The sequence below is a fragment of the Lysinibacillus sp. KCTC 33748 genome (assembly GCF_002237755.1).
Taxonomy (GTDB): domain Bacteria; phylum Bacillota; class Bacilli; order Bacillales_A; family Planococcaceae; genus Lysinibacillus.
This window is the reverse complement of the sequence record NZ_MWSJ01000020.1, coordinates 1-57,671: the sequence shown is the minus strand read 5'-3', so window position 1 is coordinate 57,671 and position 57,671 is coordinate 1. Positions and strand designations below refer to the sequence as shown.

Sequence of the window (57,671 nt, the reverse complement as noted above, 5' to 3'; positions counted from 1 at the left end):
AGCATTACTAGTTGATGAATTAGGGAGCTATATTCAATCAGGTGGGCAATACTTAATTAATGAACAGGCTATGCTGCAGAACATACGTAACAATTCTTCTTTTCATGATATTTGTGCTATATCTGATATAGGACAAATTCCTTTGGAGGATATGATTGCTCTAAGTGACAAGCTTCAAAATGAACGCGTAAAATTAGCAACAGTACAAGGTGCTTCTACCGGCTTTGGTGGTATCTTTACACTAGCTATAGACATTCCTTTTATTTTAGGAATGGCTTTAAAAACATTGCAAGAGATTGCAATCATTCACGGCTATAACCCAAACGATAAAATGGAACGAATTTTCATCGTTAAATGTCTCCAATTCTCCTCAGCTGATATTGTCGGCAAAGAAGCTATATTGAAAGAGCTTTCTTCTATGCATACGACGAATCATGCAGCGGAGGATATGATTTCACAACTGCAAGGCTGGCAGGAAGTATTTTTTACGTATCGCGATCAATTCGGCTGGAAAAAGCTGTTTCAAATGATTCCGGTAGCTGGGATGATTTTCGGTGCCTATGCAAATAAAGGAATGATTCAAGATGTTGCTGAAGCAGGAATTATGCTCTATCGCAAACGACGTATATATGAAAAAATCAATGAACTAGACAAGCAATAACACTAACTATGCCCATATAAAAAGATGACTCTACAATATCAGAGTCATCTTTTTTATATCTACATTTGGATTTAATTACTTTATATTTTAATTATTATTTTCCCTTGATGCTGGCGACTTTCCATCAAATCATGGGCTTTCTGCATGTCCTCTAATTTAAAGATCTTCGCAACAGGTACTTGGAAGCTCTCTTCCCTCAGCAATGCAAACATCTCCTCGGTAACTTGTTGTAGCATTTCTGGCTTGGAAGCTCGAGTCGTTCCTAGGCTAAAACCTTTCACATTGCGGCAGCTATTATGTAAATCAGATGTTTTTATATTACCTGCTTTACCACCACTATTTCCAAATTGCACGAGCGTACCATACGGAGCTAAACAGTGAAAGCTCTCTTCTGTAATATTTCCAGCGATGGAGTCAAAAATGATGTTTACACCTTGACCATCCGTATATTCATTGACTTGCGCACTAAAATTATCGTATGTCAGTACATGATGGGCACCTAGCTCATAGGCAATTGTCGCTTTTTTCATATCACTGACTGTGCCAATAATATTTTTAGCACCTAGCTTTTTCGCCATTTGAATAAGCATTGTCCCTGCACCACCAGATGCAGCATGAATTAGTACGCTATCGTTTGTACGAATTGGAGCGATTTGATGTGTTAAGAGATAGGATAAAAACAAAACCGTTGGCACAGCAGCTGCCTTCTCCAAAGAGACATCATTTGGAACTTTGAAGATAAGCTGTTCTTTCGCTACTACATACTCTGCATATGCTCCATCTTTTGGGAATGCAATAACGACATCCCCAACTTTAAATGCACTATTTTCACCAAAAACCTCTTCAACTACACCAGCTACATCTAAACCGAGTATCATTGGGAAATTTGCTTTTGCTTTATTGCCTGTTCTATTTTTAATATCGGCAAAATTCACACTCGTATATGTCGTACGTATTAATACTTCCCCTGCTGAAATAGACGGCTTTGGACATTCTACGTACTTTAAAACATCAGAAGTACCAAACTCATTAATAATCACAGCCTTCATAAATTTCTCCCCCCTTGTTATAGTTAGATTATAAAATAAAAAAAGAAATAAATGGGGGTATTTCCATGAAAATCAAACCAAGAAAAGAACAATACAACGATATTCCATACCATCACTTTGATAACAAAAGTGACAGGGTGTGCTTTATGTTCTCTGGCACTGGCTATACGTATGAAAAACCACTTCTTTATTATTCAACTGAGCTGATGCTAGAACTTGGCTATGATGTAGTACAAGTATGCTATACGTTTGATTCGCAACAATTTGAACAGGAGCCAGAAGCTATTTCAGCAATGGTTTATAATGCCGCAAACCCTATTGTGGAATATATTTTAAGTACAAAATCTTATACCGAAGCTGTATACATAGGAAAATCACTCGGGACATTACCGATCACAGATTTTTATATGCAGCGAATGTCATCTGTTCCTTCTCGTTATGTGCTTTTGACACCCCTACTGACTCTTGATCATGTGATGAAAAATTTGCTTGGGAAGCAGGCATTTCTAGCAATCGGTACTGCTGATCCTCATTATTCTAAGGAAAGATTAGGACTACTTTCTTCATTTGAGCTCACTATTGTAGAAAATGCTGACCATTCTCTTGAAATAAAAAATCATACAGTAGAGTCAGTGATTCTTTGCCAATCACTTTTAACGAAGCTTACAGCCTATCTTCAATAAGAATATCGGAACCTTTTCGTGAAATATCGGAATTATTTCTGAATTTATCGGAATGTTTTAGAAGTTTATCGGAACAATTCAGGTATTTATCGGAATATATTAAAATTCGTAGAAACACCTTACCGAATTATGGATAACGAGTAAATAAGTCTGTTCTTCCCAGAGAGCTCGGGTTGCTGAAATCGGGTAAGAGCGAATTATTGAAACAAGCCTAGGTGTAGCGCATTGGATTTCTATTTGAATGATGGTGCGACGGGAACTCCCGTTACAGAGAAACAGTTAAGCATACGTATTTATGCCGTACTGAAAAGGCTCTTAGGTGACATAATAGTGAACTAGGGTGGCACAACGTGAGTATAAATTTCACAATCTCGTCCCTAAGACCAATCGTCTTGGGGTGGGATTTTTTTGTTTTAGTTACTTGTCATAACTACAAGGAGGAATTTATATGGGCGTAAATAAATTAATAGAAACGTGGCGTTATCCGGCTATATTATTGTCTAGTATTGGTGTTTCCAGCGTCGGAAGCTGGATAGCTTTAAATCTAATTGTTTTACCTTACAGGATCCGCTATCGCTGTGTCTGGCTTATATATCGTTAGGGCTTTATCCACACTTTTCGGCAGTTTCTGGTCAGGCAGTTTGATAGATCGTTTAAATAAAAAATACCTCATGATTGTTCTCAACCTTTTCGAATCTTTACTAATTGTCACACTACCTTTTCCGTCGCTTCGGCTGTTTCTTCCGTCCCCCGACTCTTCCATCAAAATTTATCGCTGAAACACCCGGTGTTCACTTCATCTTAAGTCATATGTAGACACAAAAAGGGCATGAACTCAATATTACTATTGATTCATGCCCTTGAAATATTAATACGCTAAGCCGAATAGCGCTTTAATGTGTGTAAGATAGCGAATGTTAGACGCTTCTTTCATAAGTGTTGCAGGAAGACCTTTAAGTTGTGTGTTGCTAGCACCGATTGTCGCAACAGCGTCTTTACGGCCTAAGCTTGCAAGTGTACCAGAGTTAATTGCAGAGAAAGACTTCATCTCTTGGTTTTTGTATTGTGCAAATAAGTTGTATCCAGCGCACTCACCCATTTGCCATGCAACTTGTGCAGTTGGTGCATATAGTGGACGTCCGCCATCACCTGGTAATGCTACAGATGCATCACCGATTACGAATACATCATCATGAGATGTAGATTGTAAGAATTCGTTAATCGTAGCTTTACCGCGGTCTGCTTCAAGACCAGACTCGCCTACGATTGGAAGTGGAGCTACCCCGCCTGTCCAAATAAGCGTATTGGCAACGATTGGTTCGCGATCTTTAAGAGAGATGACGTTACCATCAACACCCGTTACAGGAGTGCTAGTAATGAATTCAACGCCACGTTTTGCTAAACTTTCAGTAGCGCGTTGGATAAGTACATCCGGAAGTACTGGTAAGATTTTCGGACCAGCTTCAACAAGTTTAATTTTAAGGTCAGCAAAGTTAACACCGTGTTTTGCTGCGATCTTCGGGAAGTTGTCCACGATTTCACCAACAAGCTCTACACCTGTTAAACCGCCACCACCGATAACGATTGTTGCATCTGCTTCGTCTTTTGTTTGTGCATATGCTTTAATACGGTCTTCGATATGTTTGTTAATTTTGTTTGCTTCGTTCACTGATTTAAGTACCATTGAGTTTTCTTCTAATCCTGGGATACCGAAGAATCCAGTTTGGCTACCTAAAGATACTACTAAAGTATCGTAATTTAAAGTATACCCAGTATCTAGGTCAACTTTTTTACTGTCTACGTTGAATTTTGTAACTTTAGCGATTTGTAAATCGATATCTAAACCTTTAAAGATTTTTTTAAGTGGTAAAGCAACAGCACCTTCAGCAATAGTACCACCAGCTAAACGGTGAAGTTCAGTGATGATTTGGTGTGTTGGGAATTGGTTTACTACAGTAATTTTAGCTTCATCAGCTGATAGATACTTACGTGCTGTTAATGCAGTTAAAACGCCAGCGTAACCAGCACCTAAGATGACGATTTCTTTTGACATGATTAATTAATCCTCCGTCCGTACGTTTTGAATATATCTCGAGTCGAGTCTTATTTAGCTTTACGTTCAGCGCTTACTTGTAAGAAAGCATTAACAAAACGGAAAACACCTTGAACTTGTGGGTCTTTTAACATTTTCATAAGACCGAATAAACCAATTACTTCTTGGCTTTCAGACGCACGGTCTTTCGCTTCAATTGCAGTAGCTGCAAGATTTTTAGCTGAGCCTACTACTGGGCCTGCCATTTCTGTTACCGCACCAACAGTATCATTTTTCAATACTTCGTCAGTTGCAACAGCTTGAGCAAACTCATATGACTTTGTTAATAGCGTCATCATTTCAGTTAACTTTGGTAATTGTTCAACTAAAGTTGTAAGTGATTCCTGAACCTCAGGCTTTAATAATTGATCTAGCACATCCAATTGTTCTTGACTCACAGTTAATTGTTCAGACTGTGTTTGGTTATTCGTTTCTGACATTTTGAACTCTCCTTTGCCATCACTATCACTATTTTAATTTTTATTGCTTCCATGTAAAAAAGACCATTAAGGCACTTCTTAACAGTCGTTACAGCGCTTATATCTTACAAATCACCAGTCTCAAGAACTGGATAGCAATTCGTATAATTTGTTATTACAATGTTAACTTTATTTTGCAAAAAGCGCATCATAATTCCATCCTATCTTGTCTTGGTGACGTTACAACCTCCATTATAAGGTTGTTTGTATATTATTTCAATGAGCTAAATCACAATTTCGACAATCTTTTCAAAATTCATTGATTTGTAACTATATATTTGTAATTAAGTTTGCTTTGTATCCCAAATACAACATTTTTAATCTCAAATTTATTAAAATACCTCTGATCTAAGTTTCCCCCTAAATCGATGGCGTAATACTGATTTTATTTTCAGCATTAATATTACATAAAATGAAAGAAATCATTTTTCAACAGATTTCCAGAAAAAGTCTATAATTTCTCTCGCGGCCATAGCTTCTGATTGAAATACCCTTTTCCCTTCCCCATCTTTAACGTATCCTACTGACATTAAAGCCATAAACGAATGAGCAAAAAAAGTAGCATTTCCCTTCCGGATCGTACCTAGTTCCATCTCTAACTGCATCGCCTGCTCTATCGTTTTATACATATTATTTTCTGATGCTTGCACTTCTTTTAACTGAGATTCCGATAAATTAATTGTCGCTTCTCTCATAAAATTTTTCATATCAATATCTACAGTGGCCGATAAATGAATTTCAACAAGCTTCTCCAACCGATTTTTAAATGATATTGACTCCTCTAAGATCTGTATAATAGACAGTTGGATTTGATCCATCATTACCAGCAACGCTGATGTATATAAATCCCCTTTAGTCGGGTAATAGTAATAGATAGTAGCCTTTGTAACGTTACAAGCTTTTGCTACATCAGCCATCGAAATATTTTTATAGCCTTCTTTGATAAAAAGCCTTATTGCCGTTTCAAGAACAATATCTTTTTTTGGTTTCGCATTCTCATCATGGCGAGGTCTTCCGAGAACACGCGGTGACTGCTTCAACAAGTTCGCCCCCTTATAAAGTATTCATTTTAGACATAGTATAGCATATAATCTTTTTATAATTGATTAATTAACCTTCCGGTATATATAATTAAAACTACTTACATGAAACGGAGGTCTTTAAATGAAAAAGCACCCACTAGAGCAATGGGGCTCAATGGTAACAAGTAAAAAAGGGCGCTTTTTAGCCCTCGCCTTTTGGATTTCACTTGTTGTACTGTCATTTGCCTGGCCACAGATTAATAGTATTAAGAGTGAATCTGGTAAAAATTTACCCGAAAGTGAAATGTCTCAGCAGGCAGCAACTATTATTGCAGAACAATTTCCAAATGATGCAGGTACACCATTATTACTCGTCTGGCATCGAGATAGCGGGCTAACTACTGATGATTTTGTTGCTATCCAAAAAGTTTACGGAGAGCTTAAAGCGAAACCTTTAGCAAATCAAACTGTTATTCCACCATATGATAAAATGCCACCTCAAGCCTTTTTAGCGTCTGCATCTGACAATGGCACAACAATTGTAACTCCTATTTTCTTTGAAAAAGGCGTGGCTACGGATGCGTTGCGAGAGAGTTTAAAGATATTAACAAAAACAATGGATAAGAATAATATCCAAATAGATAAAGACTTAGTTAGTGACAATCTTCATGTGCGTTATTCTGGACCGGTTGGTATCGCTACGGATGCTGTCGGTTTATTCTCCCAAGCTGATGTTAAATTACTAATTGCGACAGTGCTCCTTGTTTTAGTTTTACTAATTATTATTTATCGTTCACCGTTATTAGCCATTATTCCATTAATGGTTGTTGCTCTTGCCTACGTCGTTATAAGTCCAACGCTCGGTTTTTTCGCCGATCATGGATGGATCGATAAGGACTCGCAGGCTGTCTCTATTATGACTGTATTACTCTTTGGAGCAGGTACAGACTATTGTTTATTTTTAATATCAAAGTATCGAGAGATATTATTTCATATTGAAGATAAGACTACTGCCATGAAGCTTACTATTAAGGAGTCTGGCGGTGCGATTATGATGAGTGCATTAACGGTTGTTATCGGTTTAGCTACTCTTAGCCTTGCCCATTATGGTGCATTCCAACGTTTTGCAATTCCGTTTAGCTTTGGTGTACTGGTGATGGGTGTTGCTGCGTTAGTTGTACTTCCAGCAATTCTTGTTATCATAGGTCGCGTTGCCTTCTTCCCATTCATTCCACGAACAGAGGATATGGCTTATAAAAAAGGAAAAAAACAGCACAAACCAACACATAAAATAAGTCGCACAATCGGGCGCACTGTAACGCATAAACCATGGGTGGTCATTGTTGTCACTTTACTGTTCCTTGGTGGGTTAGCAGCATTCGTACCACGTATTCAGTATACTTTCGATCTATTATCGTCATTTCCTGAGAATATGCCATCCCGCGAAGGCTTTAATTTAATAGAAGAAAATTTTTCACCTGGTGAATTAGCTCCAGTTCAGCTCGTCATTGATACTGAGGGTATAGATATCCACTTGCAGCAGCAATTAGCTGAAATCTCTTATATTGATAGTGTTGCAGATAGCCGAATTGGAGAGAAAAATAATGCTATCCAATTGTACGAGATTTCTTTAAATGCGAATCCTTATGCTAAGGAATCGTTAGCTCATATTCCAGAGCTTAAAGCAGCGGTTATAAAAATGCTTGAGGATGAAGGTATAAAAAGTGCAGATAAACATATTTGGATTGGCGGCGAAACAGCTAGTCAATATGATACACAGCAATTAACTGTACGCGATGAAACTGTTATTATGCCAACAATGATTGCTTTAATTGCTTTATTATTATTCATTTATCTACGTTCCGTAACAGCTACTGTTTACTTACTAGCAACAGTTATTATTTCTTATTTCGGGGCACTTGGTGCAGGTTGGCTAATTTTACATTATGTAATGGGGGCAGATGCCATTTCAGGAGCAATTCCACTCTATGCATTTGTATTTTTAGTGGCTCTCGGGGAAGATTATAATATCTTTATGATTTCGGAAATTTGGAAAAAACGCAGAACAGTAGATCATTTAACAGCTATTGAGGAAGGTGTCGTAAGAACAGGAAGCGTTATTACATCTGCTGGTCTAATTTTAGCTGGAACATTCGCTGTCCTTGCTACCTTACCTATTCAAGTACTTGTTCAGTTCGGTGTCGTTACGGCAATTGGCGTGTTGCTTGATACATTCATTGTACGTCCATTGCTGGTACCTGCTATTACTACTGTTCTCGGTAAATATGCGTTTTGGCCAGGAGCATTATTTAAAAAGAATGATTAAAATTATTGCACGGACATTAGCGTAAAAGGTTAGGATGATTTTAAAATATTCATCCATCCTTTAGCTTTTGCTAATATCCGTGCTATTTTGAGTGCCCATACAACGATACGTATTGCTATAATGCATCAAAAAACTCCCCTTCGATAAACAGAAATATATTTTTCATCCGTTTACCTATAGGGGAGCATATCAACTTATTATTATTTAGTTGGTTTTTTCAAATCCATTGAAGCCGCTGTGCTTTCAACATTAACGCGTTTTAAGAAGAACGCAAGTACAAGTGCAAGAACGGTAATACAAGCAGCAATGAAGAATGAGTGTGTAATACCATCTAATAAAGCATTTTGCATAATGTGATCCTGCATTTGCTGCATTTGTTCTGGCGACGGTGCAACACCTGATTGCGCTGCATTCGCTTTTGCTTCTGCAATTAATTCTTCAGCTTTTGCTTTTGTACGACTATTCATGAACGTTACCATCACGGCACTACCAATTGCCCCCGCTACTTGCTGTACAGTGTTGTTAATTGCTGTACCGTGTGGGTTCATCATTTGTGGTAACTGGTTTAAACCGTTTGTCATAATCGGCATCATAACCATTGACAAACCAAACATACGAATTGTGTACAATGACACAATAAATGTATAGCTTGAATCTATTTCTAACTTTGTTAAACCGAATGACGCAATCGTTGTAATCGTTAAACCGATAATCGCTAGTACACGCGGTCCAAATTTATCGAATAGTTTCCCTGTAATCGGCGACATAATGCCCATTACAAGTGCCCCAGGAAGCATCATTAAGCCCGCCTCGAATGGTTCAATCCCACGAATTGATTGTACGTAAGCAGGTGTTAAAATCATCCCAGAGAACATAGCCATTGAGACGATAACCGAGATAGCTGATCCCAACGCAAACATTGGATATTTATAAATACGTAATTCTAGCAAAGGCTGATCCATACGTAATTGTTTAAATATGAAGATGATTAAAGCAAGTAAACCAGCTGAAATTGTGCCATATACCCAAGGACTTGACCAGCCTTTATCCCCTGCCGTACTGAAACCATATAGAATACCACCGAATGCAATTGTTGATAATAGCACTGATGGGACATCTAAATGAACTTCACGTGTATCCATCACGTTTTCTAATTTCCAAATACCAAATAATAAACTAATTACAGCAAATGGAATAATCATTTGGAATAGCATACGCCAATCGTGATGCTCAACAATATATCCTGATAATGTAGGTCCGATTGCTGGTGCAGAAATCATCACTAGACCGAAAATACCCATTGCTGCTCCACGTTTTTCTTTTGGAAAACTAATGAGCATTACATTCATTAGAAGTGGTGACATACTTGCAGCGCCTGCTGCTTGCACCATACGACCTGCTAAAAGTGTACCGAAGTTAGGTGCAAATCCAGCCATAGCCGTACCAATTGTAAAGACTGACATCGCTACAATAAATAAATGTCTATTTTTAAAGCGCGTTACAAAGAATGCTGAAGCAGGTACTAAAATACCACTTACAAGCATATAGCCTGTTGCGAGCCATTGTACGGATGAATACGTTATACCAAAATCTTTCATGATTGTTGGTAATGCAACATTTAACAATGTGTTGTTTAGAAAAGCAACAAAAGCACCCACAAATAAAATACTAATCATACCATAGGGGGGCTTTTTCAATGTTTGCTCACTATTCATTTATATCCCTCAATTCTTTCTTGTTTTTTTCGATAAAACTTATTTTATACTCGCAGTCTATTTTTTTCAACAATTAAGTCTATAAAATTTAAAAACATTGATATATAAGCATTTTCAATATAGAATAAGAGTATAATATTTTAAAAAAGGTGAGGTTATGAACAAAAGAAAAAGACAAATTATCACTGCCGCCCGCGCTCTTTTTATCGAAAAGGGATTCGTGGATGCATCGATGAACGACATCATTAGTGCAGCAAAAATTTCAAAGGGCACATTTTATAATCATTTTTCTTCTAAAAATGAATGTTTAATCGCCATATTAGACGAAGGGCGCGAAGAAGCAAGTAATCGCCGCCACGAACTTCTTTACGGTAAAGATCCTACAGATTTAGAAGTATTAACACAGCAAGTTGCAGTACTCATGTATGTCAATCGAGAACATAATTTAATTCAAATTTTTGAATCGATTTTCCACTCTAAGGATATCGAATTAAAAAAAATAATTTTAAACTATTATTTACAAGAGTTGGAGTGGCTCGCCAACCGACTTGTACAAGTTTTCGGAGAAGAAATTAGTCCCATCAGCTATGAATGCGCCGTACAGACACTTGGTATGATTAACCTTACATTACGCGCAGTCTTAATCGCTGACTATAAATATATAAATCGAGAAGCCATTGTACGTGTAGCATTACGCAATATTAGCGTAATTATACCCGTTATGCTTGAATCAAAAGAAATCATCATTAGTACTGAAATGATCAATACGATTCAAAACGTCGCGAATTTTAAAACAGTTAATAAGGAAACGGTCATCGAGCAATTAACAGGCTTTAAAAAAGGATTAGCTAAGAACGAAACAGTAGAAGGGTTAGAATACGTGGAATTCTTATTAGAGGAATTACAGCGCGAGAAACCAAAGCTCTTTATTATCGAATCACTTCTTACACCTTTCCGAAAAGCATTCGTTGGAACCGTACACGCCGAAGAGGCACGTGACATCGCTAATAGCTTGTGGCGCTATGTAAAAATTGAGCGACCATCTGAGCGGTGCTTAAAATAACCACATAAACAAAAGGAGCTATATAGAAAGTCAAACATTCACGACTTTCCATCTAGCTCCTTTTTTCAGGCTTTTATCCTATTAAATTAATTTATTATGCGCATTTGATAAACCTATAAGTTAATCTTCGTTACGACTGGGCGACTCCTTGGGGATTAGCAACAGAGGAACGGAAATCAACTCACATATATTGATGAATACATTTATCACTTAATTTGACGATCTTTCGGTCCTATCCAAAAGCCAACCGCAATACTAATAGCTACTACAAGAAAAGGTGCATACAAAATAATAAATTGATTCATTATAATTCCCCCTATGCATGGTGATCATGTTTACCGCAAGCATAATCACGATCAAACACAAACCATTTCATTACTAAATATAGTGAAGGGATGAGTAGAACTAATCCTCCAACAAACGCTATCACTAATGCAATCGCCATTGTTTCATTTGTAAAGCTATCATAGACCGACAAATACGGATACAGTAAATACGGATAATGTGAAATACCATAGCCGAAAAATGCAAATCCAAACTGGGCAACCATTAAAAAGACGGCTATGCCATAGTTTTTCTTTTTAAATAAAAGAATTAGCGTTAAAAGAAATAGCACCCCTGAAATGGCGAAAAGCCACCTCAAATTTAACATATTTTCATAATGCTCAGGCACGTGTCCCTTTAACTCCACCATAATCCCTATTACACTTATCACGAGCGGCAAAGACCAACCGAGAGCATATTTTCTCATTAAATTCGAGGCATGTTCATCTCGTGCTCTTTTCCCATACCATGTTAAGAAAACAGCCGAAATATACAAAACTGCCACTATACTTAATAGCACAATAGACCAAGTTAACGGATTCGTGAAAAGTTTAGCAATTTGTAAACGTGGTTCTTCATTTACAATTTTCACGAACCCTCCCTCAGATATCGTTAACACAATAGATAGTGATGCAGGTATAAATAAACCAGTAATTCCGTACATCATTGTATAACCAATATGTCCACCTTTTTCGCTGTAGGATTCAAATGCATAATAACTCCCTCTAATTGCTATTAATATTAATGAGATACTGACCGGCACTAGCAAAATCGTGCCGTAATAATAAGCTGTTTGAGGGAAGAAACCTACCATTCCAACAAAGAAAAATACAAGGAAGACATTTGTAATTTCCCACACCGGAGATAAATAACGCTTAATAACATTGGCTAGTATTTGATCTTTACCAATCAAGACACTATACGCATTAAAGAAGCCCGCTCCAAAGTCTATGGACGCGACAATGACATAGCCGAATAGAAATAACCATAGTACTGAAATCCCTAATATTTCTAAGCTCATTGCCCTGCACACCCTTCCACTTGCTTATGTTCTTCAATTTCACGTTCAATCGGATTGTTACGGAACATACGGATAAGTACAACGATACTTCCTACCGCTAATACAATGTACAGACCCGCAAATAGTATTAGCATCGTATCGACTTGGCCACTCGTTGTAGCACCTTCCGCCGTTTTCATATAACCACGCAGTATCCAAGGCTGACGCCCTACTTCCGCAAACCACCAGCCTGCCTCAACAGCAATAAGCGATAGCGGACCACCTGCCACTACTATTCTCTTAAAACTTTTTGAAGAAATGAACCTCCATCCTAGCCACTTACCTAGCACATAAATAGCTGCAACGACAATTAGTAAAGTTCCGATCACTACCATCACATCAAACAAATAATGGATATAAAGTGGCGGCTGTTCGTCCTCAGGAAATTGATCTAAACCTTTTACTTCTGCAAAAGGATTATTATGCGCCAATACACTCAATGCATACGGTACTTTGATGGCATATTTCACCTCTTCCCCATCTAATACTCCAAATAGCACAAGCGAAGCATCCTCTTTTGTTTCAAAATGCCATTCAGCAGCAGCTAATTTTTCTGGTTGATATTCAGCTAAATACTTCCCAGAAAAATCACCTACAATTAGTGCTGCTAGCGAAAATACTAGTCCAAGTTTCAATAAAAGATGTAATGCTTTTTTATGATACACATGCTTCGACCCTCGCAGCATACGATAAGCTGCAATAGAAGCTAATAAAAATGCGGACGTCATATAAGACGTTACTAATACATGCGCTACCTTCGTTGGCATTGCAGGATTTAGCATCGCTAGAACTGGTTGAATGTTTACCAGTTCTCCATCTACAAGATCAAAGCCCTGCGGCGCATTCATAAAGGCATTCACAATCGTAATAAAAACAGCCGACATAGAAGCACCAATCGCTACCGGGACCAATAATAATAAATGTCGCTTTGGATTTTTAAATCGATCCCATGTATATAAATAAAGCCCTAAGAAAATCGCTTCAACAAAGAACGCAAATGTTTCCATAAACAATGGTAATGCGATCACCTGGCCAGCCAACTCCATAAAGTTTGGCCATAGTAGTGATAGCTGTAATCCTATCGCAGTACCAGTGACAACACCTATTGCCACAGTAATCACAAACCCTCTCGCCCATCTTCTTGCGAGCAATAAATAGTGCTCGTCATTATTTTTTAATCCAACCCATTGAGCAATCATGATCATTAAAGGTATACCAACGCCAATTGTTGCGTAAATGATATGGAATGACAATGTTAACTCTGTTAAGGCCCGACTCCACATTACAGCTGAATCATTCATTTTATTTCATCTCCTAGGTACCAAAAATTCTTCCAATGATTGAAAGAAACATTATCCCCGCTACTAAAAAACTTATAATTATTAGCTTTTTTTCATGTGATTTATAGGCAACCACTTTTTGTTTTTTCATCATAATAGATCAGCCCAAATTTTAATCGCTGTCGCTAAGATGAGTACGGCTAAAATACTTTGCAAAATTTTCGTATTCATTTTTTTACCTACTTTTGCCCCAAGAGGAGCCGCCAGTAAACTTGCCACTATCATAATACCTGCGGAATAGTACTCGACTTGTCCTGTCATTAGCTTACCGATTGTTCCACCGATTGAAGAGATAAACGTAATGGCTAAACTAGTAGCAATCGTCATGCGCGTTGGTATCCCAAGAACTACAAGCATAATCGGGACAAGCAAGAAGCCACCTGCAGCACCAACGATCCCTGAACCAATCCCAACAATAAATGCTAAAATTGCGGCTAACGGCTTGTTGAAAGTTACTTCACCCATCGGCTTATCATCAATTTGTTTCTTAGGAATAAACATCATCACGGCTGCAATCAAGGCTAATATCCCGTATACGACATTCACACCATTTTCAGATAAAAACTGTGATCCGTAGCTCCCAACAAAGCTACCAGCTAAAATGGCTCCTCCCATATAAAGAATAAGGGGCTTATTAAGATAGCCACCCTTTCGATATGCCCAAACGCCTGCAATCGAAGCAAAAAACACTTGTACCGCACTAATACCTGAAACTTCATGTGCTGAAAACGCCGCTAAGCCAAAAAGTGGTGGTATATATAGTAGCATTGGGTATTTAATGATTGATCCGCCTATTCCCAACATACCGGACACAAAAGATCCAACGAATCCAATCAGGAAAATCACAATTATAAATGTTATATCCACTGTGCTTGCATCTCCTTTTATTTATGTGCCTTCAGTATAGTCCCACTGTAATTCCAGACATATAGGGGTTTTCCACTATTAGCTTTACTCACTGTGACAATATTGAAAATTATTTCTATAAAATAAAAAAAGATCACTCATCATTCGAGTGATCCCAGCTTGCTGACAAAAATAAATATAACAATAAACAAAGATTAATTTTTACTCCGAGTTGGCGACTCCCGCGGACTTGGCTTCAATCTCATCCCGCAGGAGTCGCCACTTCAACAGCTCCAAGAAAGCGCTAGTCGGAAGTAAATCAACCCCTCATTTTGCCGTAGAGCCATATATTTCAATTCTCATATTGCACCAGATCCTAACCGCAATACGCTGTTACATATAGTTATTTGCAAGTCCATACTGAATAAGCTCAGCTTTATTACTTAAATCGAGTTTTTGCATAATATTTGATTTATGATTTTCAACCGTTTTACTACTAATATATAGTTGCCCAGCAATTTGGACATTCGTATATCCTAGAACTGTTAACCTCATTATTTCCTGCTCACGCACAGTTAAAATGCATTGTTCTTCATGCCCTTTATGTTCAAACAATTTATTTAGCTGCTCCTGCGGAATACCAACGTTATAATATATACGGCCACTATATACAGTGCGAATAGCCTCATAGAGAACTCCACCTTGACTATTTTTCAAAATATAGCCATGAGCTTCAACAGCAATCGCTTTTTGAATATAAGCAACTTCATTGTGCATGGTTAACATAATAATTTTCACGTTAGGCATTTGCTTATGAATCTCTTGAGTAGCCGTAAACCCATCTAACCCATTCGGAATGGATACGTCCATTAAAATGACATCCGGGTTTAATGATATTGCCTGAGTGATTGCTTCCGCTCCATCACCTGCTTCACCTACAACCTGTACATCTTTATAATTTTCCAATAAAAGAACAATCCCTTTACGGATCAGCACATGATCATCTACTACTAAAACACGAATCATCTAAAGTCATCCTTCCAATTATGTACTTGAATGCTAATTTGAGTACCTTTATTGTGAGCCGAATTAATATTAAAAGATCCCCCTAATAGTGTAATTCGCTCCTCCATATGCTTTAAACCGAGCCCTTCTTTTTTCACGTACTGTAGATCAAACCCTACGCCATTATCTTCTATATAGAGTGATAAATTTGTAGCTTTCTTTTGGAGGCGAATGACGACTTTAGAGGCCTTTGCATATTTAATAACATTGTGTAAAGCCTCCTGCACGACGCGATAAATATTGATTTCTACGGATGGATTACACCGTTCTTCAAAATCTGTTTCTAACGATATAGCAATATCAGGATGTACCTTTTGCACTGAATCGACAAGGGTGCTTAATGTAGGTGTAATCCCTAACTGATCTATACTATGGGGGCGAAGCTGATAGGAGTACAATTTAATATCATTCATTACTTGCTCTAGCTCATTGCGTACTTCTTCGATATACGTATTTAGTTTTTCATTGTCTTTGACATAAGATTCAACCGCCTGCAGTGCAACAGATATTGTATATAATGATTGGCCAACGCCATCATGTAATTCTTGCGCAAGCCTTTTATGTTCTTCCTCTTTTGCCTCAATCAACTTTTTAATAATCAGCTTTGAAATCCGAGCCTCTTCTTCCTTTAACTGAAGGGTCTGATCGCGCAACACAAGAAGAAACGCTTGCTCGTTATTGTCTGTATACATCAGTGCAGTGCTCATTTCAACATCTATCTTACTACCATGATACGTCGGCATTTTCGATAAAAAATAAGGAACCTCATTATGCTCTATTAAATAACATGTATGTTCTTTTGGAGATTTTTGACGATTTTCACAAAATGAACAAAAGGGCACTCGATCTCCTAATTCCCATCCCGATAACCTCTTCGCCGAGGGATTCATCATTAAAATTTCACGGTTTTGATTCATTATGATGATGCCATCTTGAATATATTGAAATATTTGCTGTAAATATTTATTTTTCAGCTGTTCTTTCTCCAATCTAAACACACTCCTAGCTAAAAAGGCATAAAGCCTCCCTTTAAGTTTACTTGTTACTTCAGCATAATTGGCCCTATACTTTTTCTTCTATCACGCTATAACTCTTCACTTCATGCCCCGCTTTACGAATAATACGAACACTCATATTTTTTTCTAGCTGTGTTGATGCAATAATATGAAGGGGTCTTTTAGGTAGTTCATGCATGTGACGTACTAAATAGGCAATTGGTAAATTTAATGCATTTGGTGTAGGTGATTTGTAAGAATCATTATAATCACGTACATCTACTATCGCCATTCCTACTTTCAACTCTTGCGGTAAACACTCCTGTATTTGACGTACTGGGATATGCCGTTTATAAATAATTCTACCAATAATAAGAAGGAATATACTCAAACTTACAATAATCATTTTTTAACCCCTTTTACCGAGAAAAAAGGTTGTCTAAATCCGTTTAGCATTCCATTGACGAATCTCATAACGCCTTACTAAACCTTATAAACAAAGAAAAATAGCAGACTAGGATTACTAGTATGCTATTTTTCTTTTAGAACAACCTCGTTTATTTAGTCACTACCTCTTGTTGCCAAGCCATATAGCCACCTGTTAAATTTACAATGTCGTGAATGCCGTTTGCTTTTAGCACACTTACAGCAATTGCAGAACGAGCACCACCTTGGCATTGAACAACAATTTTTTTATTAGTTTGCAATTCATCTAAACGTCTAGCTAGTGTACCAACCATAATATGTTGAGCATTTTCAATATGCCCTGCATCATATTCTGTTTGATTGCGCACATCAAGCACATGAACTTTTTCACTTTCAATGAACGGCTTTGCTTCTAAAGGAGTTATATTTTCATAACTATCTAGAGAAGTAGCCTCTTCCAAAACTTTCGTCACATCCCCATAACCAACAACATTGTCGATACCGATAGAACGCAATGCTATTAAAATATCATCTAGTTGAGAAGGATTCATTAACAGATACAATGGTTTTGAATAATCTACTAGCCAACCAGCCCAATTGGTCAATGAATTATTGTAAGGGATGTTTAGCGTACCTGCGATAAACCCTTGTGAGAAATCTTCCGCCGGTCTAGTATCAATCACTTGCTCCCCATCTGCAAGAAGTCGAGTAATCTCTTCATAGTTTGACACTACCTTTACTGGTGGTAAGTTCTTAAGAAGTTCTATCCCTACTTTATTGACACGCTTCATAACAGCAAAATAATAAGGAGGTTCCGGCTGACCATCTAGTAATGCGTCAACAAATTTTTGTTCATCATCAAACTGCATAGCCCAGTTGAATTGCTTCTCATACCCAACTGTTGAAGATGGCACAGCGCCCAACGCTTTACCACAAGCACTACCCGCTCCATGAGCTGGCCATATTTGCATGTACTCTGGTAAAGCCTTAAAACGTTCTAATGATTTAAACATCGCTTTAGCACCAGATAGTGATGTACCCTGAATACCAGCAGCCTTTTCTAACAAATCAGGGCGTCCGATATCACCTACAAAGACAAAGTCACCTGTAAAAATCCCCATTGGCTTATCTGCTACACCGCCACGATCCGTTAATAAGAAGGAGATACTTTCTGGCGTATGTCCTGGTGTATGCATAACTTTAAAAATAAGATTACCTATAGTAAATTCATCACCATCTTTTAATAATTGATGAGGAATTCCTTCAAGATTTTGATACTTCCAATCAGCATCCCCTTCGTCGGAAATATACATCGTTGTTCCAGCACGGTCTGCTAACTCACGAGACCCAGCTACAAAATCGGCATGAATATGCGTTTCTAACGCGCCAACAATTTGCATCTTTTCTTTTTCTGCTAAAGCAAGATAGGGCTCAATATTACGCATCGGGTCAACAATGACCATTTCACCTTTCGCCTGACATCCCACAACATAAGAAGCGTGCGCTAATTTCTCATCGTAAAAATATCGTAATAACATGTGTAAAACTCCCCTTTACTCAGTTTTTTTCTTTTAAAATATCTAGTGCAGATTGAACATAATTAAGTGTTTTTTGAACAGAAGGATCTTTCGTCCATTTAATAATCGAAAAAACATTGATATGTTGAGGCTTCTCTTCTGCTCTTTGCTGTACCATTTTGAAGAACTCCATACTCGTCTTGCCTTTTTCGACGTATGAATCGGTATAGCTCTTTAAGTTATTCATTGTGTATTCTATTGTTTGGTTATCCTGAAGTATCGCTGTACCAAAATCAATGATGTTTTCTAACTGATGAATGATTTGAACAAGCTTTGGCAACTTCTCCATCAGCTGAACAATAGCTGTTATCGTTTCTGAGCCTACATTATAAGTAGAGACAAATTGCTCGTATCTATCTATCGTCTTGTCATCAGTTAGTACCGCTTTTCCAAAATCCACAACATTTTCTGCTGATTCTATCGTTTGTTCTACATTCGGTAATTTCTCCAACAAGCGCTGTAAAGAGTCTCGAACTTCTGGCTTCTCAAGCGTTTCGATTATTTGATATAATTCCTTGCTCATACTTACCGTTGCATTAGCCATGCTTGTCGCCTCCCTTCATTCTTAATTACATAGTGCCTTTCAACATCCCATCCCAGTACATAACAGGTAGTAAATCCTTTTTCATGAAATACATACTAGATCTTTCCACTGCCTGGTTGAAGGGCATAGATTCAACAGGTTCTTTATTGTAATCAAACTCCGCCAATATCAGTTTGTTGTAGCCTGTTACAATTGGGCAAGAAGAGTAGCCATCATACGTTTGCTTCATTGGCTGTTGCCTCATTAAAGCAATAAGATTTTGTGCAACGACAGGAGCTTGCTTGCGTATAGCTGCACCCGTTTTGGATGTTGGCAGATTAGCGTTATCACCTATTCCAAACACATTGCTATACTTTTTATGTTGCAAAGTAAACTTGTCGACATCTACCCACCCACATTCGTCTGCTAATGCACTCGTCCGTATAAATTCAGGTGAACACATATAAGGTGTCACGTGAATCATGTCGTATTTAATTTCTTCTAATGTGCCTGTATCTAAATTTTCAAAAATAGCTATTTTTTCTTCAGCCTTAATTTCAATTAAATTACGACGGAATCGAGCACCAATATTTTTCCGTTCTATTACCTTTTCAAGCGCTTCACGATATTTCAAAACATCGAAAATCGCTGGATTGGCCGAGCCAAAAATAACGTTAATATTGTCACGAACATTGACTCTATTAAAATGGTCTTCTGCTAAGTGCATAATTTTTTGTGGAGCACCGCCACATTTTACTGGTGAGTTTGGATGTGTAAATAACGCTGTTCCTTCTTTAAAATTACGGATCGTTTCCCACGTATAATCCACATGCTTAAAAGAATAATTACTACATACACTTTTAGTCCCCAATGCCTCTTTCAGCCCTTTAATAGCACCCCAGTTAATTTCTATCCCACCAGCAACTACTAAAAAATTATACGTGTATGTTGTACCGTCTAGTGTCATTACCTGGTTTTGACTGGGGTCAAAACTACTAACAGCCTCTTTTAACCAAACAGCTCCCTCAGGGATAACAGAAAGCATCTCACGTTCAGAGTCCCACTTATTTGCCGCACCACCTCCCACCAATGTCCATAGTGGTTGATAATAATGTTTTTCCGCAGGATCTATGATGGCAATCTCCCCTTGAAGTGAATGAGATTGACGAAGTAAGCGTGCCGCTACTGAAATACCAGCAGTTCCTCCTCCAACGATGACTACTTTAAAAGAAGTCTTCATATGTGTATCCTCCTTATCATGCTGTCTTTCGTATACAACTTTTACACCTTAATAATAGTTTTAAGAAGGAGCCGTTCATATAGGGGTAATCCCCTAAAAAATTACACTCCAATGTTCATATCACAAAAAGGGCAGTACAAGGTGAATGTTTCATCACTTGTACTGCCCTAAATAACAGTGTTTCACTTTACTTCTTCAATCAAAAACCACTACTTACATGTAAATTTCAATACAAAAACTGTACCTTCCGCTCCTGATTGGACACTAATGGTACCCCCATGTAAATCAATTAGCTGCTTAGTAATAGCCAACCCTAGACCTGTACCCGTTGTATCGTCTGTAGTATTTGTCCCTCGATAATATCGCTCAAAGAGGTTATCAAGCTCCTCTTGGGGAATTCCCGGACCTTGGTCGGCAATTGTCAGCATAATTTCCTTCCCTATATTTTGCGCTTCTACGTTCACCTTTGTACCGTCAGGCGTATACTTTTTAGCATTGGTTATAAGATTATCCAAAATACGCTTTAATAAAAGCTCGTCCGCTTCTAGCACGACATCACCATAAACCTTTACAGACACTTGCTCATCTGCAAATTGAGGTAACCAGACAGCGAGTGGTATCAGCACTTTTTCAAGCTGGATCGCTCTATTTTTTAATTGGTACGTATATGTTAAGTCTCGTATAAGGGCATCCATGTACGTTGCCTTTTCCTGCATCGTAGTTGCAAAGACGCGCATCTCTTCCTTCGTCCACTCATAGTCCTCAGAAGCAAGCATTGTTGAATAACCATAAATAGAACTTAACGGTGTCTTTAAATCATGCGATAAGCCTGTTATCCATTCCTCACGTAATTGCTCCGCATGTTTAATCTGTCTTTCATTTGAGGAGAGGCGCTTTGATAAATTATTAATCGATTCATCCACTGGCTCAAATAATTTAAATTTCCTTTTTAACTTCCCTGTCTTCAGATGATGGATACTTTTATCTATTACTTTACTGTAGTCGAATTGAGCTAGTAGCTCGATTCGAGATATTACATAAACAAGCGGGCGAACAAATTGACGGGAAATGCTAACCGATAAAAAAATAATTCCTATTAGCAATATAATATGTCCGCCAAAGAAAATGGAGATAAATAAAAGCATCGCTTTATTAAAAGGCTCGTCAAACGGCTTATACGCTGGGTTGGGCATACGTACAACTAGCGTCGATCCATCCTCTAAAAAAGCATTTCGCTTAAGCTCTTTGTATTCAAAAATATCGTAGTTTTCTTCGAGCAATTGAGGCTTATGAAGTTTTTTATAGCGCTCACCAATAACTTCTACACGATCCCACTGCTTATTATAGATTTCAACTGATACCTTCTTATCCTGTAAACGCTGGAGCAGTTCAGAAGGAATCTCTCCTTTATCCTTCCACTCCTGAACTACTTCCTCAAAAAAAGGTTGGACAGGTAAAGCTGGGAGGAATAATAAATGGTATTTTGGAATCTCCCACGTGTGCATTCCCGGCCGTTTAAGAGCCATTATTTCGTTATCTGACATTCCACATAGTTCACAAGTTTCTCCCGTGTAATCAACAATGTCCATCGATCGATTGAACAAATATAATTGCCCTAAGTTCTCCTCGGCTCGCTTCACTAAATAATCAGCAATCTTAATGGAATCCCCTTTTTCTACGACAGCATCATCTTTAATTTCAGAGGAAGACATTATATGAATATCGTCACCGACATGACTATTGATAAAGATTGCGAAAAACACCAAACTTATAATAAACCCTGTAATAATTAGTAAATAAAAAAAGATAAAATAAGACACAAAACGAAGGGTTAATCTTCTAGCTGGCTTCATGAATGAACATCTCCAACAAGCTTATAACCAATCCCCCTCACAGTAATAATGCAAGTTGGTTTACCAGGTTTCTTCTCTATTTTTTCACGGAGTTTTCGAATATGTACCATCACGGTATTATCATCAAACAAACAGTCACCCCATACACGCTCGTAAATTTGCTCCTTCGATAATACTTGCCCCGCATTTTCACATAAGTATTTCAATAGATGAAATAACCTACCGCTAATAATTTCCTTTGTACCATTTACAGTTACCTCTGCTGCATCGACATCGAATGTAAACCGACTACATGAAAATATATGACTTTCTGGCACATCTTTTTTCTTTATATATCTTGTCAGTTGCACCTTAACCCTCGCAACAAGCTCTAGCGGGTTAAATGGCTTCGTAATATAATCGTCTGCGCCATTCATAAAACCACGAAGCTTATCTGCATCACTACCTTTTGCAGTTAAAAAGAATATAGGTGCTTCACTTTGCTCTCGAATCATATTCGCCATATCCAGTCCACTACCATCTGGAAGCATAATGTCTAATAGATAAAAATCAAACACTTGCGTTTCCATTTTCTTTTTTGCTTCTTGAACAGTGTCGCAGAGTGTAATGTTTAAAAAACCTTCTTTTCTTAAAATAATTTCAATCATTTCTGCAATTGCCCGTTCATCCTCTAATACTAAAATTGACACGTCTTGCATGCTATCACCTTCTTTTAAGAATACTTTAAGGTAGCCATCATTTCCCCATAAGCTTTACCAACTACACTATGTATAAGATAACCAATTAAGGAGATAAAACGCAATGACAACTAAACGTGTTACCTTCATAGATACAATGCGTGGGTTTAGCTTATTCGGCATCTTAATGGCAAATTTGTTGATTTTCCAATTTGGCATGTATGGCAAAGATGAACTAAAAGATCTTTCCGCCCTCGATAATGGAGCCCTGTATTTTGTAAAAATCTTTATAGAAGGTTCATTTATGCCGATCTTCACCATTTTATTTGGCTTCTCTCTTATTAAACTTATAGAGTCTATTCGTAGAAAAAAAGATAAGAGTCGATGGTCCATTTTACGCCGCGCAACTGGGTTAATAGCCTTAGGTTTACTACATTCAACCCTTTTATGGGAAGGAGATATTTTGTTCTCCTACGGCTTTATGATATTGTTTTTAATTCCATTTATTAATCGCAAACCAAAAACTTTATTTATTTGGGCTGGCATCTTCTTATTACTTATTACTAGCTTACCATTTGGTTCCACAGAAGAAACTAAAAAAGAACAGAAAGAAATAGCAACCTATGTAGAGAAAGCCGACCATGTATACGCTAATGGAAGTTACTTAGACATTTATGACTTCCGTGCAAATACTCCACTTCCAGGTATGGATGATGCAGGCTTAGTCATTTTCTTATTAGTTTTTATCGCACCAATGGTTACCGCTTCATTGACCCTTTTCGGCATGGGACTCGCTAAAAAGCAAGCTTTTGTGAATATGGACGATGAAAAGAAATGGTATAAGCTTGGCGCACTGCTTGTTCCAATAGGGCTAGCTTGTAAAAGTTTAAGTTTTATAGAAAGCAATTTTTCTGGAATGTTGTTAACAGGTGGATCTGAAATATTAGCAGTTGGCTATGTCTGCCTTGCAGCTTTACTATACAAAACTCGCACTGTACAACGTCTCGCTCCCGCTTTTGAAAGTGTCGGTAAATTATCTTTAACCAATTATCTAATGCAAACCATTATTTGTACAACAGTATTTTATGGATATGGTCTAGGCTTATACGGCAAGTTAGGCGTATTTGGCGGTATTTTATTTGGAATCGTCGTGTATAGCTTGCAATGTGTTTTCAGCCTTGCCTATTTCAAGAAATTTAAACGCGGACCATTCGAAACCGTACTACGTATATGGACGAATTGGTCTTGGAACGGACAGATAAAGACAAAACAGAAAGGAAGTACTTTACATGAATAGCGACTATAAAGAGGACTTTACTGATACATGGTGGTTTTTAGGAATCTGTACTGCTGTTGCTGTAGTTTTAACACTGTTTGCGTTTTAATAGAATGAAATATTTATAAATAAAAATCTCACCCCTAAACTTTGATGGATGTATCAAAGCTTAGGGGTGTTTTATAAGCGTTCTAAATTTCAGCATCAGACTTTTATGATTCACATGGTTATTTTACCGAATTTATATATTTAATTCTAAGCGTCGCGCAACTAAAGAAAGTGCAAAATTCGCAATAAAATAAATAACAGCGACTAAAAGGAAAATCGGAATAATATAATTAATATTTTGCGCATTAATCACCTGAGCATTATGCATCATCTCTGGTAGTGCAATAACAACTGCTAGTGATGTATCTTTTAATAGCGAAATAAATTGACTTACAATCGGTGGTACCATACTTCGTACACCCTGCGGCAAAATAATATGCCATAATGTCTGCGTATAAGATAATCCAGACGAACGCCCAGCCTCCATCTGTCCTTTATGTACAGAGTTTAAGCCACTGCGAATAATTTCCGCTAGCATCGCCGACTCAAAAATCGTTAGAGCCAAAATAGCAGACCAGGTAATACTTAACTTCATACCTACTTCCGGCAAAGCGAAGTATACAAAGAAAATAATTAATAATAGCGGTAAATTTCTTATGATCTCAACAAAGAAAGCAGAAATTTGCGCCAATACAGGTATCTTAGCATAACGAACAATACCTAAAACAGCCCCGAGAAAAAAGCTAAGAACAATAGATATACCCGCAACTTTAAGCGTTATCCAAAAACCTTTCAACAAGAAAACAATATGATCAGGGCTATATGCTCCAATAAAATCCATCCATCTAACCCCCCACTAATTGCTCTTCGCTAAGCTTTTTTCTAAACGATTGACACCATAGCTTAACGGTAGCGTAATAATTAAATAAAAAAGTGCTATAAAAATATATACATCAAAAGTTACGAAAGTTCTTGAAGAAATTAAATCCCCTTGATACATTAGCTCACCTGCCGCAACAATGGTTAATACCGATGAGTTTTTCACCAAATTCAAAAATTGGTTACCTAATGGTGGAATAACAATTTTTATAGCTTGCGGTAAAATGATATAACGCATCGTTTGGACATATGTTAAACCCGAAGATCGTGCCGCCTCAGTTTGCCCTTTATGGACAGACAAAACACCAGCCCGAATAGCCTCTGCGATAAAAGCAGCTGTATAAATTGTCAACGCAATTGTACCTGCTTGGAATCCACTAAAACGAACACCTAGAACAGGTAATCCCACAAAGATAAAGAATAAAATAATTAACAGCGGGATATTACGGAAAAATTCTACGTACATTGTCCCTATCCAATTCAAAGGTTTAATAGGTGCAATTCGAAATACAGCAATTAATGTCCCTAAAATAAAACTGCCGATTAAGGCCAACAAACTTACAATCAAAGTATTTTTAAAACCCTCAATAAACATCCCGATATTTTCAGTAAGAATAGTAAAATCCAACATTCCATTTTCACTCCAATCCAATACGCTCTGTGTTACATTTCCATTTCGGATGGCGTATCCCAAAAATGCATAACCTTCACCAGAAGCTTTAACTTTATTCAACGGGCGTGTGAACACCCGCTGAATAAAACTAAATAACCAAATTGAAACAAGCAGTCATACACCTATTGAATATCACATTCATAAGGTTATTCATATGACTGCTCGCTTCATTTAATCAAATATTTTATAATAGATTACTTTTCAATCCATTTGTCATGGATTTCATCATATTTACCATTTGACTTTAACTCTGCAAGCGCGTCGTTAACAGCTTTTACAAAATCATCGTTACCTTTTTTCATTGCAATTCCATAAGGCTCTTCTGTGAATTTACCACCAACTAATTCGAAGCTATTATCTTCTGAAGCCATACCATATAAAATGGAGTCATCCGTTGTTAATACATCACCTTGGCCAGCCTTTAATGCTGTAAATGCCTCTGCATAGTTTTCAAACTCTAAAACCTGAGCTTTTGGTGCTTTTTCGCGGATGTTAATTGCTGATGTAGAGCCTTTAACAGCAATTACTTTTGTGCTTGAATCTATATCATCAATACTTTTAATCTTGCTACCTTTTTTCACCAATAGAGATTGACCTGCCTCAAAATAAACATCTGTGAAATCAACTTCTTTACGGCGTTCTTCCGAAATCGTCATTGTTGCAATAATTGCATCAATATCACCGTTATTTAACATTGGTATACGTGTTTTAGATGTTACTTCTTTAAATTCAACTTTTGTCTCATCACCAAGAATGATCTTTGTAATCTCTTTAGCAATATCTACATCAAATCCTTCAATCTCACCAGTACTTGGATTTTTCAAACCAAATAACTTTGTATCGTTTTTAACACCCCATACAATTTTGTCATTCGCTTTAATAGCTTCTAATGCAGATGTCGATTTACCACCTTTAGAATCTTTATCTTTAGTTCCTTTATCATCTCCACCACAAGCTGCTAGGACAAGTACAGAAAGAGCAGCAAATAGCATAAACATTAAAAATTTTCTGTTTTTAAACATTGAAAAAATCCCCCTATTCTTTTCTCTAAAAATTATTAATGATTAAAAATCCTGCTTAAGAATAATTTAGCGCGTTCCTCTTTTGGTTCACTAAAGAATTCAGCTGGATTAGCATCCTCCAAAATTTGACCCTTATCGATAAAAATCACTCGATCAGCCACTTCGCGAGCAAAACCCATTTCATGTGTCACAACTACCATCGTCATTCCTTCTCGTGCTAGCGCTTTCATAACATCCAATACTTCTCCAATCATTTCTGGATCAAGCGCAGATGTCGGTTCATCAAACAACATAATGCCAGGGCTCATAGCCAAACCACGTGCAATTGCAACACGTTGCTGCTGTCCCCCCGATAATTGTGATGGGAATGCATTCGCTTTATCCGGTATACCTACTTTTTCCAAATAGTATAGCGCTGTTTTCTTCGCTTCTTCTTCCGATTTTCCTAAAACTTTCATAGGAGCTAGCATAATATTTTGTAAAACCGTTTTATGCGGATATAAGTAAAAATGTTGGAATACCATACCAATATTTTTGCGCAAATCATTAATATCTGTTTTTTTACTGTTGATCTCCACTTCATTTACCTCTAATAATCCATCAGAAATAGTTTCTAAACGGTTGATACAACGAAGCAGAGTACTTTTTCCGGAACCAGAGGGGCCAATAATAACAACAACTTCCCCCTTTTCAATTGTTAAATTAATATCTTTTAAGACATGGAAATCTCCATAATGCTTATTAACGTTCTGAAATCGAATCACTCTATCAAACCCCTTACTAAAATGCATATTTTACTTATAGTTACTGTTATAAATCAAAATGAAAATTAACAGAAATTCAACTCTATTTAACTATAACCTTAATTATTGACAAAAGGCAACAATATTTTCAGAAAAATGAATTATTTAAAAATAAAACTACTTTTCAGTCATAAAGCAGAATAAAATATTTTTATCGAGATAATTATTTCTATCCAGAAATAATTATCTCGATAAAAATATACAGAACAACCGTTTCGTACAACAGAGCACAATCTGTTGTATAACATTTATAATTTAATTGCATAGTTATAATTATAATGTATATACTTTTTTTAACAATAAAGGGATTTTATTTAGTTTTATTGAAAAATAGATTTATAATTTCACTTATTTTAAAAGGGCAGACACTAAATTATTCCTAGAAAATCACAATATTAGTTCCCCATTTTGTTATTGTACTAATAGAACATCCTTGTCGATAATATCTCTCACGCCGCCTTTCTACCCACTCTTATTGTATAATTATTTTTAATAAAGCTTAGCTTAGGAGGTTTTCGTATTGATACAGCGAATCGTTATGACTGGCTACAGACCACATGAATTAGGTATTTTTAATGACAAGCACCCTGGCATTGCCATCATAAAAAAAGCACTCGAAAACCGTCTTCGTCTATTGATAGACGAAGGTTTAGAATGGGTCATTATTAGTGGTCAGCAAGGTGTTGAAACATGGGGTGTTGAGGTTGTTCTTACGTTAAAAAAGGAATTTCCATATTTAAAATATGCTATTATCACTCCTTTTTTAGAGCAGGAGAAAAATTGGCAGGACCATAAAAAAGAAAAATATCAAGCATTAGTAGCGCAAGCAGACTTTGTGACGAGTGTTACGAAAAAGCCATACGAGGCGCCATGGCAATTTATCGAAAAAGATAAATTCATTATCCAAAATACAGATGGTCTGCTGCTAATTTACGACGAAGAAAACGAAGGCTCCCCGAAGTATATGAAACGTCTAGCAGAAAAATATATGGAAACACACGATTATTCCCTTTTAATGATTACCGCTTATGATTTACAAGTAGTAGCAGAAGAAATACAGCAACAAGATTGGTAGAAAAGATATTGCTATAATTTTCTGATAATTATATACTAAGACTATATCAGTCATAGACTCACGTATCACCTCATTAGCGTGAGGTTGATTTCCATTCCGACTAGGCGCTTTGTAGCTGACGCTTCGCTTTCGCACAGTGCAAAGTTTCCTGGGGGCGTCCAGTCTCCACTCCATTCAACTTATAAAAATAGTATTCCTTTTAACAAATATCATCCCAAACTTTAGGTGATGAGCATTTAGAGAAGCAAGTCTTTGCTAAAAAGATTTTACCTCTTTTTTTATTACCCTTCAGTGCTAATTTCTAAAAAGGAGCTGCTAATATTTGAGTAAAAAAATCGAAATGGTTCTTGAGTCGTCGCCGGTGAACGTTTCTCATGATACGTACCGCAGAGAATGCAAATATACACGTGGGATTCATATTGAAGCACAAGAATTTAAAGCAATTTTGGATGCAATGTGCCCCAATTCTCGCTTGTATTTTGATTTCCATAATCCAGGCAAAGAGATTAAAAAGGGAACATATTTAAATGGACACTCTGGGTTAGCACGTAATATTTATAATTACTATAAAACAAATCACAACATTGAACTGACCGAGCTTATTAACGGTAAAGATTTTTATGTAAAAATCATATAAAGAGATGAATAGATTCCCTATCATTAAAGTGGGCTGTTACTTATATAACACCCCTCTTTTTTTTGGATATAAAAAGAGCTACTCTCAATTGAAAGTAGCTCTTTATCCTTCATTCAGCAAAATGTCTTATGTAGCGAAAGCAAAGCGTCAGCTACAATTTTTTTCTGTAATGAAATTGGCTTTTTATAAATCCGACACTTGAGCACCTAGTTCTTTATCATTGTACATTTCAGTGTCCAATTCTTTTGTAATACGTGCAGTTGTGACACCTGCAGTCATTGAACCACTTACATTAAGAGCTGTACGGCCCATGTCGATTAATGGCTCAACAGAAATTAATATACCCGCAAGTGCAATTGGTAAATCAAGTGCTGATAATACAAGAATGGCTGCGAATGTCGCACCCCCACCGACACCAGCTACACCAAATGAGCTGACTGCTACTACTGCAATTACAGTAATGATAAACATTGGATCAAGTGGATTAATCCCAACCGTCGGTGCAATCATAATCGCTAGCATTGCAGGATAAACACCAGCACAGCCATTTTGGCCAATAGATAAACCAAATGAGCCTGAGAAGTTCGCAATACCTTCTGGTACGCCAAGACGGCCTGTTTGTGTTTTAATGTTCATCGGCAATGCACCTGCACTTGAACGTGAAGTGAAGGCAAACAATAATGTTTCTGCAGATTTTTTTAAATACGTAAATGGATTTAAACCACTTAAAGTAAGAATTAATAAGTGTACTAATAACACGATAAATAACGCTACATACGACGCAATAACAAACTTACCTAGATTGTAGATTGCTCCGAAATCAGATGTTGCAACTGTACGCGCCATAATTGCTAAAATACCATATGGTGTTAAACGTAAGACAATTGTTACAACGCCCATTACTAGTGCATAGATTGCATCTAAGCCTTTTTTAATAGTCGCTGCTGTGTCTTCATCTTTACGTGCTACACGTAAGTAAGCAAAACCTAAAAACGCTGAAAAAATAACAACAGCGATTGTTGATGTAGAACGGGCACCTGTTAGATCTAAGAATGGGTTTGCTGGGAATAGCTCAATAATTTGTGTTGGTAAATCCGGTGCAGTTAATCCAGAAGTTTTCTCCTCTAAATATGCCCCACGCTCTGCCTCTGCAGCACCTTGCATAATATGAGAAGCATCTAAATCAAACACTGTTGCAGAAAAAATACCGACAGCAGCTGAAACAGCAGTTGTACCGATTAAAATGACTAAAATAAGAGCTGCCATTTTCCCGAAGTTTTTACCAACCTTCATTTTCGTAAAGGCTATTAAGATGGAAATAAAAATTAATGGCATTGCAACCATTTGTAGCAATTTAACGTAGCCAGTACCAATAATATTGTACCAACTTGTTGTTTTTGCTAAAACATCAGAATCAATACCATATATTAAATGTAATCCAAGACCAAGTACAATACCTAAGCCTAGCGCAGTAAATACACGATTTGAAAACTTAACGTGCTTTTTATTCATATAAAGTAAAATTCCAACGAACACGAGTAACACGGCAACGTTAAGAATAATTTGTAATGTAGACAATGGACAGCCTCCTAAGAAGTTTAATTATAATGTAAATCGAATTATATACCTATAATCCCTATAATTCAAGTATGTTTTATTTAGATTGATAACTTCCTATAATAATTCGGATTATTCCTTTTGATTATTCCCTAAAAACCGAATTTAATAAAAAATGCATTACAGTTTTAAAGAAGTAAATGACGCCTCAGAAATTACAATAGTATATGTACAGTAAAAGTAGCCTATCTAGGTCGCGAATAAATCAAGGTATGAAAAAATGACTGGTGGGCAAGCTCAAATCTTTACGAGCTTGCCCACGCCTGTCCCAATTCGTTTAATGAACGATGTAGTTTATTCAGCGATACTAATAGTATTTTACTGACAAGTGCTTCTATAATAAGTAATAGATACTCAATCACACGAAAGGTTGCTTGATATTGTAATGAACGTAGAAAATTTTTTACAACTGCCTATTACAAAACAATTTACAGTCGTTGCCGGTCGTAACGGTTTACATAAACCCGTTCAAAATGTTGAAATTCTAGACTTTGAATTTTCACCCGATATTCAAACGGTGAGAGAAGCGGTTTTCACACCGAATAGTGTTGTGTTAAGCAGTTTATTATTCGCAAAGCACAAGCCAGAGTATTTAATGCATGCCGTGAAAAGCCTTATTGAGCTAGGGGCAAGTGCTTTAGCTTATAAACCCGTCATCTTTGAGGATTTACCAGAGGAAGTGTTAGTCTATGCAGACGAACACAATTTTCCGATCTTGCGATTTGGCGGAGATGAATTTTTTGAAAAGATTATTTTAGAAACGATGGCCTATGCAAAAACAAAGGACTATTCATTCTTTTTAGAAACGATTGTGCGACGTCTAATGGAGGAAGACGTAACAGATGAACAAATAAAGTCTATTTTACAGCAAATCAATAAGCCCTTCGACAAGTATGTATTTGTTGCTAACATTCAATCGCAAGATCATGAAAATAGCCAATGGATGCACTCTCTTTTTCAATTAGAGCCTCTATTGAAATTTGGGTTGATTTGTACCTATAAAAAGAGTCTCTTTATTGTAATGACCCATTCATCACAGCAATTTCAATTTGAAAAACTTCTCAATGAATGGTTAACGATGTACACCATCTCGACGAATTCATTGACCTTTGGCTATAGTCGTTGTCAGATAACACAATCAGAATTCCCTATTGCTGTTCGTGAAGCCTTTTATGCACGTATTATGGCTGAAATTGAATCGGCTTCTATATGTCATTATGAGAACCTCGCTTCCGATTGGTTATTAATTGAATTACATCGTAAGGATGCTACATTTGCTATGGACTATGTAAATAGCTATCTTGGTCCCCTACTTGAGGAAAAGATTGATCCGGATTTAATGAAAACAGCAATCACCTATGTCGTAAAACAAGGAAATATTAAAGAAGTAGCCGTTGCGCATTTCTGCCATCCAAACACAATCCGTTATCGTATGTCTAAAATACGTCAGCTAGTAGCACCTTTAGAAAATGATTATGTTTTTTATGAGCGTATAGCTGCAGCCGTTAAATTGTACTTATTACATAGCAAAGCGAATGTCGAATGACAGCTTTGGAATAAGTACAAAAAAACGCCTGAATTTTTAGAATTAAAATCAAACTATTTTCTTCCATCTCATGCTATTCTATTGAAGTTAGGAGGGAGAATGATGAAACAATACATAGCTGACGGTATGCTATTAATCACTGCAATCGTTTGGGGTAGCGGATTTGTAATAACGGCTATTGCATTGGAATATTTAACAGCCTATCAAGTAATGGCAGGTAGATTTTTATTAGCCTCAATTATACTGACAGTCTTATTTGGATTTAGATTAAAAAAAGCTTCTAAATCTGTTATCTGGAAAGGTATTTTGTTAGGGACCATTTTGTATATTGCCTTCGCCTTTCAAACAGTAGGGCTCCAATATACAACACCCTCTAAAAATGCATTTTTAACTGCTGTCAATGTCATTATTGTTCCATTAATTGCGTTTGCGGTTTACAAGCGTCGTATAGATGGCTATGAAATTATCGGTTCTATAATAGCTATTGTCGGTATCGGTTTTCTATCTCTACAAGGCTCTCTAACAATGAATATCGGAGATGCGCTTTCCTTAGCTTGCGCTGTCGCCTTTGCCTTTGATATTTTTTGTACAAACCTATTTGTCCAAAAAGAAGATGCCATTACCCTTACGATCATTCAATTTCTCACCGCATCATTTTTAGGTGTTTTGGTCGTTGTCGGTCAAGGTGATATCCCAACCAGTCTTGAAAAAGAAGCCATTTATTCGATTATTTATTTAGCCATTTTTTCAACGACTCTTGCCTATCTTTTTCAAAATGTTGCGAATCAATATACGTCTGCTACAAAGGCAGCTATTATCCTATCTACAGAATCCTTCTTCGGCATGGTGCTATCCGTTATATTCTTACATGAGGTATTAACAAGCCGTATGGTTATAGGGGCTGTCATGATTTTACTCGCCATATTAATAGCAGAAGTGAAGCCTGCTCATCCGAAAAAGCGAATGATGAAGAGCTCACGATAACGAATTTCAAAATAGTTTCAGTGCTGCTGAAGCTATTTTTTTATTAAACACGACTAGTCATGATACTTGTAGTAATCCCTACTACTAAAATTGTAATAATGGAAAGCCATAATGTACTAGTAGATAAAAGCAATCCCCCTACGACAATGACCATGGAATCGATTATAAAAATAAGGATTCCGACGTTAATTCCAGTCTTTTCACTTAAAAATTGTGCAATCAAATCTGTACCACCAGTGCTTGTCTGAAATCTGAGCATCAAACCAACACCAAAACCCATAAGTACCCCTCCAAAAATAGCACTATAGAGGGCATCTACTTGAATAAAATTCCGAACAGATTTTAACAAATCAATACTAAGAGAAGATGCGAATAACCCATGTATACTATTGTAAAAATACGCTCTATATTTATACCAAGAAATAATAAAAATCGGGATGCTAATAATGATGATCATTAAACCTATTTTAAGGTTATATAAATAATGTAAAATAAGCGCTATCCCTACGACACCCCCATCTAAAATTTGATAGGGCGTTAAGAATAGATTAATCCCTAATGATATCGCGACACTTCCTATAAGAATGACTAAGCCTTTCGTAAAAAAATACATACAACACCCCTTCGAGACTTGCATGTTTTTATAGTATGAAAAAATTGATTTGAACATGTTATTGTTCACGCCTGTCGGTGTAATCATATTAATATTTTTTATCGAGCTCGGTCGCTAAATTTCTCTATAAATTGGTTCATCACCATAAGTTGTGAGATGACTTTGTTAAAACGTCTACTATGTAAATAAGTTGACCTTCGTGACCAACATCGTGTTGGCCCGACGCCCCCAGGAAGCTTTGCTCTGTGCGAAAGCGTAGCGACAACAACAACAAATGTTTTCTGTAGCGAAAGCGAAGTGGCAGCTACAAATGTTTTAACTGTGCGAAAGCGAAGCGGCAGCAACAAAGCCCCCAGCCGGAACGGAAATCAACCACACGTTTTGGTGATGATCCTATACATTGTATAAATACCTAAAAATGCCCTTCTGCATATGATCAGAGGGCTAGGAAAAGACTATTTGTTTTTTGCCTTCATTCGTTTCAGTAAAAATCCACCTTTAAATGATTTAGGCTCGTAAGAAATAATAAAAGCATTCGGTTCATAATGCTCCACAATTTGAAACAATTCTGTCTCACGATTTCTCTTTGTTAATATTTCATATTTATAGCGATTACTATCTCTACCCTCCCCAATATAAATCGTCACAGCAAAGCCTTCATTACGGAGAAAATTCACGAGCTCCTCGTTCTTATTTTGCGTATTGATTGTCGCATAGACATAGCCAATCGCCAGTTTCCGCTCAATTTTAGCGCCTAGAAAAATACCTAAACCAAAACCAGCAGCATAAACAACCATCGCTAAAATACTTTGGTCTCCATTAAAGACAAGAGAAAGGCCGAATACATACACTAACATTTCCAGCATACCGAATATGGCCGCAAGGAACGTAATGTTCTTCACTAAAAATATTGTACGTAACGTTAAAAAAGGTACATAAACTAATTGAAGTATTACAATCAAAAATATACTTTGCATTTTGTAAGAGACCTTTCAAAAGTAGTTTTATATCTATAAATGTATGTCGATATATCGAATTACATTCTAGTGAAATGTTTCTATTTTATAGATTCCCTACTAATTAAAAATTAAACATCTAGTCTCATAAAAAAATGCCACCTACTATAGAAGTAGATGACATTTTGTTTTTTTATTGAAATCCTTTATGCTTCCCATAGCATCAGGAATTCTTTATGCTTTGCCCAATCATCTTGAACAAAATGTTGCGGATAATCGCAGTGACGAACCAACAGGACAACTACGAAAAAGAAGTGCCCCATTTAAATGGCTAGCAATCCGAATTCATCGGTACTTTCTTCTTTATTAGTTCATCTATGTAATACTCTTTTAACCAAACTTCTAATTTCATTTTTTCTTCTGAAGACATATGTGACTCCATGGTTACTTGTAGTTCTTCAATAACTTCTTTAGCAGTTTTCAAATTCATTTATAACCATCCTTTCCATATGGTTCATAATATTCCACTCCCATCTGTATTTCAACAACCAATTTTTACCACTGTTTTTTTGCCCCTGTACTTACTATAAGACACGACTATCTCCTTTCACCTTCTAAACCGCCATAATGGGTAATTATATTTCAAAATATTCAGACGAATATAACAAATAGCTATGTTTACTTTCAAATTCAAAATGCAGTTTATTTTCTTTACTCAAAAGTAGCGGTTCAAAAGATAGTTGATTGACAAATTACATCGATAGTGTAAAATCACACTTATATGAGTGGTTGAGATTAAGGGGGAGATGCTTGAAATGTTATTATTCTTATTAAAATGTATATTACCTTTCTTCTTAGTGACATTGTTATATATAACTAATATTATTTTTTTATCAAAGAAAACGATAGGTCATGTTAAATTGTGGAGAACTTCAATTGTAGTGGTCAATATTATTGCGTTATGTTTAAGTATATTAATCGTTTTACCATCAATTGCAGTAATTACCGCGATGTCTTTAGGCACAGGTTCGACCTTGAATATAACAGAGGATGATTTTAATTTAGAGGCTGCTACGCTTATTCTGTTGACCATTACTAGTTTTATATATCTCTTCGTTACGAATATTGTATTAACTGTTTTAACAGCTAGAAAGCAATTCCATCAAAGGAACTTGCACCAGAAAGAAGTCTTGCTATAGAAACAGCCTTTTTCCACATAAAAAAATGCCACCTCCTTAAATCTACATCAATAGATAAAAGGAGGCGGCAACATTTATTTCATCAAAATATATAAGGAATTTAGATGAATGTATTAAATTTCTCCATGCATCGGGTCTTCCTTATGCTTTGGCCCAATCATGTTGAATAAAATATTAAGAATAATCGCTGTGACAGAACCACAGACGATACCATTAGATGTTAGAAGAGATACACTTTCTGGTAGTGCATCAAAAATCCCAGGAACAACTGATACACCGACACCAAGACTAACTGCAATTGCAGCAATCATGGCGTTTTCCGCTGATTCATTCATAACAGGTACTAGCATGCCCATACCTTGCGTAATAACCATACCGAACATCGCTAGCATTGCCGCACCAAGTACTGGTGTTGGAATAATTGTTGTTAATGCTGCGATTTTTGGTAAGAAACCAAGTGCTACTAGCAAACCACCTGTGATGTAAATGACTTTACGATCTTTGACGCCTGACATACGCGTAAGTCCAACGTTTTGTGAGAATGTTGTATATGGGAAAGCGTTGAAAATACCGCCGATCACAGATGCAAAACCTTCAGAACGATACCCACGTGCTAAATCTTTTGAATCTAATTTTTTCTTACAAATATCACTTAGTGCAAAGTAGACCCCTGTTGATTCTACTAAAGAAACCATTCCTACAAGCGTCATTGTTATAATCGCAGATGCATTAAATGTTGGCATCCCGAAGTAAAATGGCTGAACCATGTGTAATACGGCAGCATCTGAAACTGGGCTAAAATCAACCTTCCCCATAAATACGCCTAGGATTGTCCCCACAACTAATCCAACTAAAATGGAAATTGCACGAATGAAGCCTGTAGAAAAACGATAAACGACTAAAATAATGACCAATGTAATAAACGCTAAAGCTACATTCGAACCCGATGCAAAGTCTTCTGCGCCTTGTCCACCTGCCATATTATTTAATGCTACTGGTAATAAAGAAATACCGATAATCGACACGACCGAGCCTGTAACAACTGGCGGGAAGAACTTTACTAACTTACCAAAAAAGCCTGCAATAATCATAATGATTACACCTGATGCAATAATAGATCCATAAATATCAGTAATACCTTGTTCAGGATTAGTACCAATTGCAATAATCGGACTAACCGCTGTAAATGTACAGCCTAGTACTACCGGCAAACCAATACCGATAAATTTACCTGAATACACTTGTAAAAGCGTTGCGACCCCACACATCATAATGTCAATCGCCACTAAATACGTCATTTGTTTTGAATCAAAGCCAATTGCCCCACCGATAATCAGTGGCACTAAAATGGCACCTGCATACATCGCAAGTAAATGTTGAATAGCTAGCGTCGTCGATTTAACGGTTTTCATTACGCATTAGCCTCCGGAGCGAATGTTACTTTGCCATCCTCAAGAGAATCTACAATGGCTAATGATTCCACGCGGACACCTTGCTGGCGTAATAATTTCCCACCGTCTTGGAAGCCTTTTTCAATAACAATGCCTACGCCCACAACATTTGCACCAGCTTGTGCGGCGATATCAAGCAAACCTTTAACAGCTTCGCCATTCGCTAAGAAATCGTCAACAATTAGAATGTTATCATCTTCATTTAAGAAACTACGTGATACTGAAATATCATTTGTTTCATTTTTTGTGAAAGAATGTACTTTTGAATTATAAAGATTATCTGATAGTGTTAATGATTTACGTTTACGTGCAAACACTACAGGAGCACCGATTTCAAGCCCTAGCATTACAGATGGTGCGATACCTGAAGATTCGATCGTTAATATTTTTGTAATCACTTGATCAGAGAATCGAGTGGCAAACTCATGACCAATTTCTTTCATAAGCATTGGGTCAATTTGGTGGTTTAAAAACGAGTCTACTTTTAATACAGATGAAGATAGAACTTTACCTTCTTGCACAATTTTGTCGTGTAATAACTTCATTTCCTTTATATCCTTCTTTCTTATAGTAATAAATTTTTACGAGCAAATAACCGAAAGCACCGTGCTAACGCAGCGTCAGTAACACGATGCCGTTGTCACAAAGGCGTTATTATAGAAGAAATACTCATTCCAAATAACAAAAAACGCTGAATACTTTGATTCCAGTCATCTACGAGTGGAGCAAAGCATTCAGCGTAAAAACGTCGAAACGAATAGAAAACATCTTATATAAAGTCTTCTAAAGCATTGCTACCCATAGTCGATTTTTTTACGGAAAATCGGTAGAGACTTGCGAGCCATATTCTCGCTATTATATGAGTGAAATATTATTCAATTATACCTTGGCATTTTTTCCAAAAATGGCACTTTATTCGGTATGTGCTTGTATCTTACACTGAATAAAGTCTGTTTTTTCGGAATTTACTATTATTTTACTAACTTTCGATTGCAAACGTTCGTGTTTTACAATCAACGTAATGATTATATCAGACAATTTTCGAGCTTGCTAGTCATTATTTTGATAAATGGAAGGGCACAGTCATAATAACGATATTTTTGTGAAATAACAGCGACGTGCGAATTAATAGACTCGACTGATTGTGTAACATATGGTGCCATCCTTTTTTTGGTAAAAACTGTGGAATGATCACTGTTACTTGATGGCCTGTTTTCGTACATTGATGTTCAACTTTATCAATAAATTTCATTAACGGCTGTGTAATACTTCGATATGGTGAATAGTATGTGACAAGCCGTACATTTGGCTGCCAAGCTTTCCACTTCTCTTCAAACGCTTTTGCATCCGCTTGATCGAAGGCTACATAAAAGGCAATAACTTTATCAACATTTAATGACTGCACGTAATGCAATGTGTTTTCGACTACTTTCGTAATACCAGCGACAGGTACAATGAAGACATTCCCCTCTACATTCGGTAATTCCTCATGATCTAATCTTAGTTGTTCACCAACTGTTTGGTAATGCAGCTTAATCCGGTGAAACGTCCAAATAATAATTGGTAAAAAGATAAACACTGGCCATACTTGAGGTAATTTTGTCACAAAAAACATCATCGCTACAACGAAGGAAATGACCGCTCCAATCGTATTGATTGAAAATTTAGCCACCCAACCTTTTGGCTTTTCACGCCACCATTTTCGCATCATTCCAGCCTGCGCTAAAGTAAACGGAATAAATACGCCAACTGCATAAAGTGGAATCAAATGTTCTGTTGTTCCATCAAATAAAATGATTAAAACAATGGCCGCTAAACCAAGCATTATGATGCCATTTGAATAACCAAGTCGATCTCCGCGAATCTGGAATATTCTTGGAATAAAACCGTCCTTCGATAAATTGACAGCTAATAATGGAAACGCTGAATAACCCGTATTCGCAGCAAGTACTAATATCATTGCCGTTGTTCCTTGCACTATATAATAAAAAATATGACGACCTACACTTGCCTCAGCGATTTGCGAAACAACCGTTTCTTTCGCGTTGGGAGCAACTCCATAAAAATAAGCTAAGCTCACAATACCTATAAATAAAACTGCTAAAATACCACCCATAGCTAATAATGTTTTAGACGCATTTTTCGGCGCTGGGTCTCTAAAATTAGGAATAGCATTTGAGATTGCTTCAACGCCAGTCAAAGCTGAACTTCCGGATGCAAATGCCTTTAATAATATAAATAGACTGATACCTGCAACTGGTGTACCAACCTTTGGATGCAACTCTGCTGGAACTTGCCCTGTCATTACGTTAAAAATCCCTACTCCGATTAACACCAGCATCACTACTACAAACAAATAAACGGGATACGCTAAAATGGATGCAGATTCTGTGACACCACGTAGGTTTAAAAGCGTTAAACAGATAACAAAAAACACAGCGATTATCACATTATAGGGATGCAAACTTGGAAAAGCCGAAGTAATGGCATCCGTTCCAGCCGATACACTTACCGCAACTGTTAAAATATAATCGACAAGTAATGACCCACCAGCGACTAGACCAGCATTAACACCTAAATTTTCCCGAGAAACTACATAAGCTCCCCCACCATGTGGATACGCGAAAATAACTTGACGATACGAGAAAATAAGTGCAGTCAGTAACACAACTACCCCAGCAGCAATCGGTAGAGAGTACCAAAAGGCAACAGTACTTACTGCCATAAGTACGATTAAAATTTGCTCAGGTCCATACGCAACTGATGACAACGCATCGGACGATAGTATGGCAAGTGCTTTTGTTTTACTAAGCTTTTGTTCCCCTAACGCTTCAGATTTCAATGGTTTACCGATAATATAACGCTTTAATGAGGATTTCATATTCTGCACCTTCTAGTTTCATAGAATGTGTTTCGCATTTCTAAATCGATTACACTTTAGCATAATCGGTTTTGTGCCGTTCACTGGGGCCTTGTTTCATTTTTAGAATGAAGACAAAAAAAGCCTACAAGTCATCACTAAATAAGACTTGTAGACGCTCATTCGTCTGCCAAGCTCCACTTTTCTGCTCTTAACGCTTACGAGGTTAGCTGTCGGATTCGGACCTGAGTAGCCCTACCCTTCAAAATGAAGAGATTCACCCCAAGAATTACTTATGTAATCCGTAAAAATTGGTTCCCCCGCGTCTAATTGCTTCAGCGATTTAGAAATTTGAAACTTTTATAATGATGTCATATTACGCCTGTAATTAAAAAAAGTAAAGAAGAAAATATTTCATTGTCAGGTGGTAAAAACATAGACATATCGATAGTTTGATTACCTACATTGTGCCGCCCCTAATACCAATAAAATAAAAGCTATCTTAAAAGTATTTCTCTACTTTTAAGATAGCTTTAGCATATTAGTCTTCTTTATCTTGTTCGAAGCTTACAATTTCTCCTGTAGATGCATCAACATTAACTTCGTATTCATACTGACCATTTTTAATTTCAATTTCATAAATACCATCATCAAGCTTAGTTTTAGTCACTGTGCCATTTGCTTTCGTTAATGCTTTTTCAATAGCCTGCTCTTTTGTGATTTTAGTTGTTAGAGTAGCAGCAGTTACATGAACATCCAGATCATCGTCATCTCGACGTTCCTTCTTTTGCTTTAACAGCTTCCCTGTATAGGCATCAAATTTCAAGTCATATTCTTCTGTATCTGTATGAACTTCTACCTCATAGACAGAACGATAACTATTCTGGTCTAGCTCAATATCAGCTACCGTTCCATTGACAACCGCTAGCGCCTTTTTCTCAATTTCCTGCATCGTTACGATCCTCTTCTCTTGAGCATTACCTGTTAATAATGTTGTTGAGCCAATAACAGCGCCAACACCAAGTGCACCGACTAACGCTGGGATTAAAATCACTTTTTTCATGTTCATATGTCCATCTCTCCTTTGTTTTATCTCGCACACAACTGGCAGTAAGATCCAGTAAGTGTCCGATTTGTTCAGAGCAACAGATGTTGGTTACACAAGTTGCACCATGGTGTAATAGCTTGTGTTACCCCTTATCCTTCGAAGATGAAGAAAGCCCTTTGAACGAAGTTTCACTTTAACTATTTTTAGCTTATCAAGCAAAGATGAAAGGACGATAAGAGAAACATTAGAATTTCATGAGAAGGCTTTAATGATCTTCATCCCAAGTAACGGACATAACTTTTCCTGAAACTGCATGTATTTGAAAAACAGCTTCGTCATCTTTCGTTTCAATTTCGACTAAATAGTAGCCACCATCCGCTGTTTCCTCATAATCAACTGAATCCACTTCTCCATTTAGCTGTTGGAGGGCAATCTTTATTGCTTGCTGTTCAGAAATAATTTTTTCCACTTCAGGTCGTTCAATTGGTTGAACATTTTTTTCAGATAACACCTCACCTGTAAAAGCATCGAGGGCCAACTCTTTTTGCCTATCCTCTTTTTCAACCCTGACAGTGTAAACATGATCTGTTAACTTAACACTTTCTACACGCCCATATTCTTTTTTAACAAATTGACGTATTTGCGATTCTGTTAACAATAATTTACTTTCTGCCTCCATCAGTTTTAACGCTTTAATTTGTTGAGTAGTAGGATCTAGTATCGCTGTGTAAGTGGCTCTATCTCGCGTAAATATCATTTCATAGTCATTTCCTTGCTTTTTAGCCTTTGTTACATGACCGTTGTAGATTGTTTCAATATGGTCTATGGCCTCTGCTTTACTTAGAGGCTCAGCATGAAAAAAGCGATTTTGAGCATACCATAGTGTTACACTACAAAGAATGATGATGGCAACAATTATCAATAGCCATTTTTTCATTGTTGCCCCTCCTTTGGTACTCCTAATGTAAAGCTTGAGCCCTCACCAAGCGTACTTTTAACATCGATCGTAATGTCCAATTGCCCTGCAAGCTCATGGGCAATAGCCAACCCTAAGCCCGACCCTCCAGTTTTACGATTACGGTCCTCATTCACACGATAAAAACGTTCAAATAAATGGGGAATATGCTCTTTTGGAATCCCCGCTCCAAAATCTTGAATCGTAATAAGAACATGATTGGTAGTTTCTTTAGCATGTAGGAGGACTTCATCCTCACTATATTTTCGGGCATTATCAAGTAAAATGAACAGCAGTTGCCTCAACATTTTTTCGTCACTATAAATAGTATTTGGCATTTTATCCTCTACAATGAATGAGCGATGATAGGCCTGTTGCATTTGTAAAGCAATCTTCTTTAAAAAGGGTTCAAGCTCTATCTGCATGCAATGTACTTCAAAATGCTCGTTATTTTTGGCTAGCTCAAGTAATTGCAACACCATTTCATGCATGCGCGCTGATTCATTCACAATAGCTTGTAGTGATTCCTGTGCTACCTCTTTATTTTCAAAGCCTCTACGTACTAGCAATTTTGCATAGCTTTCAATTACAGTAATGGGCGTTTTTAATTCATGGGAAGCATTCGATACAAATTGCTGTTGCTTTTGATAATGCTGCTCAAGCTTCTCCATCATCATGTTAAAAGTACGATGAATGTTTGTTAACTCGTCCCCACCCTGATCGGGTATTTCAATTTTTTCATACTTACCCGTCGTAGCACTTTTAAGCATCGTTTCATTTAAACGATCGAGTGGCAATAAAATAAGGCGACCGAGCGCTAAACTCGCTAAAAATATAGGTATTGTCGCAACGATTGATACGACCACCAATATCGCTTTTAGCAAACCTAATGTGCTCGCCACTTCTTCCATTGACTGTTGTAATTTTATTTGGACAACGGTTCCGTCCATCCAAATAGCCGGCATCGTAAAGGTAATGTACGGAACATCAGGCATCTCTAGCGTAGCCTGAACTTTCATTTTTAAGTTCTGTCCATCATCAATATAGACTGCGCCATCTGTTGGCATATAAGCTCTTAAAACTTGCTGTAAGTCGGTTTGCTCGTTTATCTGACTTAATGTCGAGCTTAGTTCATTTGCTCGTGCTTGGAGCTGTTTATATTCGGTATTATAAGCAAACTTCTCATACAAAAAGTAAATACCACTATTTGTAGCTACTAATAAAACGAGCATTAATAATGTTGTTAGCAGATGAATTTTTGTTTTAAGTCTCATGTTTGTGCTCCTTTAGCACATACCCTACACCACGCACCGTTTGGATAATTGGTGTATCGTTAGCAGCTTCAAGCTTTTGTCGTACATAGCGAATATAAACATCCACAACATTCGTATCACCGTAATAGTCATAACCCCATACAGCCTCTAAAATTTGCTCCCTAGCCAATACTTGCTTTGGATGCTTTAGTAAATATAAAAGCAAATCATATTCACGGGGTGTCAATTGAAGTTCTTTTCCATAATAAATTACCTCGCGTGTCTGTTCATTCATGGACAATTGCCCGAATGTTGGCTGGGCGTGTTGTAGATTTCCTTTTTGAGAGAATCTTAAAGCAGTCCGAATGCGAGCAAGTAATTCTTCAATATCAAATGGCTTCGTTATATAATCATTTGCTCCAAGATCTAGACCCTTTACCTTATCTTCCACTTCACTCTTTGCAGTTAGCATAATTACAGGCGTCTGCGATTCTGTTGCACGAATCCGTTTTAGTACATCGATCCCGCTCATCTCGGGTAGCATCACATCCAATAAGATTAAATCCCATTGCTGCTCTCGATATTTAAGCAAACCATCTGTCCCTGTATGTGCCATATCAGCTTTATAGCCCTCAAATTGAAGCTCTAACTGTAGAACTCTTGCGATATTCTCTTCATCCTCTATTATTAAAATTCGATTGGTCATGTCGAATCAGTCCTCATCATTTTCTTTTCATCGTAAACGATACTAAGGGTGGAAGTCTAATTAGAAAATGATGAGAAGAACAATAAATTAAGCTCGACCACTAACGCAATCTCAGTACAGCAGTCTTCCATATTTTAATATCCACATCTTATGATCTTATCGAGTGACACATTTATCTAATACTACATATTTAATTTGTGCATACTTTAACTACATTACTGAGCAAAAAATAATAATGGGCAAAAATCTTCACATTTTTTTCCTAAAGCTATAGAATAGTAATATATCGTTTTCCTCTAGGAAACTTTATTTCATTAATGATACTTTTTGAAATGAGGGAACAACATGGTTTACAAACGAATGACAAAATCGTCTGCTGAGGCAGTTTTAGATGGAGATATAACAGGTTGGCGACGAATCTTACCGTTTCTTGGTCCAGCCTTCATCGCAGCGGTTGCCTATATTGATCCTGGCAACTTCGCAACAAATATTACAGCAGGTTCACAATATGGCTATTTATTGCTTTGGGTAATCGCTTTTTCTAATTTAATGGCCGTGTTAATTCAATCCTTGTCGGCAAAGCTTGGTATTGCTACAGGTAAAAATTTACCCGAAGTATCACGTGAACATTTTTCTAAAAAAACATCTATCTTTTTATGGATCCAGGCTGAATTGGTCATTATTGCAACCGACCTTGCAGAATTTATTGGTGCCGCATTGGGGCTGTACTTGTTATTCAATATTCCAATGCTGCCTGCAGCGCTTATTACAGCAGTTGGCTCATTTGCTATTTTAGAATTGCAGCGCAGAGGCTTTAGAGCATTTGAAGCAGGCATTTCTGGCATGGTGCTTATCGTCGTATTAGCATTTGCATTCCAAACATTTTTAGCACAGCCAAATTGGGGCGAAGCAACAATGGGCATGTTCACGCCGCGCTTTGAAGGAGTCGATTCTATTTTACTCGCAACGGGTATTTTAGGGGCAACTGTCATGCCACACGCTATTTACTTACATTCTTCGTTAACCCAAAATCGCATCGTTGGCCGAAATGATAAAGAGAAGAAATGGATTTTCCGTTTTGAGTTTATTGATATTATTATCGCGATGATTATTGCCGGTGCCATCAATATGAGTATGCTTATTATTGCTGCGGCAGTATTCCATACACAAGGCGTAGTAGTTGAAGATTTAGATATTGCTTATAGTGGATTAAAAGAGGCGCTTGGTCCGATGGCGGCAGTGTCCTTTGGTCTTGGCCTTCTCATTGCAGGGCTTGCTAGTTCTTCAGTTGGTACACTCGCAGGTGACGTTGTGATGCAGGGCTTTATTAGAAAAAAAATACCGCTCTATTTACGCCGCGCTGTTACAATGTTACCGCCTCTAGTCATCATTGCATCCGGTGTGAATGCGACTTATGCACTTGTCCTAAGTCAGGTTATTCTATCCTTTGGTATCGCATTTGCTCTTGTACCGCTTGTACTCTTTACGAGTAAGCGTGACATTATGGGAAGCCTAGTCAACCATCGTATTACTACTATATTAGGATGGATCGTCGTGGTGATTGTAGTTACTTTAAATGTTTATTTATTATGGCAAACAATATTTGCTTAAAAAAATGCCAGACACAAAGACCTTAATTTGGTTTTGTGTCTGGCATTTCTACATGTAAGAGGATTACACCATAACGTGTGGTTGATTTCCGTTCCGACTGGGCGCGCGCTATTCCTTATCCTTATATATCTATCTTCTCAATGTTCCGAAATGATAAGTAGGCCACGCTTATACCGATAATAGCTAAAATGATAGGTATAAAAATAATATCATATAAGGTGAAGTTACCCGAATTTGATGATACGACCGATACAATTAATATAGATGATAAAATCGTTGCCGGAATAGAGTATTTTCTCATGCCGAAATACAACGGTATTAAAGCGATGCATGATGCTGAAACTGCATTCATGATCACAGCGGGAATTCGTTGTATGATGATAGATACCGATAACGTATCTGGGAGCAATTGAAAACTCTCACTAACAGCACAAAAAATTGCTGTGACAAATATAGTCGATAAAACAATTGCACTAAAGGTAAAAAGAACAACTATGGCTAGCTTTGAAGCAATTAGTTTTTTTCTATTGATCGGGTACATAAAGGCTACAGTGATCGTTCTATATTTAAATTCTCCAATAATAAACTTGGCGATTAACACACTAGCAAAAATAATAAATACTGCTCTTACAATTGAATCTATCATGCCTAATGCCGTCTGATAAGTTCTAAAATCCACATCTCCTTCTACTTTAGTAATAAATATAAGCATAAATATAACAGCTAGTATTATAAAATTTGCGAAAACAGCTCGTTTTATATAGGAACCAATATGATATTTTTTCATTTCTAACCGCATTAAATTAAACACTAGTGGCACCTCCATTGATTAACTTCAAGAAATAATCCTCTAATGAGCTTGTTTTTTTGCTAATGCCCTCAATTTCAATATCATGCTCAATCAATGTTTTAGATAGCACCTTTTGCGAAGCTGTCAATTCATAAATTCGAATACAATTGTCATCCACCAGTTTGAAATTAGTAATATTTAATTTACTTTCTAAAATAAAGGCAGCCTTTTTCCCATCATTAATAATCAATTCAATATAATTTGACTGACTACGATTGACAGCGTCCATAGATACTTCCTTCATTAATCTCCCATCCTTAATAACTCCAACTGTATCTGCCAACTGTTCAATTTCACCCAAAATGTGGCTAGAAATCATAATAGTAATGCCATACTCTTTACAAAGCATCTTGAATAACTCTCGAAGCTCTTTAATGCCGACTGGATCTAGCCCATTAATCGGTTCATCTAAAATAAGTAGTTCCGGCTTCGTAATAATTGCACGAGCAATACCCAAGCGTTGTTTCATTCCAAGGGAAAAGTCTTTTACACGTTTATTTTCCGTGTTTGTTAGTTTTACTAAATCTAGAACATGCGCAATTTCTTTCTTGTCATAATAGCCCATATATTCGCAATGTAATTCTAAAGTTTCCTTTGCCGTTAAATCTTCATAAAAAATTGGGTATTCAATAATCGTCCCCATCCTTTTCAGCACTTCGTATGAGCGGTCATTTAATTTCTCACCAAAGATTTCAATATCTCCACTCGTTGGCTTCGTAAGGTTTGTTAGCATTTTCATGACTGTCGTTTTACCGGCACCATTAGGACCTAAAAAACCGTAGATCTCTCCTTTTTTCACATGCATAGTAACAGCAGAAACGACTTCTTTCCCCTCAAACACTTTCGTGAGCTGGTTTGTCTTCACAATATATGTCATGTAAATCTCTCCCTTACATTTAACTATCCTTATTATAAAAAATGAAACTCTCTAATTTATTAATGGATTCTTACAAATTTCTTAAGCGCAGAAGAAAAGCTTGTAAAGCATTTTAAATGCTCTACAAGCACGGCTGTTCAATACATCATTCGTTTTAGTGAAATCGTAAAAATGGTCTTCTCATATGGAATACTGGAAAGCTGGATGGAGCCATCCATTAATTCTACAAGACGTTTTGTAATCGTTAAGCCAAGTCCACTCCCTTGGAAGGATTTATTTCTAGAATCCTCAAGCGTATACATTCTTTCAAAAACATTATCAATATGATATTCGTCAATCCCTTTACCACGATCCCATACATCAATACAAATATTCGTATCATCAGTTCTTACTGTGAGTCCAATGATGTTTCCTGCCGCCCCATAGGCAATCGCATTTGACAATAAATTATTCAAAACTCTATCTAATGCTTCCTCATTACCAAGTGCATATACAGATATCTCAGGTATTGTTATATCAATCTCTAATCCCAATGACATGACCATATCGTAAAATGATAAAATGTTTTTCCGGCAAATTTCACTTACGTTAATTTTCGTCATTGGGTAATCTGTATCTCCAGCCTCCAATTTTGCCAAATCAAAAAATGTATGGATTATTTTTAATACGTCCAATGTTTTCGAATGAACGCCTGTGAGCAAGCGCTGCCGCTCCTCGTCACTAAGGGATGGCTGTAGCTGCAGCATTTCCGTATAACCGAGCACAACTGTTAAAGGTGTTTTAAGATCATGTGAAATATTGGCCAACATTTTTTTCATGGAACCTTCCATTTTTCGATGTGTTACTTGCACTTTTTGTTTGTGGTCTAACAATGCATTCATCGCGATTAGTAGCTGCTGTAATTCTTGATTAGCTGTCGATACTAAAATCTTTTCGTTCGATTGTTCATCAATGATTGTTTGCAGCTTTTGATGCATGTATTGAATCTCAGCATCTTGTTGTTTCTTTGCCTTCATCTGAAAAATAATAATTCCTACGAGTGAAACAATAATTAGCAATAGACATATAATCATGATGTTTACCCTTCAAATTTGTAGCCGATCCCCCAAAGCGTTTTAATATACTTAGGGTTGGACGGATCGTCTTCAATTTTTTCTCGTAATCTTCTTATATGTACATTAATAATATTTTCATCTCCATAGTAAGAATCATTCCAAATCAATTGATAAATTTGCTGCTTCGTATAAACTCGATTACGATTTGTCACAAATAACGTTAAAATAGCAAATTCCTTTGACGTGAGCTTTACATTTTGTCCATTCTTCTCAACCGAAAAATTAACAAGATCTATCGATAAGTTGTCTATCTCTACTATATCTGCCTTATCCTCTACTTGACTGGAGTATTTTGTAGCTCTTCTAATTGCGGCTTTGACACGTGCAGAAAATTCTAGCATCGAAAACGGCTTAGCGATATAATCATCTGCCCCTAATCCTAATCCTAATGCTTTATCAACATCACTATCCTTCGCTGACATGATGATAATTGGAAGTGATGCTTGCTCTCGTATAATCTTTAAAACTTCTAATCCATTAAGCTTCGGTATCATAATATCCAAGATTACTAAATCAAAGGGATTGTTTAAACAATTTTGTAATGCTTCTTCTCCATTTACTGCAGAGGTGACAAGGAATCCCTCCATCGTTAAATAGCTTTCTACCATTTCACGAATGGCTTCATCATCTTCTACTAGTAAAATGTGCTTTTGCATTTCCATGCACCTCTATTCTAAAATGTAAAATTTCATTTTAACGGCTCCTCATCATAACGATTATCTTAAGATGTGATCCTTTATCAATTGAAGCGGTAATAAACTAGTTTCATACAAATCACCTGTGATAGTAATAACTAGTTCTTCCTTTGGCCAAATAAAAATATATTGCCCCCCAAAGCCTAATGCAAAGAAATATTGATTATCTTCCGAAAAAGCTTTAGTTTCATTCTGTTTATTTACCCACCAATGCATCCCGTAATAACCGATTTTTTCATAAGTCATCAAATTCGGCTTTATCGAATGGTTAATCCAATCCTCTGAAACTATCCTTTTCTCGTTATATACGCCTTTCTTTAAAACTAAGAGCCCTACTTTCATCATATCTTCTGCCTTTAATAAAAGACCATCTGCCCCTTTACTAATTTTCTTCTTATCCTCGTACCACTGATATTCTTGAATACCTAATGGTTGAAATAAATAACGATTGGCAAATTCTTTTGTTTTCATATTCGTAACTTGCTGCAATATAGCAGATAGTATATGGGAGCAACCCGAGTTATAATTCATATGCGCACCCACTGGATGTACCATTGGACGATTCACTATAAATTTTACTATATCAGAATGAAATACCATAGGAGCAAAACAATTCCATTCTCCGAATTCCGGGAAATCTAACCCTTCCGTCATTGTTAAAAGGTGATATATTGTCATATCCAACTTACGTTTGTCATCTTGCCGTTCGAATAGTTCAGGAAAAAAAGAATGGATAGGTATATGAACAGATTCCAAATATTTATGATCTATTGCAATGCCAAATAAAATTGAAAGAATACTCTTTGTACAAGAATTAATTTTATGAAGTTTCTGTTGTTGTTTGTTGTTTTTATAGTATCGAAATATCGTTTTACCGTGACTATTAATCAAAAAAGTATTAATCTTTTCTTTTTTTAATCTGTTTTGTAAAAATGGATAGTCTATCATCTTCCCCCTCCTTTGATTATTTGTCCTCACCTATTAAGATTTACGTGCAGTTATTTCTATTGAATGAAGATAGGTGGTATACGTTTCAATAAATTCCATAACCAAAATTTAGTGGTTATTCATTTCTAAAACAGTTTACCATATTAAGGTTGGGTACCAAAAATGGATGGACGGTCTGAAAAACTATAAAAACGTATCAGTGTTCACTATTATGGGGATGCAGTTTTTGAGGCTTAAAGGATTTTACTTTTCACTGACAGTTTTTTCTCTGACAAGATTATATGTTTGAGCTTGTAAATTCATTTTTCAACTAAAAAAACTGCCCTGCAAGCCATTTTCTACGGCTCACAGGACAGTTTATTATTTATTAATCTACTTTTAAATCACATTGCTCAAGCGGAAGCATTTTTGTTTTATGCTTAATTTTATAGCCAAGCCATAACAGTAAGAACAGTGGAATACCGATATACGAGACAAGGACTCCGTACCAATCTACTGAACCACCCATAAAGGCATTGTAGTTTTGTCCAATAACAACAATCATACAAACTGTAAAGGCAAATAGCGGACCGAATGGGAATAATTTCGCTTTATACGGCAACAATTTCGGATCTAATCCCTGTACGTCGAACGCTCGACGGAAACGGTAATGGCTAAATGCAATTCCTAGCCAAGCAATGAAGCCAGACATCCCAGAGGCATTTAGAAGCCACATATAGACCACACCATCACCAAAGAATGAAGCTAGAAATGCTAGGGAGCCGACAGCTAAAGTCGCCAGTAATGCGTAAATTGGAATACCTCGACGGCTTAGTTTAGCGAAAAATTTAGGTGCATGTCCATCTACCGCTAATTGCCAAAGCATACGAGAAGATGCGTACAGCCCTGAATTCCCTGCTGACAGCATTGCCGTTAGAATGATAGCATTCATCAATGATGCGGCAAAGGCAATTCCTAAACGATCGAACACCAGTGTAAATGGTGAAACAGCGATATCTTCAGATAGCAAACGTGCATCTGTAAACGGAATCAACAGACCAATTGCACCGATCGCTAAAATATAGAATAAAAGAATTCGCCAGAAAACGGACTTAACAGCTTTCGGAATATTTTTACCAGGATCATCTGTTTCACCTGCTGTTATTCCAAGTAATTCTGTTCCTTGGAACGAGAATCCCGCAGCTAAGAAAATACCAAATGTAGCAAGGAAACCACCGTGGAATGGTCCATCACTAATAAAGAAATTCGTAAATCCTACCGGAGCGTTTCCTCCTAAAATACCAAATATCATTAAGAAACTGATGATAATAAAAATGATTACAGTTACAACCTTTATCATGGCAAACCAATATTCACTTTCACCATAGCTTTTTACCGATAATAGATTGAACGATAATACAACAGCGATAAATAAAACAGTCCAAAGTGCTGATGAGCTATCTGGGAACCAATATTTCATAATCAATGATACAGCAGAAATTTCTGCCGCAATTGTAATTGCCCAGTTGTACCAATAGTTCCAACCAAGTGCAAAGCCTAGAGCTGGATCCACAAATTTTGTAGCATACGTACTAAATGAGCCCGATGATGGCATATAGGCTGCCATTTCACCTAAGCTCGTCATTAAAAAGTAAACCATGATACCGATTAATGCATAAGCAAGAAGTGCACCGCCAGGACCTGCTTGTGCAATGGCACCACCACTAGCTAAAAACAATCCTGTACCGATTGTACCGCCTAATGAAATCATTGTAATGTGACGGCTTTTTAATTCTTTTTTCAACTTTGGCGCTTTATGGCCGAGCTGATTGACTTTAATTTCACTCACAATTTAACTTCCTTCCTTTTAAGAGGCGAAAAAAATGCCATCACATGAACGGCAGTGATGGCTAAGTAAATCCTCTGTTCTTTCAAAATGATAGCTCAACACGTTGTCCAAACGTGACAGTTCTGTTCCTTTCGGAGACAGCCCCAGCATGAGGTTTTCAAGTCCCCTCACACTTCGGCAGTATTTCCTTTCAACTAATATCTTAAATGCTTGTCATTTCCATTAGCATACTCTTAAATACCGCGACCTCTACCTCAATATAAACATGAGGCATATTATTAAATTTATGATGAATATTATTCTAACATATGACATATGGCATTTCAATAACTCAAGTAACATTCTATATTTTGTGAATTTTCAACTATTTTTATTATTGTGATAAAGTGGTATAGTGGTTCAATCATAATTGTTCTAACAGGGGGGATTTATTTGACTACTCATGAACATACCGATACTTATCCTAGCAGGAAAATTAACTGGAAAGGTACAACCCTATTACTAGTGATCGGCGTAATTTGTATTGCCTCGACATTACGGATGCCGCTAACAGTTGTTGGACCTATTATTTCCTTTATCCGAGAAGACCTCGGCATATCCTATGCATTAGCGGGCTTTCTAACAACAATCCCATTGCTAGCATTTGCAATTATCTCACCTTTCGTACCAATTGTCGCACGTAAAATCGGGCTAGAACTAACATTATTTTTATCGACTATTCTTTTGGCATTAGGGATTGTACTGCGCTCCCTCGGTACAACTAGTTTGCTCGTATTTGGCACTGCGCTAATTGGTATTGCCATTTCATTCGGTAACGTACTTATTCCAGGATTACTTAAATTGAAGTTTCCTTATCACGTAGGTTTACTTATGGCCTTTTTCACAATGTCGATGAATTTGACAGCTGGGCTCGGCGCTGGCATTAGCTATCCTGTTGCCCATTCATCAATTGGCTGGCAAGGTGCACTGGCAGTCGCACTTGTTCTCGTGGTGTTAACCATTTTAATTTGGATTCCACAGTTGAAATTTAATAAGCCGGAGCCTAATGTTAAAACTACGAAAGAACGTACACCTTTATGGAAATCACCTGTAACTTGGGCAGTAGCGGGAGCTATGGGATTTCAGTCGTTATTATTCTATACAACCGCTGCTTGGATTCCTGAAATATATATAGCACAAGGATTAGCTGCAGATCGTGCAGGATGGATGTTTTCCATCATGCAATTTTCACAAGTACCAATGGCCTTAGCTGTGCCTATTATCGCTAGTAAAATGACATCTCAGCGACCTCTCGTATTCATGTTTACGGCATTTTACTTAATTGGTTTTATCGGACTAGTAATGGAATGGACAAACCTCGCTATACTTTGGATGGTACTACTAGGCTTAGCCGGAGGAGCTTCATTCTCATTAGCGATGATGTTCTTTACATTACGTACCCGTACCGCTTTTGAGGCAGCTGATTTATCAGGTTTTGCACAATCATTGGGGTATTTATTAGCTGCAATCGGCCCAATCTTATTCGGTTATTTACATGATATATTCGGTGGCTGGGATATTACTGGTTGGTTATTTGTTGTCGTAGCATTCATACTCTTCTTATGTTCATTTAGAGCTTCTAAAAATGAATATGTAAATTAAAAAAGGTAGCGCATGATCTTATTTCAGCGGGTGTTTGGACACCCGCTGAAATAAGTTAACGTGAGCTGCCTTTTTCTATTAATAAGGTGGTTTCTGATAAAAATAGTTCGGTGTATTGTAAACATTAACATAAGGCTTGTGATAAATATGAGTTGTAGCTGGCGAAAGAGGTGGAATCAACCATGTCCAATTGCCTGTAACCTCACGATTTGCTGCTGCTTCTGCTTCCTCAAACAATTTAAATTGTTGTGCAGCTGTATGATGATCTACAATGCTCACCCCATCTTCTTTAAAAGAATGTAGAACGGCCATATTCAGCTCAACTAATGCTCGGTCACGCCATAGAGATGCCTGTTTAGCTGTATCAAGGTTAAAAATTTCTGCTATAGCGGGTAGCATATTATAGCGCTCATGATCTGCTAAATTACGTGCCCCGATTTCTGTACCCATATACCAACCATTGAATGGAGCTGCCTCAAAGTCGATACCTGCCATTTGGAAGCGCATGCTCGAAATAATCGGCACTGCATACCATTTCAATCCTAGCTTTTCTACTTGAGAAGATTCTGGATGGCGAATCGGTACCTCTAGCACATATTCGTCAGGGATTATAAACACTTGTGGCTCTCTATCATCCACCTGTACGACAAGCGGTAGCACATCAAATGCTGTTCTCTCACCTTGCCAGCCAAGTGATTCACATACTTTCGTAAACGCAACGGAATGCGGATCACCAACGATTCCATATTCCGTTTCATAGCCTGCATAGCGGATTAGCTGATGATTCCATATACGAACTCGTCCTGGTGCAAAAATCGTTATTGTCGGACGAATTTTCCCATCATTTGTTGCGTATTGAATATGTTTAAGCAAAGCGTTGAAGATATCCTCTTCATGTGAAAGATCACGGGCATCAACAACATGTAGCGATTGCCAAAACAATCGACCAATACACTTATTACTATTACGCCACGCCACTCGTGCACCAAAGATTAGTTCTTCCGTTGTCGGTATATATTCTCCAGCTGTTTTAATACATTGTAATTTATTTTCTAGCCATATTTTTGACTCGTTTTGCTCTACTTGATAAAGTTCTAAAAATCGTTGTACTTCATGTAAATTCATATCGAACTCCTCCATCTACCCTCATATTAGAGGAATGGAACTATTATCACCACGAAAAAATCTGCAAAAAAACATACATATTTTATATATGAAATACTTTGTTCAATATTTCTTATCATTTTTGGGATTAGGGAAGAGATAGACATCTTCGCTTCAAGTGCTATTATGAGAATTTCGGGGGATTATACCTTTTTGTATGTAGAAATTGGTTATACAAGAGATATCTTCAGTTGCAAAACCGATTTTGTTTATCATGATTAAGCCCTTCGCAATACTTAGGAATAGACGTTATTACACGGCCATTAGAAATAAAACTTCCTTAACACAAAGGGTGATCCTTTTTAGCTTTTAATTGGCATAAAAAAAAGCATGTTACACGAATGTGCAACATGCTTGATGACCCCTACGGGATTCGAACCCGTGTTACCGCCGTGAAAGGGCGGTGTCTTAACCACTTGACCAAGGGGCCGTGGCTCCGAAGGCAGGACTCGAACCTGCGACAACCTGATTAACAGTCAGGTGCTACTACCAACTGAGCTACTTCGGAATAATGGTGGGCCTAAATGGACTCGAACCATCGACCTCACGCTTATCAGGCGTGCGCTCTAACCAGCTGAGCTATAGGCCCATTATTTTGGAGCGGGTGATGAGAATCGAACTCACGACATCAGCTTGGAAGGCTGAGGTTTTACCATTAAACTACACCCGCAGATGGTGGGTCAGGACGGAATCGAACCGCCGACACTTAGAGCTTCAATCTAATGCTCTACCAACTGAGCTACTGACCCGGAAAAAATATGGAGGAGGTAGAGGGATTCGAACCCCCGCGCGGTGTTACCCGCCTGTCGGTTTTCAAGACCGATCCCTTCAGCCAGACTTGGGTATACCTCCGTAATATATAAATGGTGGAGCCTAGCGGGATCGAACCGCTGACCTCCTGCGTGCAAGGCAGGCGCTCTCCCAGCTGAGCTAAGGCCCCATGTTAGGAAAGATGGTCGGAATGACAGGATTCGAACCTACGACCCCTTGGTCCCAAACCAAGTGCTCTACCAAGCTGAGCTACATTCCGATACTATTAGGCTTTATTTGGCGCGCCCGACAGGAGTCGAACCCATAACCTTCTGATCCGTAGTCAGACGCTCTATCCAATTGAGCTACGGGCGCATTTATAAAAACTGATGAGCCATGAAGGACTCGAACCTTCGACCCTCTGATTAAAAGTCAGATGCTCTACCAACTGAGCTAATGGCTCCTATTAAAAAATGAATGGCTGGGGTACTAGGATTCGAACCTAGGCATGACGGAATCAAAATCCGTTGCCTTACCGCTTGGCTATACCCCAATTATTAAAATGGGGCGACTGATGGGAATCGAACCCACGAATGCCGGAACCACAATCCGGTGCGTTAACCACTTCGCCACAATCGCCACTATATATAATCACAGCAGTGTTTGATAACGAGTACCTAGAAACCTGGCAGGGGCAGTAGGAATCGAACCCACACCAAAGGTTTTGGAGACCTCTATTCTACCGTTGAACTATGCCCCTAAAAATGGTGGAGGGGGACGGATTCGAACCGCCGAACCCTAAGGAGCGGATTTACAGTCCGCCGCGTTTAGCCACTTCGCTACCCCTCCAAGGGATGATGCCGGCGATAGGAGTCGAACCCACGACCTACTGATTACAAGTCAGTTGCTCTACCAACTGAGCTACACCGGCAAAAAAAAAAAATGGCGGTCCCGACCGGGATCGAACCGGCGATCTCCTGCGTGACAGGCAGGCATGTTAACCGCTACACCACGGGACCATTTTGGTTGCGGGGGCCGGATTTGAACCAACGACCTTCGGGTTATGAGCCCGACGAGCTACCACTGCTCCACCCCGCGATAATAGAGTGCTTGATTAAAAAATGGTGGAGGATGACGGGCTCGAACCGCCGACCCCCTGCTTGTAAGGCAGGTGCTCTCCCAGCTGAGCTAATCCTCCTGGGTATAATGCCTAGCGACGTCCTACTCTCACAGGGGGAAGCCCCCAACTACCATCGGCGCTAAAGAGCTTAACTTCCGTGTTCGGTATGGGAACGGGTGTGACCTCTTTGCCATCATCACTAGACTATTGTCGACCTCCAATACACGGCGTATTACTGCGTCAGCTTCTCTCGTTCAATCGGTCACGTACAGAGGTACGCTCCCTCATTCACTCGTTTGCTTCCTTGTACTACTTGTGTCTTGAAGCTCTCTTCGGCTTTCAATATACATCGCATTTCTTCATCAGCTTCAGTCGTTCAGTCAGTCACGTACTTGAGTACGCTCCTTTCCTCTCTCCATCGCTTCCTCGAACTACTCGTATCTTGAAACCCTTGA

At 37.5% G+C, this 57,671-nt stretch carries 51 protein-coding genes, 18 tRNA genes, 1 rRNA gene, 1 pseudogene and 3 riboswitches (1 of these 74 running past the window's edge); of the genes and pseudogenes, 13 read left to right on the top strand and 58 right to left on the bottom strand.

Translation table 11 applies throughout. The annotated features are described in order from the left end of the window. Positions 1–661, top strand: partial view of an EcsC family protein gene (locus B1B04_RS19425; protein WP_079563026.1) — the 3' portion only. It extends 149 nt beyond the left edge of the window; the window shows 661 of its 810 coding nt (coding positions 150–810); its start codon lies off the left edge, out of view; it ends in the stop codon at positions 659–661. A gap of 80 nt (positions 662–741) precedes the next feature. Here the strand turns inward: B1B04_RS19425 and B1B04_RS19420 are convergent, their stop codons facing one another. Continuing rightward, positions 742–1,710: a quinone oxidoreductase family protein gene (locus B1B04_RS19420; protein WP_079563025.1), complete on the bottom strand. Its 969-nt coding sequence runs from the start codon at positions 1,708–1,710 to the stop codon at positions 742–744. Positions 1,711–1,775: 65 nt separating this feature from the next. On the opposite strand from B1B04_RS19420, the gene B1B04_RS19415 reads away from it, so the two are divergent. Next, positions 1,776–2,393, top strand: coding sequence for a hypothetical protein (locus tag B1B04_RS19415; protein WP_079563024.1), 618 nt, complete (start codon positions 1,776–1,778; stop codon positions 2,391–2,393). A 448-nt stretch (positions 2,394–2,841) separates the two neighbouring features. Further along, positions 2,842–3,115, top strand: a pseudogene (locus B1B04_RS26260) (MFS transporter); the annotation flags it as partial. A 146-nt stretch (positions 3,116–3,261) separates the two neighbouring features. On the opposite strand, the gene B1B04_RS19405 reads toward B1B04_RS26260, so the two are convergent. From B1B04_RS19405 to B1B04_RS19395, 3 genes are all read right to left on the bottom strand, one after another. Then, positions 3,262–4,446 (bottom strand): NAD(P)/FAD-dependent oxidoreductase, encoded by a 1,185-nt coding sequence (locus B1B04_RS19405; protein WP_079563023.1) that lies wholly within the window; start codon positions 4,444–4,446, stop codon positions 3,262–3,264. Positions 4,447–4,496: 50 nt separating this feature from the next. Beyond that, positions 4,497–4,925 (bottom strand): helical membrane plugin domain-containing protein, encoded by a 429-nt coding sequence (locus B1B04_RS19400; RefSeq protein WP_079563022.1) that lies wholly within the window; start codon positions 4,923–4,925, stop codon positions 4,497–4,499. Between the two features lie 461 nt (positions 4,926–5,386). Next, entirely contained in the window at positions 5,387–6,004 is a 618-nt protein-coding gene (locus tag B1B04_RS19395; protein WP_079563021.1) for a TetR/AcrR family transcriptional regulator, read from the bottom strand. Between the two features lie 124 nt (positions 6,005–6,128). On the opposite strand from B1B04_RS19395, the gene B1B04_RS19390 reads away from it, so the two are divergent. After that, the gene (locus B1B04_RS19390; protein WP_079563020.1) at positions 6,129–8,312 is read left to right on the top strand and encodes an MMPL family transporter; all 2,184 of its coding nucleotides are present in this window, start codon (positions 6,129–6,131) and stop codon (positions 8,310–8,312) included. Positions 8,313–8,512: 200 nt separating this feature from the next. Here B1B04_RS19390 and B1B04_RS19385 read toward each other — a convergent pair whose 3' ends face one another. Beyond that, positions 8,513–10,027 (bottom strand): DHA2 family efflux MFS transporter permease subunit, encoded by a 1,515-nt coding sequence (locus tag B1B04_RS19385; RefSeq protein WP_079563019.1) that lies wholly within the window; start codon positions 10,025–10,027, stop codon positions 8,513–8,515. Positions 10,028–10,184: 157 nt separating this feature from the next. Here B1B04_RS19385 and B1B04_RS19380 point away from each other — a divergent pair, with 157 nt between their 5' ends. Beyond that, positions 10,185–11,090 (top strand): TetR/AcrR family transcriptional regulator, encoded by a 906-nt coding sequence (locus B1B04_RS19380; protein ID WP_079563018.1) that lies wholly within the window; start codon positions 10,185–10,187, stop codon positions 11,088–11,090. 206 nt (positions 11,091–11,296) lie between these two features. Here the strand turns inward: B1B04_RS19380 and cydS are convergent, their stop codons facing one another. From cydS to B1B04_RS19325, 12 genes are all read right to left on the bottom strand, one after another. Beyond that, positions 11,297–11,395 carry a cytochrome bd oxidase small subunit CydS family protein gene (gene cydS, locus B1B04_RS26745; RefSeq protein ID WP_386829881.1) on the bottom strand — a complete coding sequence of 33 codons (99 nt, stop codon included), beginning with the start codon at positions 11,393–11,395 and terminating at the stop codon, positions 11,297–11,299. An 11-nt stretch (positions 11,396–11,406) separates the two neighbouring features. Beyond that, entirely contained in the window at positions 11,407–12,435 is a 1,029-nt protein-coding gene (locus B1B04_RS19375) for a cytochrome d ubiquinol oxidase subunit II (RefSeq protein WP_079563017.1), read from the bottom strand. Beyond that, the gene (locus tag B1B04_RS19370; RefSeq protein ID WP_079563016.1) at positions 12,432–13,775 is read right to left on the bottom strand and encodes a cytochrome ubiquinol oxidase subunit I; all 1,344 of its coding nucleotides are present in this window, start codon (positions 13,773–13,775) and stop codon (positions 12,432–12,434) included. The genes B1B04_RS19375 and B1B04_RS19370 overlap by 4 nt, the downstream gene beginning before the upstream one ends. Before the next feature lie 129 nt (positions 13,776–13,904). After that, positions 13,905–14,681, bottom strand: coding sequence for a sulfite exporter TauE/SafE family protein (locus B1B04_RS19365; protein ID WP_079563015.1), 777 nt, complete (start codon positions 14,679–14,681; stop codon positions 13,905–13,907). 372 nt (positions 14,682–15,053) lie between these two features. Further along, complete coding sequence (locus B1B04_RS19360; protein ID WP_079563014.1) at positions 15,054–15,686, bottom strand: response regulator; 633 nt, start codon at positions 15,684–15,686, stop codon at positions 15,054–15,056. Continuing rightward, a complete protein-coding gene (locus B1B04_RS19355) occupies positions 15,683–16,714 on the bottom strand; it encodes a PAS domain-containing sensor histidine kinase (RefSeq protein WP_240518347.1) in 1,032 nt (343 codons plus the stop codon). The genes B1B04_RS19360 and B1B04_RS19355 overlap by 4 nt, the downstream gene beginning before the upstream one ends. Before the next feature lie 73 nt (positions 16,715–16,787). Beyond that, the gene (locus tag B1B04_RS19350; protein ID WP_079563013.1) at positions 16,788–17,126 is read right to left on the bottom strand and encodes a rhodanese-like domain-containing protein; all 339 of its coding nucleotides are present in this window, start codon (positions 17,124–17,126) and stop codon (positions 16,788–16,790) included. A gap of 151 nt (positions 17,127–17,277) precedes the next feature. Beyond that, on the bottom strand, positions 17,278–18,684 hold the full coding sequence (locus B1B04_RS19345) for an MBL fold metallo-hydrolase (RefSeq protein WP_079563012.1): 1,407 nt from the start codon (positions 18,682–18,684) through the stop codon (positions 17,278–17,280). Positions 18,685–18,703: 19 nt separating this feature from the next. Further along, positions 18,704–19,267, bottom strand: coding sequence for a helical membrane plugin domain-containing protein (locus tag B1B04_RS19340; RefSeq protein ID WP_079563011.1), 564 nt, complete (start codon positions 19,265–19,267; stop codon positions 18,704–18,706). Positions 19,268–19,292: 25 nt separating this feature from the next. Further along, positions 19,293–20,486 (bottom strand): NAD(P)/FAD-dependent oxidoreductase, encoded by a 1,194-nt coding sequence (locus B1B04_RS19335; RefSeq protein WP_079563010.1) that lies wholly within the window; start codon positions 20,484–20,486, stop codon positions 19,293–19,295. A gap of 209 nt (positions 20,487–20,695) precedes the next feature. After that, the gene (locus tag B1B04_RS19330) at positions 20,696–22,339 is read right to left on the bottom strand and encodes a sensor histidine kinase (RefSeq protein ID WP_079563009.1); all 1,644 of its coding nucleotides are present in this window, start codon (positions 22,337–22,339) and stop codon (positions 20,696–20,698) included. After that, the gene (locus B1B04_RS19325) at positions 22,336–23,037 is read right to left on the bottom strand and encodes a response regulator transcription factor (RefSeq protein WP_079563008.1); all 702 of its coding nucleotides are present in this window, start codon (positions 23,035–23,037) and stop codon (positions 22,336–22,338) included. Before B1B04_RS19325 ends, B1B04_RS19330 begins: the two co-directional genes overlap by 4 nt. A 103-nt stretch (positions 23,038–23,140) precedes the next feature. On the opposite strand from B1B04_RS19325, the gene B1B04_RS19320 reads away from it, so the two are divergent. Further along, entirely contained in the window at positions 23,141–24,313 is a 1,173-nt protein-coding gene (locus B1B04_RS19320) for a DUF418 domain-containing protein (RefSeq protein WP_079563007.1), read from the top strand. Positions 24,314–24,533: 220 nt separating this feature from the next. Here the strand turns inward: B1B04_RS19320 and B1B04_RS19315 are convergent, their stop codons facing one another. The 4 genes from B1B04_RS19315 to B1B04_RS19300 all read right to left on the bottom strand — a co-directional run bounded on the left by B1B04_RS19315 (position 24,534) and on the right by B1B04_RS19300 (position 27,678). Then, positions 24,534–25,181, bottom strand: a complete 648-nt coding sequence (locus B1B04_RS19315; RefSeq protein WP_079563006.1) for an amino acid ABC transporter permease — start codon at positions 25,179–25,181, stop codon at positions 24,534–24,536. Positions 25,182–25,196: 15 nt separating this feature from the next. Continuing rightward, positions 25,197–25,850, bottom strand: coding sequence for an amino acid ABC transporter permease (locus tag B1B04_RS19310; RefSeq protein WP_079563065.1), 654 nt, complete (start codon positions 25,848–25,850; stop codon positions 25,197–25,199). A gap of 236 nt (positions 25,851–26,086) precedes the next feature. Beyond that, a complete protein-coding gene (locus tag B1B04_RS19305) occupies positions 26,087–26,914 on the bottom strand; it encodes a transporter substrate-binding domain-containing protein (RefSeq protein ID WP_079563005.1) in 828 nt (275 codons plus the stop codon). 35 nt (positions 26,915–26,949) lie between these two features. Then, complete coding sequence (locus B1B04_RS19300; RefSeq protein ID WP_079563004.1) at positions 26,950–27,678, bottom strand: amino acid ABC transporter ATP-binding protein; 729 nt, start codon at positions 27,676–27,678, stop codon at positions 26,950–26,952. A 559-nt stretch (positions 27,679–28,237) separates the two neighbouring features. Between B1B04_RS19300 and B1B04_RS19295 the strand changes: the two genes are divergently transcribed. Together B1B04_RS19295 and B1B04_RS19290 are read left to right on the top strand one after the other, a co-directional pair. Then, positions 28,238–28,792: an SLOG family protein gene (locus B1B04_RS19295; RefSeq protein ID WP_079563003.1), complete on the top strand. Its 555-nt coding sequence runs from the start codon at positions 28,238–28,240 to the stop codon at positions 28,790–28,792. A gap of 322 nt (positions 28,793–29,114) precedes the next feature. Further along, positions 29,115–29,429 (top strand): hypothetical protein, encoded by a 315-nt coding sequence (locus tag B1B04_RS19290; RefSeq protein WP_079563002.1) that lies wholly within the window; start codon positions 29,115–29,117, stop codon positions 29,427–29,429. Positions 29,430–29,612: 183 nt separating this feature from the next. Here B1B04_RS19290 and B1B04_RS19285 read toward each other — a convergent pair whose 3' ends face one another. Then, positions 29,613–30,941 (bottom strand): L-cystine transporter, encoded by a 1,329-nt coding sequence (locus B1B04_RS19285; RefSeq protein WP_276207771.1) that lies wholly within the window; start codon positions 30,939–30,941, stop codon positions 29,613–29,615. A 490-nt stretch (positions 30,942–31,431) separates the two neighbouring features. Here B1B04_RS19285 and B1B04_RS19280 point away from each other — a divergent pair, with 490 nt between their 5' ends. Together B1B04_RS19280 and B1B04_RS19275 are read left to right on the top strand one after the other, a co-directional pair. After that, positions 31,432–32,592, top strand: a complete 1,161-nt coding sequence (locus B1B04_RS19280; RefSeq protein ID WP_079563000.1) for a PucR family transcriptional regulator — start codon at positions 31,432–31,434, stop codon at positions 32,590–32,592. Between the two features lie 102 nt (positions 32,593–32,694). Beyond that, the gene (locus tag B1B04_RS19275; protein WP_079562999.1) at positions 32,695–33,576 is read left to right on the top strand and encodes a DMT family transporter; all 882 of its coding nucleotides are present in this window, start codon (positions 32,695–32,697) and stop codon (positions 33,574–33,576) included. Positions 33,577–33,619: 43 nt separating this feature from the next. On the opposite strand, the gene B1B04_RS19270 is transcribed toward B1B04_RS19275, so the two are convergent. The 3 genes from B1B04_RS19270 to B1B04_RS25755 form a co-directional block, all read right to left on the bottom strand. Next, complete coding sequence (locus B1B04_RS19270; protein WP_079562998.1) at positions 33,620–34,189, bottom strand: YitT family protein; 570 nt, start codon at positions 34,187–34,189, stop codon at positions 33,620–33,622. A 455-nt stretch (positions 34,190–34,644) separates the two neighbouring features. Further along, positions 34,645–35,166, bottom strand: a complete 522-nt coding sequence (locus B1B04_RS19265) for a DUF2179 domain-containing protein (RefSeq protein ID WP_079562997.1) — start codon at positions 35,164–35,166, stop codon at positions 34,645–34,647. A 310-nt stretch (positions 35,167–35,476) separates the two neighbouring features. Beyond that, positions 35,477–35,635, bottom strand: coding sequence for a hypothetical protein (locus B1B04_RS25755; RefSeq protein ID WP_170939023.1), 159 nt, complete (start codon positions 35,633–35,635; stop codon positions 35,477–35,479). A gap of 325 nt (positions 35,636–35,960) precedes the next feature. Here B1B04_RS25755 and B1B04_RS19260 point away from each other — a divergent pair, with 325 nt between their 5' ends. Beyond that, positions 35,961–36,344 carry a hypothetical protein gene (locus tag B1B04_RS19260; RefSeq protein WP_079562996.1) on the top strand — a complete coding sequence of 128 codons (384 nt, stop codon included), beginning with the start codon at positions 35,961–35,963 and terminating at the stop codon, positions 36,342–36,344. 113 nt (positions 36,345–36,457) lie between these two features. Here the strand turns inward: B1B04_RS19260 and B1B04_RS19255 are convergent, their stop codons facing one another. The 7 genes from B1B04_RS19255 to B1B04_RS19225 form a co-directional block, all read right to left on the bottom strand. Beyond that, the gene (locus B1B04_RS19255; protein ID WP_079562995.1) at positions 36,458–37,756 is read right to left on the bottom strand and encodes a nucleobase:cation symporter-2 family protein; all 1,299 of its coding nucleotides are present in this window, start codon (positions 37,754–37,756) and stop codon (positions 36,458–36,460) included. Then, on the bottom strand, positions 37,756–38,340 hold the full coding sequence (locus B1B04_RS19250; RefSeq protein ID WP_079562994.1) for a xanthine phosphoribosyltransferase: 585 nt from the start codon (positions 38,338–38,340) through the stop codon (positions 37,756–37,758). Before B1B04_RS19250 ends, B1B04_RS19255 begins: the two co-directional genes overlap by 1 nt. A gap of 236 nt (positions 38,341–38,576) precedes the next feature. Further along, a riboswitch (purine riboswitch) is annotated at positions 38,577–38,678 on the bottom strand. A gap of 174 nt (positions 38,679–38,852) precedes the next feature. Next, positions 38,853–40,676 carry an APC family permease gene (locus tag B1B04_RS19245; protein WP_079562993.1) on the bottom strand — a complete coding sequence of 608 codons (1,824 nt, stop codon included), beginning with the start codon at positions 40,674–40,676 and terminating at the stop codon, positions 38,853–38,855. Positions 40,677–40,856: 180 nt separating this feature from the next. Then, a riboswitch (cyclic di-AMP (ydaO/yuaA leader) is annotated at positions 40,857–41,006 on the bottom strand. Positions 41,007–41,196: 190 nt separating this feature from the next. Then, a complete protein-coding gene (locus tag B1B04_RS19240; protein ID WP_170939022.1) occupies positions 41,197–41,724 on the bottom strand; it encodes a PepSY domain-containing protein in 528 nt (175 codons plus the stop codon). Positions 41,725–41,968: 244 nt separating this feature from the next. Then, positions 41,969–42,640, bottom strand: a complete 672-nt coding sequence (locus B1B04_RS19235; protein WP_079562992.1) for a PepSY domain-containing protein — start codon at positions 42,638–42,640, stop codon at positions 41,969–41,971. Then, a complete protein-coding gene (locus B1B04_RS19230; protein WP_079562991.1) occupies positions 42,637–43,932 on the bottom strand; it encodes a sensor histidine kinase in 1,296 nt (431 codons plus the stop codon). Before B1B04_RS19230 ends, B1B04_RS19235 begins: the two co-directional genes overlap by 4 nt. Next, positions 43,922–44,617 carry a response regulator transcription factor gene (locus tag B1B04_RS19225; protein WP_079562990.1) on the bottom strand — a complete coding sequence of 232 codons (696 nt, stop codon included), beginning with the start codon at positions 44,615–44,617 and terminating at the stop codon, positions 43,922–43,924. Before B1B04_RS19225 ends, B1B04_RS19230 begins: the two co-directional genes overlap by 11 nt. 345 nt (positions 44,618–44,962) lie before the next feature. Between B1B04_RS19225 and B1B04_RS19220 the strand changes: the two genes are divergently transcribed. Further along, a complete protein-coding gene (locus B1B04_RS19220; protein WP_079562989.1) occupies positions 44,963–46,228 on the top strand; it encodes an Nramp family divalent metal transporter in 1,266 nt (421 codons plus the stop codon). A gap of 121 nt (positions 46,229–46,349) precedes the next feature. On the opposite strand, the gene B1B04_RS19215 is transcribed toward B1B04_RS19220, so the two are convergent. The 6 genes from B1B04_RS19215 to B1B04_RS19190 form a co-directional block, all read right to left on the bottom strand. Beyond that, positions 46,350–47,039 (bottom strand): hypothetical protein, encoded by a 690-nt coding sequence (locus B1B04_RS19215; RefSeq protein ID WP_079562988.1) that lies wholly within the window; start codon positions 47,037–47,039, stop codon positions 46,350–46,352. Next, positions 47,032–47,955: an ABC transporter ATP-binding protein gene (locus B1B04_RS19210; protein WP_079562987.1), complete on the bottom strand. Its 924-nt coding sequence runs from the start codon at positions 47,953–47,955 to the stop codon at positions 47,032–47,034. Before B1B04_RS19210 ends, B1B04_RS19215 begins: the two co-directional genes overlap by 8 nt. A gap of 137 nt (positions 47,956–48,092) precedes the next feature. Continuing rightward, positions 48,093–49,028 (bottom strand): sensor histidine kinase, encoded by a 936-nt coding sequence (locus tag B1B04_RS19205; protein WP_079562986.1) that lies wholly within the window; start codon positions 49,026–49,028, stop codon positions 48,093–48,095. A 5-nt stretch (positions 49,029–49,033) separates the two neighbouring features. Further along, on the bottom strand, positions 49,034–49,726 hold the full coding sequence (locus tag B1B04_RS19200) for a response regulator transcription factor (RefSeq protein ID WP_079562985.1): 693 nt from the start codon (positions 49,724–49,726) through the stop codon (positions 49,034–49,036). 60 nt (positions 49,727–49,786) lie between these two features. After that, positions 49,787–50,713, bottom strand: a complete 927-nt coding sequence (locus B1B04_RS19195; protein ID WP_079562984.1) for a serine hydrolase domain-containing protein — start codon at positions 50,711–50,713, stop codon at positions 49,787–49,789. 367 nt (positions 50,714–51,080) lie between these two features. Further along, positions 51,081–52,541 carry an amino acid permease gene (locus tag B1B04_RS19190; RefSeq protein ID WP_079562983.1) on the bottom strand — a complete coding sequence of 487 codons (1,461 nt, stop codon included), beginning with the start codon at positions 52,539–52,541 and terminating at the stop codon, positions 51,081–51,083. An 83-nt stretch (positions 52,542–52,624) separates the two neighbouring features. Further along, positions 52,625–52,801: riboswitch (Lysine riboswitch) on the bottom strand. Between the two features lie 172 nt (positions 52,802–52,973). Between B1B04_RS19190 and B1B04_RS19185 the strand changes: the two genes are divergently transcribed. Next, complete coding sequence (locus tag B1B04_RS19185) at positions 52,974–54,182, top strand: CynX/NimT family MFS transporter (RefSeq protein WP_079562982.1); 1,209 nt, start codon at positions 52,974–52,976, stop codon at positions 54,180–54,182. Positions 54,183–54,260: 78 nt separating this feature from the next. Here the strand turns inward: B1B04_RS19185 and B1B04_RS19180 are convergent, their stop codons facing one another. The 20 genes from B1B04_RS19180 to rrf all read right to left on the bottom strand — a co-directional run bounded on the left by B1B04_RS19180 (position 54,261) and on the right by rrf (position 57,420). Further along, the gene (locus B1B04_RS19180) at positions 54,261–55,307 is read right to left on the bottom strand and encodes a nitric oxide synthase oxygenase (RefSeq protein WP_079562981.1); all 1,047 of its coding nucleotides are present in this window, start codon (positions 55,305–55,307) and stop codon (positions 54,261–54,263) included. A gap of 397 nt (positions 55,308–55,704) precedes the next feature. Beyond that, positions 55,705–55,776 (bottom strand) — tRNA-Glu (locus B1B04_RS19175). Position 55,777: 1 nt separating this feature from the next. Beyond that, a tRNA-Asn gene (locus B1B04_RS19170) sits at positions 55,778–55,854 on the bottom strand. Between the two features lie 4 nt (positions 55,855–55,858). Then, positions 55,859–55,935 (bottom strand) — tRNA-Ile (locus B1B04_RS19165). A gap of 7 nt (positions 55,936–55,942) precedes the next feature. Next, positions 55,943–56,016, bottom strand: a tRNA-Gly gene (locus B1B04_RS19160). A gap of 3 nt (positions 56,017–56,019) precedes the next feature. Next, positions 56,020–56,095 (bottom strand) — tRNA-Phe (locus B1B04_RS19155). Between the two features lie 10 nt (positions 56,096–56,105). Beyond that, positions 56,106–56,198: transfer RNA gene (locus B1B04_RS19150), tRNA-Ser, on the bottom strand. 12 nt (positions 56,199–56,210) lie between these two features. Then, positions 56,211–56,286 (bottom strand) — tRNA-Ala (locus B1B04_RS19145). Between the two features lie 13 nt (positions 56,287–56,299). Further along, positions 56,300–56,376, bottom strand: a tRNA-Pro gene (locus B1B04_RS19140). An 18-nt stretch (positions 56,377–56,394) separates the two neighbouring features. Continuing rightward, positions 56,395–56,471 (bottom strand) — tRNA-Arg (locus B1B04_RS19135). Between the two features lie 15 nt (positions 56,472–56,486). After that, positions 56,487–56,559: transfer RNA gene (locus B1B04_RS19130), tRNA-Lys, on the bottom strand. A 15-nt stretch (positions 56,560–56,574) separates the two neighbouring features. Then, positions 56,575–56,649 (bottom strand) — tRNA-Gln (locus B1B04_RS19125). 10 nt (positions 56,650–56,659) lie between these two features. Beyond that, positions 56,660–56,735 (bottom strand) — tRNA-His (locus B1B04_RS19120). A gap of 47 nt (positions 56,736–56,782) precedes the next feature. Continuing rightward, positions 56,783–56,856 (bottom strand) — tRNA-Trp (locus B1B04_RS19115). 5 nt (positions 56,857–56,861) lie between these two features. After that, positions 56,862–56,945 (bottom strand) — tRNA-Tyr (locus B1B04_RS19110). A gap of 9 nt (positions 56,946–56,954) precedes the next feature. Beyond that, positions 56,955–57,027, bottom strand: a tRNA-Thr gene (locus B1B04_RS19105). A 12-nt stretch (positions 57,028–57,039) separates the two neighbouring features. After that, positions 57,040–57,115, bottom strand: a tRNA-Asp gene (locus tag B1B04_RS19100). A gap of 4 nt (positions 57,116–57,119) precedes the next feature. Next, positions 57,120–57,194 (bottom strand) — tRNA-Met (locus B1B04_RS19095). 24 nt (positions 57,195–57,218) lie between these two features. Next, positions 57,219–57,294: transfer RNA gene (locus B1B04_RS19090), tRNA-Val, on the bottom strand. Between the two features lie 10 nt (positions 57,295–57,304). Next, positions 57,305–57,420, bottom strand: a 5S ribosomal RNA gene (gene rrf, locus B1B04_RS19085). Positions 57,421–57,671 lie beyond the last annotated feature (251 nt).

Excerpts from the sequence above, each read along its gene's own strand:
- B1B04_RS19420 (WP_079563025.1), bottom strand. The coding sequence starts at position 1,710 with ATGAAGGCTGTGATTATTAATGAGTTTGGTACTTCTGATGTTTTAAAG.
- B1B04_RS19415 (WP_079563024.1), top strand. The coding sequence starts at position 1,776 with ATGAAAATCAAACCAAGAAAAGAACAATACAACGATATTCCATACCAT.
- B1B04_RS19405 (WP_079563023.1), bottom strand. The coding sequence starts at position 4,446 with ATGTCAAAAGAAATCGTCATCTTAGGTGCTGGTTACGCTGGCGTTTTA.
- B1B04_RS19400 (WP_079563022.1), bottom strand. The coding sequence starts at position 4,925 with ATGTCAGAAACGAATAACCAAACACAGTCTGAACAATTAACTGTGAGT.
- B1B04_RS19390 (WP_079563020.1), top strand. The coding sequence starts at position 6,129 with ATGAAAAAGCACCCACTAGAGCAATGGGGCTCAATGGTAACAAGTAAA.
- B1B04_RS19385 (WP_079563019.1), bottom strand. The coding sequence starts at position 10,027 with ATGAATAGTGAGCAAACATTGAAAAAGCCCCCCTATGGTATGATTAGT.
- B1B04_RS19380 (WP_079563018.1), top strand. The coding sequence starts at position 10,185 with ATGAACAAAAGAAAAAGACAAATTATCACTGCCGCCCGCGCTCTTTTT.
- cydS (WP_386829881.1), bottom strand. The coding sequence starts at position 11,395 with ATGAATCAATTTATTATTTTGTATGCACCTTTTCTTGTAGTAGCTATT.
- B1B04_RS19375 (WP_079563017.1), bottom strand. The coding sequence starts at position 12,435 with ATGAGCTTAGAAATATTAGGGATTTCAGTACTATGGTTATTTCTATTC.
- B1B04_RS19370 (WP_079563016.1), bottom strand. The coding sequence starts at position 13,775 with ATGAATGATTCAGCTGTAATGTGGAGTCGGGCCTTAACAGAGTTAACA.
- B1B04_RS19360 (WP_079563014.1), bottom strand. The coding sequence starts at position 15,686 with ATGATTCGTGTTTTAGTAGTAGATGATCATGTGCTGATCCGTAAAGGG.
- B1B04_RS19350 (WP_079563013.1), bottom strand. The coding sequence starts at position 17,126 with ATGATTATTGTAAGTTTGAGTATATTCCTTCTTATTATTGGTAGAATT.
- B1B04_RS19345 (WP_079563012.1), bottom strand. The coding sequence starts at position 18,684 with ATGTTATTACGATATTTTTACGATGAGAAATTAGCGCACGCTTCTTAT.
- B1B04_RS19340 (WP_079563011.1), bottom strand. The coding sequence starts at position 19,267 with ATGGCTAATGCAACGGTAAGTATGAGCAAGGAATTATATCAAATAATC.
- B1B04_RS19335 (WP_079563010.1), bottom strand. The coding sequence starts at position 20,486 with ATGAAGACTTCTTTTAAAGTAGTCATCGTTGGAGGAGGAACTGCTGGT.
- B1B04_RS19330 (WP_079563009.1), bottom strand. The coding sequence starts at position 22,339 with ATGAAGCCAGCTAGAAGATTAACCCTTCGTTTTGTGTCTTATTTTATC.
- B1B04_RS19325 (WP_079563008.1), bottom strand. The coding sequence starts at position 23,037 with ATGCAAGACGTGTCAATTTTAGTATTAGAGGATGAACGGGCAATTGCA.
- B1B04_RS19320 (WP_079563007.1), top strand. The coding sequence starts at position 23,141 with ATGACAACTAAACGTGTTACCTTCATAGATACAATGCGTGGGTTTAGC.
- B1B04_RS19315 (WP_079563006.1), bottom strand. The coding sequence starts at position 25,181 with ATGGATTTTATTGGAGCATATAGCCCTGATCATATTGTTTTCTTGTTG.
- B1B04_RS19310 (WP_079563065.1), bottom strand. The coding sequence starts at position 25,850 with ATGTTGGATTTTACTATTCTTACTGAAAATATCGGGATGTTTATTGAG.
- B1B04_RS19305 (WP_079563005.1), bottom strand. The coding sequence starts at position 26,914 with ATGTTTAAAAACAGAAAATTTTTAATGTTTATGCTATTTGCTGCTCTT.
- B1B04_RS19285 (WP_276207771.1), bottom strand. The coding sequence starts at position 30,941 with ATGAATAAAAAGCACGTTAAGTTTTCAAATCGTGTATTTACTGCGCTA.
- B1B04_RS19280 (WP_079563000.1), top strand. The coding sequence starts at position 31,432 with ATGAACGTAGAAAATTTTTTACAACTGCCTATTACAAAACAATTTACA.
- B1B04_RS19275 (WP_079562999.1), top strand. The coding sequence starts at position 32,695 with ATGAAACAATACATAGCTGACGGTATGCTATTAATCACTGCAATCGTT.
- B1B04_RS19270 (WP_079562998.1), bottom strand. The coding sequence starts at position 34,189 with ATGTATTTTTTTACGAAAGGCTTAGTCATTCTTATAGGAAGTGTCGCG.
- B1B04_RS19265 (WP_079562997.1), bottom strand. The coding sequence starts at position 35,166 with ATGCAAAGTATATTTTTGATTGTAATACTTCAATTAGTTTATGTACCT.
- B1B04_RS25755 (WP_170939023.1), bottom strand. The coding sequence starts at position 35,635 with ATGAATTTGAAAACTGCTAAAGAAGTTATTGAAGAACTACAAGTAACC.
- B1B04_RS19260 (WP_079562996.1), top strand. The coding sequence starts at position 35,961 with ATGTTATTATTCTTATTAAAATGTATATTACCTTTCTTCTTAGTGACA.
- B1B04_RS19255 (WP_079562995.1), bottom strand. The coding sequence starts at position 37,756 with ATGAAAACCGTTAAATCGACGACGCTAGCTATTCAACATTTACTTGCG.
- B1B04_RS19250 (WP_079562994.1), bottom strand. The coding sequence starts at position 38,340 with ATGAAGTTATTACACGACAAAATTGTGCAAGAAGGTAAAGTTCTATCT.
- B1B04_RS19245 (WP_079562993.1), bottom strand. The coding sequence starts at position 40,676 with ATGAAATCCTCATTAAAGCGTTATATTATCGGTAAACCATTGAAATCT.
- B1B04_RS19240 (WP_170939022.1), bottom strand. The coding sequence starts at position 41,724 with ATGAACATGAAAAAAGTGATTTTAATCCCAGCGTTAGTCGGTGCACTT.
- B1B04_RS19235 (WP_079562992.1), bottom strand. The coding sequence starts at position 42,640 with ATGAAAAAATGGCTATTGATAATTGTTGCCATCATCATTCTTTGTAGT.
- B1B04_RS19230 (WP_079562991.1), bottom strand. The coding sequence starts at position 43,932 with ATGAGACTTAAAACAAAAATTCATCTGCTAACAACATTATTAATGCTC.
- B1B04_RS19225 (WP_079562990.1), bottom strand. The coding sequence starts at position 44,617 with ATGACCAATCGAATTTTAATAATAGAGGATGAAGAGAATATCGCAAGA.
- B1B04_RS19220 (WP_079562989.1), top strand. The coding sequence starts at position 44,963 with ATGGTTTACAAACGAATGACAAAATCGTCTGCTGAGGCAGTTTTAGAT.
- B1B04_RS19210 (WP_079562987.1), bottom strand. The coding sequence starts at position 47,955 with ATGACATATATTGTGAAGACAAACCAGCTCACGAAAGTGTTTGAGGGG.
- B1B04_RS19205 (WP_079562986.1), bottom strand. The coding sequence starts at position 49,028 with ATGATTATATGTCTATTGCTAATTATTGTTTCACTCGTAGGAATTATT.
- B1B04_RS19200 (WP_079562985.1), bottom strand. The coding sequence starts at position 49,726 with ATGCAAAAGCACATTTTACTAGTAGAAGATGATGAAGCCATTCGTGAA.
- B1B04_RS19195 (WP_079562984.1), bottom strand. The coding sequence starts at position 50,713 with ATGATAGACTATCCATTTTTACAAAACAGATTAAAAAAAGAAAAGATT.
- B1B04_RS19180 (WP_079562981.1), bottom strand. The coding sequence starts at position 55,307 with ATGAATTTACATGAAGTACAACGATTTTTAGAACTTTATCAAGTAGAG.